The organism is Nocardia sp. NPDC004711 (assembly GCF_053601595.1).
The window spans coordinates 1-49,813 of the sequence record NZ_JBSGCB010000064.1 but is presented as its reverse complement, the minus strand read 5'-3'; the positions used below and the strand labels follow the sequence as shown (position 1 = coordinate 49,813).

Sequence of the window (49,813 nt, the reverse complement as noted above, 5' to 3'; positions counted from 1 at the left end):
AACGCTTTCTGCACCACGGGGACCGCGGATCTGGTCGCCGACTACGCTTCGCCACTCGTCTTCGCGGTGATCACCGACCTACTGGGCTGTCCACCACGTTCGCCTGGTCCCGCCTCTGGCTGGTGCTCCCGGACACCACCCGCGCCGAAATCGCCACCGCGAATGCGGCTTTCGCTGCCGCCACAGCTACCGGCACCTGGGCTGGCCCTACCTACTCCTGGGCAGCTTGCGGTGGTCCGCAGTGCTGATCGGCATCGGCATCGGCGTCACCGGATGGGCACGAGCCCGCGCCGCAGTCACCGACTTGACCTGTGGGGTGAGTCCCGGATAGCGCGACGTTTCTGTTGAGGGAGTGCTTGTGAGGCGGCGCAGGTAGCAGCGGGCAGGCCGCGGCTGATTTGCTAGACCACCCGCTCGAGCGCGCGCAGGTCTGCGTGCAGCTTGCGGAACAACCAGTAGACGGCGACGAAGGCGAGCCCGGAGGCCGCGCACAACCCCAGAACCGAATCGCGCACGAGCGGAAGCTCTTCGGGTTCGAGGGTGGTGAATCCGGCCAGCACCCCGACCAGCGGCACCGAGGCCGTTACCGCGAGATAGGCCGTGGTTCTGCGACGCAGCGCGCGAAGATCGGCGGAGTCATCCGCCGTGGTGCGGCCGTGGCGCAAATAGATGGGATAGACACACCGGACGACGTAGAACGTCGAAAGGAAGAACGTGTAGGCAACCGAGACGGTACCCATCACCAGAACGGTCGTCACCGCATGGACCAGCATCCGCGCCGGGAGGTCGGTAAGCCAGACGAGCAGGATCATCCCCGTCGCGGTCCCGAGAATCGCGAACAGAAGAGTGTTCATCGCACACAAGTCGCCCCAAAATAGGGTTCGCGACCGCACCCGCGCGAGCATTACCTCGTCGTAGCGTCTGCCATGGCGCAAGCCGCGCGGAACCGCGAGCAAATCACGCGACATGTATACGTAGACGAGGACGGACAAGGGAAACGCACAGAGATAGAAAATGATGACGCCCCTGACGAGCTGCAAGATGGTGGCATAGGTCAGGCAGTCGGCGAGCAGGTCATGCATGTGCACGCCCCCGTAGATATGAGCCAGGTCGACGCCGACCAGCGAAGATGACCACAGGATGAGGGTGGGCCGTCGTGAAAGTCGTGCCCGCCAACTGCTCGGCGGCGGGTAGACCAGGTCACGGGCCCTGTCCTCGAGGCACAAGTCGAGCTGCTGAGCCAATTCTGTGCCGCACGAGTAGCGGCCTTCGCGGTTGGGCGACAGACACTTCAACAGCACTCGGCGCAGCGCCATCGGGCAATCCGGCGGAAGCTCCGACAGGAACTTCGGATCGACGGGCCTGCGCCGCAGCTCGAGCATGCGGGCCAGCGACGTCTCCGACTCGCCGGCGGACGGTTCGTCCGCGAATGGGCGGCGGCCCGTGAGCAGCTCCCACAGCATGACACCCAGCGCGAAGATGTCGCTTCGGGTGTCGAGGTCGGCGGCGGTCGTCGGCAAGTCCGGATGGCAGGCCTCGAGCTGTTCGGGCGACATGTATGCCAGTGAACCGCCGAAATACGCCAGCGGGCTCGTGCCCTTGATGCGGTTGCTGGAGCTGACGTTGAAGTCGGCCAACTTGGGGATTCCCTCGGCGCTCAGCAGCACGTTCGCGGGTTTGATGTCTCGATGCAACACCCCCCGTTCGGCCGCATGCTGAAGCGCGTCCGCAAGTCGGCGGCCCAGCCAGGCGACGGTCTCCGGCCACGTCAGTGCGGCGGTCCGGGTCCGAACTGCAGATTCGGTGGGCCGAACCTCGCCCTTTTCCGCGAGTACCTCGTCGATGGCATCGAGCAGCAGTTGCCCACTACGGTGTTCCGCGGGCCTCGCGCGCTGGAAGCGCAGCACATCGAACAGTGTTCCTCCGGGTAGGTACTGCATGTAGAGCAACTTCAGCTCGCCATCGGCGATGAGTCGCTGGTCGTAGATGCGCACGATGTAGTCGTGGTCCAGTTGGGCGAGGGTCTGCGGCTCGATGCCGTGATTGTGGGAAATCTTGACCGCGACCAGTCGCTGCATCGATTGCTGCCGAGCGAGATACACCTGGGCGAAGGCACCGGATCCGATCCTCATCAGGAGGTCGAAATCGTCGACATGGTCGCCGACATCGATGGCGTCGAGAGCTGCTTGGGCACGGGGACGAGCAATCATCGTGCTGCGGTAGTCACTCGTGAGCGGTGCCGGTCCGGGGCCGGCCATGGAAGTGGCCTCAGCAAGAATGTCAGCCGCACAGGCAGCGGGCGAACCACGGCGCATGGCGTGGAATTCCTCGTAGACCAGTTCGGCTGGCAGCGGACCATTCTGCAGCTCCGCGAATTCCGCACGATATTCGGTCAGTGTTTTGGGAAAGTGATGACGAAGCCAGCGGTATTCGAGGTCGATCTTGATCAGTTCGATCAATATCGTCCGCCGATCAACCGGTTCACGGGGTAGGTATGCCGACAGGTCGGGTGGGAACCCGGACGCCCAAGCCTCTGAAAACAGTGCCACGACAGTGGCAAGCGCGGTGCGGGTTCGTTCAGCTGAATCGACTGGATCGATCGGCTCGCGCATCGGTAGCTCGAGATCAGCCCCTGGCGATCACACGGCGGCTACGCGCAATGCGACCTCGTACCGGGGTTGCCCCACATCATCTCCTTTCCACCAGACCCCCTGTTCAAGGGTATCGCTCCGAAACGAACGTATGACCGGCACAAGTAGGGAGCGGCCACGGCAGGCGTACTCAGGAGGGAGCGTTGGGGCGGCTAGAACTTCACTGTCCGTGCTGGGAACTACCAGTGTGTGCCGATCGAGCCGGTGGTGGTCATGTGGGTGTGGGTGGCTCGGCGGCGGGGTGCATGACGGCGTGCCACCAGGATTCGAGCCGACTCGGCTCCGGCCAGCGCACCACCGGCACATCTTCATCGGAACCGGTGGTGATGCTGGGTGCCGTTGTGTACCACTTTCCCGGCCGGCGAGCGGGCCCGTCACCGCGTGGTTCGCGCGGGGTTGCTGTCATGGCGCACCTCCGAATCTCTGCCCGACGCCCGGTCTCACCGGGCGGGCTGGATTCGCAACTCGCGACGGCGGTGTACGCCGAGGTCGACCGCGCGCGAGGAATGCTTGTAGGCCCAGGGGCAATGCCGAGGGGTCTACGCCACCGCAAAGGGGGCCGACCTGCGCCATAGTAGGCATTCAAGGTCAACGGCAGGCTACGCCCGAGCCAATTCCCGGGGTCTGCACCCAACGATCGAACATGGCGGGCGCGTTCGACAAACGATCGGCAACTGTCCCGAGCCGCTCTCGAGGCGTTCGGCGTGGCGACGCCGTTGTGGCACAACAGCTCTGGAACTTCCTCGCCTCGACCTGAATCGTCACGCAGGTACATGAGCACCGCGCCTGCTCAGCCGAAGAAGTCGAGCAGCAACGGCTCGAGCAGTTCGGGCTGGGCGAGGATTTCGTGATCGGCACCAGGCAGGACTACCCGGCGTGCGCCCGGAATGGCGGCGGCCAAGGCCTGGTTCGCGGTCTGGATCCAGGGCCAGGTCTGATCGCCGTTGACGACCAGCGCCGGGATGGTAATCGTGGCGTAGCGGTCGGCTTGCAGACGCAGTTGGGGACCGGATACGGCGACGTCGTAGGGCAGGCTGTTGGCCTGGGCGCGCAGGAATTCCCACACCGGTGCGTTACGCATATCGGCAACTACCGGCGCCGGCACCTCGACCTGCTCGGTGAGGAACAGTTCGGCGGCGCCGTCGTAGTCGCCGGAAGCAAGGCGGGCGACGAGCCGATCGAAGACGTCGGCCGGCGGTTCCGCGCGGTTGCCGTCGACCACCGCGGGCATCTCGTACACGGCGACCTTGTCGATCGGCAGCCCGCGTAGCACGCCCTCCAAAGCAAGGGCGGCACCGGACGAATGACCGAACACGTGCGCAGCGCCGCCCGCATGCTCGATCACGGCGGCCAGATCGTCGATTTCGGATTGGACGGCAAAGTCGCCACGGACATCGGTGCTGCCGCCACGGCCGCGGCGGTCGTAGCTGACCGCGGTGACGTGCGGGGACAGGGTCGAGGCGAGCGCGGCAACGGTCGAGCGGTCGTTGAATGCGCCGCCGATGAGGATCACCGGGGCGCCGGAGCCGATGGTTTCGACGGCGATCGTGCTGCCGTCGGGGGAATCGACAGCGGTCAGGACGGGACTGGTCATGGAACTCGTGCCCTTCGATAGTTGGTCGCGGTCAGGCGGCGGTAGGGAACCGGAAGCCGAGGCGGGTGACGGCGGGTGAATCGAGGACGTGGAATCGGTTGTCCAAGTAAGGCGGTTGCTGCGCGGCGAGCCCACAGATGTAGCGATCCAGTGAGACCGTCATATCGGTACGAACGTTGGGCATGTCATCTCCTCGATGTGTTCCGGGATGCCACTCGAGTACTCCTCGAACGGGCTGCGGAGGTTTCGACATCGGGACCGAGCCAGGCAGCGAATTGTGACTCAGCTCATATAAGCCGCCACAGGTTTCAGAGGTGCCTGGCTCTACTTGAGTTCCACGGCGGCGACCATGCGGCGGGCCAGTTCCTCGGGATCCTCACCGCCGAGTTCCGAATCGATGAGCGTGCCAGCGCGCCATAGAGCGGCGAAGCCGTGAACCAGGGACCACGCGGCCAGCTGCGCCGCCTTCTGGTCGGCCACCGGACCATCCAATTCGTCGACGCCGGTGCGCAATTCACGACCGGACCCTTCATTGGCCGCGATCAGACGCTCGTCGTCCGTATCGAGAAGGTCGCGGCGGAACATGATATCGAAATGACCGGGGTAGCGGCGGGCGAAGCGGATGTAGGCGACGGCCATCTCCCCGAAATCGCCTGCGGCGGAGTGCAGTTCCTGCTCGAGCAAGCCGTAGCCCTCGATGGCCAGTTCGGTGAACAAGCCCTGGCGGTTGCCGAAATGGTGGGCGGGAGCGGCGTACTCGAAATCGCCGGCGCCACCGGTCTTTTGATTCCGTTTTTCGCACCGGCGGCCGCGATCTCCCTGGCGGTGCTCCTGGTCGTGATGTTCCCTGCCAATATCCGTGCCGCACGTACCGGCGAGGGCATCCACACCATGCCGTTGCCGGTACGCACCCTGGTGCAGGTCGTATTCATCGGCGCCTGTGTAGTCGCGGTCTTCTGACCTCTCACAGCGGTCGCGGATCAGGTGGTCCTTCCGACTGCGCACCGACGCTGGGCGTCCAATCGCTCGTCCGCTCGACCAGGGCATCGAGTAATGCGACCAGCGATCTGGTGCTCCGATCAGCCCCGGGCAGGGATCGGGGGCACACGCCGGCACCCCAAGTGTCGCGGATCGGCACACACCGCGAAGACCGGAAAGCTGTCGTGCCAGGGACCCGGCTGAAAATGCACGCGTACCGGCCCACTCGGGAGCAGCGGAACGTTCCCCTCGATGGAGGTGTAGACCCATGGACCCTCGTCGAGTTCGACAATGGCAATCGTCAACGAAGTCAACTCACCTCGCGCACCAGCACGATCCACCACCCGCCACGACAGAATCGCACCGGCACCCGACGAGGGCACCCACTCCAGGTCCTCGGACGCGCACAACGAGCAGCCCGTAGCCAGCGGCGCAAAAACTCTGTCGCACTCGGCACAACGCCGGATCATCAAGGTGTCTTCCACATGCTGGGCGCGGTCGTTTCCGATGCTGTCTGCCTGCTGCGGATCGGGTGCTGACATGGGATCCTCCGCCGAACGGTGCTGATGGACTTCGTTTCAGCATCGTCAGTTGGGGTTGTTTCAGCGACGGTCGAATGACCCCGGTGCATACCTATTTTCCGGCGAACGGGACCTGGATCACTCGTACCTCGGTAGAGCCGCCAAGCTGCCCACCGGTCCAGTATCGCACCAACACAATTTGACCTACCCCTGGAGATCTGGCGTCGACCGCGCTTGCATTGAGTCACACCCGACACGTCATCGCCGATAACAGGTTGTTCGAAGCACCCTCCGCTGTCTGAGCCGAATTGCGATACTTGTTGCGGTGGAAGGGACCTGATCAACGAAGGTGGTTCTGATGGGTGACGATCCAGCCATCGACGAGAACGAGCCGGGCTCCGGCGCCGATTCCGAAACCGATGCTCGGGAGCCCGAGCAGCGGACACCGCCGCGCGTCGGTGCGGTTCCGGACTCGGTCGTGTTCATCCAGCCGCCCCCGGTGACCTAGCGGGGTTATAGGTGCATGCGGCGATGCCGGGGACGCTGAAACGGGTTCCGGCGGCATCGATCAGCTTGCCAGAGCGGAGACGAAGGGGACCGGAAAACGTTCCGCTCCAAACCCATTCGGAGTAGAGGCGGCCCTCGGCAGCATAGGTGTCACCGAACACTATTGCCGAGTCGGGTGCGAACTCGAGCATGTATCGGTGGAACTTGCCGATGGCCTCACGCCCCTCATACGTCGCGTCCATCGCGACGTCGGTGCAAGTCCCGTCGAGAGCGAAGAACTGCAGCAGGCTTTCGGGATCCGCGGTCCATGCGTGTGAGTGCGCTGCAGCGAATCCCGTGTCGGTCGGGTGAGGTGTCGTCATGGAAGTCCTCCTCGTGTCGGTTGCGGCAGCCGCGGAATCAGCCGACGCGGTCCCAGTCGACACGTTGCACTGTGAACGACCAAGGACTCCTATTGCGCCAGATCGAATTCCGGCACCGGGTCCGATCGGGTGCCGACCGACAGCAACGACGTCAGTAGCGCGCAGCGGATTGCGAACGCGCGCAGCCAGGGATCGGGAAGCCTGGACCAATGGCCGGTCCGGGGAGTCTGGGGGAATGTCATACCTGTGCGGTATCGGGAACGGGGGCCGCCGAAGGAGCAGCCAGTTGGCGGTTGGCGCGCATCGTCATCACCGACATCATCACCAGGAAGATGGCGTATGTCGTCAGAGCCAGCCAGAAGATCAGGACACCGTTCCAAGCGAGTGGGCCCGAGAAGAAGAAGTAGGCCAGAACATCCGGGACGAACGAGAGCGCGATCCAGAAGTTGGCGTAGCCGACCCACCGGGGGAAGACCGTCTGCTGGTTGGTGAGTACGCAGACACCGATGGAGATGTTCTGAATCATGAACGGCACGATCGGTGTGAGAAACAGCAGCCAGGCCATATCGTTCAGGAAGCGGATCGTCGACGGTTCGAGGGCATCGGGGCGGAACGCGATGATCGCGAACAGCATCATCGGAAGAATGAGCAGCATCGCCGCCACCGTGCCCGCGACCATCTGCACAAACGCCAGAATGGGAATTCGGCCCTCCACCCGGAGCAGATGGATCGTGATCACGGTGACCAGCGGAATCGTGAATGCGATTCCGAGCTGGGCGATCACGAAACCGGTCATTCGCACAGTGCCACCGTCGGAGTAGAAGTCGACTACGCGTTGGGTGCTGTGCGACGGCCCGAGTGGCAGTGGGAGCACGCCGGCGATCAGCCAACCGAGCAGGCTGACCAGCAGGGTCACCAGTCCGGTCATCGAACACGCGTTGAGGATGCGTTTCTTCGTATCGGTGAGCATGGGGCCTCCTGAAGGCGAGGGGTTGGCCTTGGGGCAGCTCACAGATGGATTCTTCTCGTCTGCATCCCTACCAATGTGACTTAAATCAAAGTTAGATTAAGTTATTGGAAGGCGTCAACCCGTACTCCGGACGGTGGCTGCGAGTGGTCTACCCGCCTGAACCCGGGTCGTCCGACAGTGAAGTGAGCTGTTACAGGGCGGCCGCGAGGGCCCGCTCGACATCGAGGTCCAGGAGGGTGTTGATGGCGCGCTTCGCGGTGACCTCCATGCGGTCGTCAGGCTGCATGCCGCCGGCCGCCAGGGTGAAGACGATGGCGATCCAGCCGTCGACGGTGAGGAGACGGTAGGTGTCGAAGGCCTCGTCGAAACTCGGTGCCTCACTGCCCGCGCCCGCCTCGGCCAGGCCCTGGAGATAGCGCCGGAGCAGGTTGTGCTCCTCCGCGCGGCGCAGTTCGGTCGGGATGGAGTGCATCATGAAGTACGCGAAGTCGCGCAGGCCGTTCATCTTGTGGAAGACCTGCCAGTCGTAGATGCCGGCGGTGCCATCGGGGTTGGCGAAGGTGTTGCCGAGGTGGCAATCGCCGTGGCAGAGGGTCTGCGGCATCGATTCCCAGACCTTCACGAGCGCCGGCTGGTTCTGCACGTAGTTCTTGGTGAGGCGCCGGACGGGATCGGGCACAACGCGGTCCTGCTTCATGAACCGGTTCTCGCTCCAACTGAAGAAACGCTGCATGAACGGGTAACCCGGCCTGCGGGAATAGGTTTCGAGCCAGGCGAGGTCGGTCTGGAACCGCGGGGATCGCCAGAAGCGGCCGTGCAGGGTGGCGAGCAGGTCGATGACGCCTTCGGCATGCTCCTTGGTCGCCTCGTCGTCGGCGTTGTAGAAGGTGACATCGCCGCGCAGGGCGAGGTCCTCGAAGGCGATCACGTAGCGCCCGCCGACTCCGGCGCGGCTGACGAACGGCGCGATGGTCAGGTCCGACAGGCTCGGCTGAATCTGGGTGAAGAAGCGCGATTCGTAAGTGTGGCAGCCGAATCCGGAGACGATGATCCGCGAGACCAGCTTGGTCGAGGTGCCCTTCGCGAATGCGGATGCAGGCAACCCGGCGTGGCGGCCGGCTTCGTTCCAGGTCAGGTGCAATCGGGCCCGGTCGGTTGTACCGCGCGAGTCGATCTCGACCCGCAGGGATTCGATCTTCGCCCCGGGAGTGCCGTTTGCCAGCGCGGCTGTCAGCTCCAGGGGCGTCAGCGAATCGAGTCCGTAGCCGGACTGGCTGGGTACCCATGGGGAGAGGCCGAGGAGTATGTCTTTGGTCGCAGAGAGTGTGGCGCGCATCGGGAAACCTCGCGTTCGTGTTGGGGGTCACACGAAGCGTAGCGTCAGTTTTTACTCTTGTATAGAAAAAATTAGACGCGCGTCGAATTTTCTCGAGGATGCGTGGTGCTGGACAGCCATACGTGAACCAGGGCTGCTTCGATCTCGGGAAGGGGCCGGCCGGACTCGACGATGGAGGCGACGTCGCGTTCCATCGCCCGTGCTGTCATGTCGACCAGCACGGCGGCGAGAGCTGCGGGCTGGAAGCCCTGATACATGTTGTCGTCGCGGGCGATCCGTTCGCTCGCACCGGCGGTGAGCTCGTCGATCGTCTCCTGCCAGACCCGGCGAACCTCGGGGTCCTCCCGCACCGCCTCGAACATCGCCGCGATCAGTCGCGCGTGAGCGCGCCAGTACTCGACCGTGGCGTGCATGCCACGGTGAATCCGCTCGTCGTCGGGCAGGTCGTCGCGGCTGTACCAGTCCACCGCGACCGCTCGCAGGTTGTGCTGGATATCCGCGATGAGCGCGGCCACCGCCGCGCCCTTCGTCGGGAAATAGAAGTAGAAGTTGGAACGGCTGATACCCGTCTGGCGCGCGATGTCCTGCACCTCGATATCGGCCAGGCGATGTGACTGCAGCAATTCGGTCAACGAGTTCAGCACGTCGGTGCGGCGCCGACGTCCCTTGCCGCTGGCTACCGCGGCTGCAGACGCATCTTTCGAATTTCGATTCGATACCTTCGTCACCAGGAGAGTCTAGGACAGGCCGCTCATGCTCTGCGGGCCTCGAACGCGAGGTACGGACCTGGTCAAGTGCCCATGGGCCCGACTTTGTCGCCACTATCGGCTTGACGGGCTGACCACCGCCCATCGTGCGAGTTCGTCAGGGGATCAATGCGGCGCGGACTGGATTGCCGAGAGTATCGGCGACACGTCCTCGTCTCGAATCAACCGCGTGATTCCGAGCTCGGTGCAACGAGTTGCGGTGCGGGACAGCAATTGTTGGGCCGAGTCGTGCTGCCCGGCCGCCCATAGGCATTTGGCGAGCAGGACTTCCGCGGTGATCAGCGCGCGCTGCCGGCCGCGTTCGGCCAGCGATTCGACCAGGGATCTGGCCTCGGTGACAGGCGGCGCTTCGGTATCGGGCGCGATGAGGGCCCGCCGGATTGTATTGGCGCGGACGATGTCACGGGTGAGCTCAGCTGTTCCGGACTGTTCCCCGTCCACCGGTGCGGAGACGGTCGTAGCGGCGGTGTCCTGCAGCCCCGAGCGGATTCGCTCACCCGCGATGGCGGCCGCCAGCCGCGGGAACGACTGTTCGTCGGCCAGCCGCGACCCGGTATCGAGTCGCGCTTCGGCCGCGGCCCGGTTGTGCCGCGCCGCTTTGACTTTCGCTCCGGTGACGTGGATGGCGATCATGAAGTCGACCGCCCCTGCCGTCGGCTCGGGTTCGAAGGCCTCATCGAGGAGCCTTTCGGCCTCGTCGAGTTCATCGCGCTCGTACAGCAGGTTGCCGAGCAGCGCTCCGGCCAGCCGTGCTGCCATGCCCGGGGTCGAACGTCCGCGCATCGCGACCTGGCATGCCTTGCGCAGGTAGTAGTCGGCGGCGTCGAGGTCCAGCTGTTCATGCGCCGCGATGCCGCTCAGACAGTATGCGTAGGTTTCGGTGAACGGTCCGCTCGCGTTCTCGAGGTATCCGGAGGCGCGCTCTCGGCAGGCTCGGGCCGCCGCGTAGTCCGAGCGGGTGAGCGCAAGGAACGACTCGGCGACCGCGGCTCCGGCCGGATACCACGGCTCGAAGGCTTCTGGATGTGTCAGGACGGGAGCGATCAGTTCGGCGACCCCCTCGGTGTGATCGGCGAGCACCGACGCGATCGCTTCGATCAACCCGCCGTGCGCCCGCAGGTTCGTGGCCACGGCCGGGTCGTACCCCGGGGCATCCACGATGGCGTAGAGGCGATCCAGGGCAGCGCGCGCGGCCGCCGCTTTGCGCAGGGTGAGGTTGGCGAGGGCGATCACGAGCTGTAGGCGCGGGCGCGTGGCGGCAGCTTCGGTGGGGACCTCGTCGGCGAGTGCGAGCAAACGTGCCATCTGCCCCTGCTCGAGCAGTGCGATTCCGGCGTTCTCGACCAGTTCGGCGGCCCACTGATCATCTCCGGCGCCGAGGGCGTGGGTCACGGCGTCGCTGACCATCTCATGTTCGGCGAACCAGCCGGCGGCCGCTCGGTGCAGGACCGGAATACGCTGGGGCTGATCACGTTCCAGCCGTCGCTGCAGAAAGTCGGCGTACAGGCGGTAGTACTTGAACCACCGGCCGTCCTCGTCCAGCCGCCGCAGGAACAGGTCGCGTTCCTCGACGTCTTCGAGCAGCGCCTGGCCCCGGTCGCCGCCGGTCAGCGCATTCGCGAGACCGGCGCATATGCGCCGGGTGATCGAGGTGGCCGTCATGAACTCCACGAGTCGCGGATCGAGCGCGTCGAGAACGTTCTCGGTGAGGAACTCGCCGATGGCGTGATGGCGGCCGGAGAGTTCGGTGAGCAGCGTGTCGGGAGTGGTGCCGTGACGCAGGGACAGCCCGGCGAGCTGTAGGCCGGCGACCCAGCCTTCGGTGGCGGCCGAGATGCGCGCCGCGTCCTCGGAACCGATCTCCACGTCGTCGTAGTGCAGCAGGAGCGCGTGTGCCTCCTCGTCCCTGAAACGCAGTGCGGCGGAATCGATTTCGACCAGCTCACCACGCACGCGCAGGGTGCCGAGCGGAAGTCCGGACCTGGTGCGGCTCGTCATGATCCATTGCAGGTGGTGGCAGCCCTTGTCGAGCAGGAACCGCAATGCCGAGCGGGTCGTGTCGCTGGTCACCAGATGCCAGTCCTCGACGACGATGGCCAGCTGCCGCTTCCGCTCGTGGATCTCATTGATCAGGGCGCCGAGCACGAACCGCTCCGCGCCCGTACCGGCTTCTTCGAGGACAAGCCGCAGTTCGGCCCCCAGTCCTGGGTCGGCCCGGCCCAGCGCCTCGAGCAGATGTGCGCAGAAGATGACGGGATTGTCGTCGTCCACGTCGGCCGCCAACCACGCGACCCGAACTCCGTCATGATGCAGTTGTTCCGCCAATTGTGTTGCGACACTACTCTTTCCGAAGCCGGCCGCAGCGTGGATGAGGGTCAGCCGCTTGCGGGCGTGCAGCTCGGCGAGTTCGACCAGGCGTGGCCGGCGCACCAGGATGTCAGGGGGGTGTGGTGGGCGGAACCGGGTCGCGGGCGTCGGGAACGAGATGCTGCGGTGATACGGGCGCGACACCGAATCCAGGGTGGCGGTGGCGATCGACGGCAGCGCCGAGCCATTGCCGCTCTCGGGCAGGCCCATGTCGTCGACCGGTAATCCGTAGCGGCGCTGAAGCTCTCGCAGGGACTCGCCGAACTCACGCGCCGAGCTCGGCCTGTCCTCGGGACGCGGGGCCATCGCCGTGGAGATGAGCGCGGCCGCCTCGTCCGGAATCTCGGGTGCCTTCGGTGGACCTTCCCGTCCGATCCGCACGAACTGCGTCACCAGGTCTTCGCCCTCGAGTCGTTCGAAGGCCGCGTGGCAGGTGAGGGCGGTGAACAGGGTGGCGCCCAGACTGTAGATGTCGGATTGCACGGTCGATGTTCGCCCCGACAACACTTCCGGGGCGGTGAAGGCCGGGGAGCCGGTCACTTCGCCGGTGCCGGTTTCGAATCCGCCGGTGACGTGGGCGATGCCGAAGTCGCACAGCTGAGGTTCCCCGTAGTCGGTGACGAGGACGTTTCCGGGCTTGACGTCGCGGTGCAGTATCCCGTTGCGGTGTGCCGTCTCCAGTGCGCCCGAGAGCTTGACGCCCAGTCGGAGTCCGTCCGCGAGGGGGAGCGGTCCGCGAGTTCGGAGAATCTCGGCCAGTGATCCGCGTGAGTGGTACGGCATCACGAGAAACGGCCGACCGGTCGCGGTGACGTCGGCATGCAGGACCGTGACGATATTGGGATGCCCGGACAGCTTGCCGAGAGTGCGCTGTTCGCGCAGGAATCGGTCGATATCGCCCGGGCGCGGGCCGACTCGGAGCACCTTGATGGCAACCTGCCGGTCCAGTGCCCGCTCCAGACAGCGATACACGGAGCCGAATCCGCCACGACCGATCAACTCGGCGCCTTCGAACCCTTCGGCGTCCAGTTCCGCTTCGATTCCGAGTGCCGGGCGCCGCTGGGTGCTCGCCGGATCGTCGACGGTGCTCATGAATCGTCCTTGACACGGTCTTCGTTCGTGGATCAAGGATACGACCGTGGGCAATCGGGTGGCAGCCGCCGACCCGGGGCCTCGGGCGGTGACCCACCTGTTGACGGGTACTCATAATCTAATTTAATCTCAATTAAAGTCGTATCGAGCGGGAAGGTGACCGGGTGTCCCAGGAAAACCTCGTCGTAGTCGGAGCGTCCCTCGCCGGGCTGCGGGCGGTGGAAGCCGCCCGCAAAGCGGGTTTCGAGGGTGGCATCACTCTCATCGGGGCCGAAGCGCATCTGCCTTACGACCGTCCGCCGCTGTCGAAGGCATACTTGGAGCAACTGCCCGATGGCGAGGGGCCCGCGTCGACCATCTTCCGCGACGAAGCTGTCCTGCGCGGCGAACTCGCCGTCGAGCTCGTACTCGGTACGCCGGCAACGGGTTTGGATACCGAAGGTAAGCGGGTCCTGATCGGCGACCGCGCCATCTCCTACGATGCGCTCGTGATCGCGACCGGTGCCGATGCGCGGATGCTGCCCGGCGCGGAGGGCTTGAGCGGCGTCCATGCGCTGCGGACCCTCGATGACGCGATCGCGATCCGGCAGGCCCTTGATGCCGGTGCGCGCACGGTCGTCGTCGGTGCGGGATTCATCGGTTCGGAGGTGGCTGCCGGTGCGCGCAAGCGCGGTCTGGACGTCACAATTCTCGAAGCGCTGCCGACCCCGCTGGTCCGGGCGGTGGGCGAACGCATGGGCGAGGCGTGTGCGGCCCTGCACGAGCGGAACGGCACCCCGCTGCGCTGCGGTATCGGTGTGACGGGTCTGGAAGGCGAGGGCCGCGTCGAGCGCGTGCGGCTCAGTGACGGCACGGCGATCGAAGCGGATCTGGTCGTCGTGGGCATCGGTGCTATTCCGGCGACGGGCTGGCTGGAGGGTTCCGGATTGCGCCTGGACAACGGCGTGGTCTGCGACGAGACGCTGTGGACCGGTGTCGACGGGGTGTATGCCGCGGGCGACATCGCGCGGTGGCACAACCCGCTCTTCGATCGCCTGATGCGGCTCGAACACTGGACGAGCGCCGCCGAGCAGGGTGCCCTCGCAGCGCGCAATGCTTTGGCCCCCGAATCCGCCGAGCCCTATCAGACCGTGCCGTACTTCTGGTCCGACTGGTACGACAGCCGGATCCAGTTCGTTGGCGTGCCGACCGCCGACGAGATCAAGGTCGTGGCGGGTGACCCCGACGGCGATGAGCGCTGGGTAGCGCTGTACCGCGAAGGTGACAGGCTCGCTGGAGCGCTCACCCTGAACGGTCAGAACGTCATTATGAAATACCGTGGCCTGCTCATGAAGAAGGCGAGCTGGGAGGAGGCCCTCGCCTTCGCCGCGGCCCGTGTCGCCGCTCCAGTTCCCAGCTCATGACCCTTGACAGGTGCCGCGCGGCCTGAGCGCGGGCATATCAGGCAGGGCTGGAGGTCAGCGGGATGCGCAGCGGAAACCGGGTGTCGACGGTGACACTCGTGGGCCGGCAGCTCTTCCGGGTCGAGGTCCGATTCGACTGTGCATCGGGGGAGATGCGGCTCGAGTATGCGGCCACGGCCGCGGAGGCCAGCCACTTTGCCGCGGCGATGATCGCGCGCGGCTATCGCGTGCAGGTGGACCGAAGGGTGCGCCGAGGGCTGCGGCCGTTGCCCTGCCGCGACCTGTGGCGGTATGCCTGATCGGATCCGATCACTCGGGGCTAGAATTTAATTTAGATTCCAATATAATGACTGTCACAGCTGGTCGATCACGACCTCCAATGAGGTAGGTAGGGAATGAACGAATCGCAACGGACGCGCCGGATCGAAGGTCGCGTCATGGCCATCACGGGCGCGGCGCGCGGCATCGGCTTGGCGACTGCGAAGGCGCTGCACCGTCGTGGCGCCAAGGTGGTCATCGGTGACATCGACGGTGACGCTGTCGCGAAGGCCGCCGCCGAGATCGGGTCGGACGTCGAGGCCATACGGGTCGACATCACCGACGAGCAGTCGTTCGTCGACTTTCTCGCCAAGGCCGAGGAACGCTTCGGCCCGCTCGATGTCTTGATCAACAACGCCGGCATCATGCCGATCGGCCCCTTCCTCGAAGAGTCGACATCGCTGTCCAAGCGAGTGCTGGACATCAACGTGGCGGGACCCATGATCGGGATGCGGGCAGCGCTGCCGGGCATGATCTCTCGGGGTTCGGGACATATCGTCAATGTGTCGTCCATGGCGGGCACCGCTCCGATTCCGGGAGGTCTGAGTTACGGCGCCAGCAAGGCGGCGGTGATCTCGATGACCGAGACCGCGCGTGTCGAATTCGCGAAGTCCGGTGTGTCGTTCACCTGTGTGCTGCCGTCTTTCACCAACACGGAGCTGATCGCGGGTACCCGGGGGACGAAGTTCGTTCGCAACCTCGAGCCCGAGGAGGTTGCCGAAGGCATCGTCGGAGCGATCGCGGCGCGTAAGGCGGATGTCTACCTGCCGGGGATCCTCGGACCGATCGCTCGCCTGCAGCCGGTCTTCGGCCGCAAACTCAGGGACTTCATGAACCACCTGCTCGATGCGGACACCACGTTCCTGGCCTTCGATAAGTCGGCGCGAAGTGGCTATGACGCGCGGATCAGCGGTGCTCCGGAGTCTCCGAAATCTTCCCCGGCGCGCCGTTCGCGGAGCTGAGCGCGGCTGCGATTGATCCGCGTTGAAAAGGGGCGGTCCCGTTGGGGCCGCCCCTTTTTCGTGCGTACCCGCACGCGGGTGCTTCCTGATCGGCAGGTCTGCTGTGTAGAGCGCCACATGTCACCCGACTGCCGCATTGCAGTCAAGATTTTAAAGTACATTAGATTCTGCTGGGGATCGGGGGGTCGGTTCCACGGTTTCACAGCAAGGGCATTCAATGACGAACGCCATCCATCCGTTCCAGTCGAGTGAGAACAGGTAGATGACGAAAACCTTCCTGAACCTTTTTGATGCCGCATGGTTCTTCGTGGAAAGGGGTGATGCGCCTGCGCATTTCGGTCCGCTGATCATCCTTTCGCCGCCGGCGGGGACGCCGGCCACCTATGTGCGAGACCTGGTCGCGCAGTGGCGCGCGAGTGAGACCTTCGCCCCACCATTCAATACCGTGCTGCGCAGGAGGCCGATCCCGTGCTGGGAAGCGGTTCCTGACCAGGATATCGACCTGGACTACCACCTGCGGCACATCGCATTGCCCGCTCCGGGCGGTCAACGGGAGCTGGGAGTGCTCGTCTCCCATCTGCATTCGCTTCCGTTGGACCGCCGCCGGCCGCTGTGGGAATGCCATGTCATCGAAGGGCTCGAACACGGCCGCTTCGCGATCTACCTCAAGTTCCACCATGGGCAGTTGGACGGTGTCGCGACCGCCCGGCTCCTAGGCCGGATCTTCTCGACCGACCCTGACGCGCATGACTTGCTGCCGCCGTGGAGTGCGGGTATCCGGGGCAATGGTCCCTCGCGGCGGCCCATCGCCACACAAACCGCTGCGAGTACGGTGTCGGCGTGGGGCAGGTTCGGTGCTTTCGAAAGATTCTGTCGCGCAATTGGTTCCGGTGCGGTGGCAGGGCGGGCATTGGTGGAGATGGCGCTCGCCGTCCGCGCGGATCGCACCGGTGATCTGACTCGGCCGTTTCAGGCGGCAACGGCACTGTTCAATCATCGGATCTGCGGCCAGCGCAGATTCGCGACGCAGCATTACGATCTGGCGCGTTTCAAGCGTGTCGCGAAGACCGCGAATGTCACTGTGAACGATGTCTTCCTGACGGCGTTCGGCGGCGCGTTGCAGCGATACCTGTGGGAATTGGATGCGGTGCCAGACGGTCCGATCGTCGGCCAGATTCCGGTGAACGTGCGCGAGTTGAATGCGGCGATCACGGGGAACGCGCTGGCCTTCATCTTCGCTCGGTTGCGCACCGACATCAGCGATCCGGTCGTCCGCCTGCAGGCGGTGCATCGATCCACCATCGCCGCCAAGGGTTTCCATCAGACGCTGCCGCCGTCCGCGGTCACGCCGTTCACGCTGCTGCTGATGGGGCCGCAGATGGCGCTGCTGATCGCCGGCCTCGGCGGGATCGGCCGCCCGCCCGCCAACCTGGTGATCTCGAATGTGCCCGGACCTGTCGAGCCGCTGTACTTCAACGGCGCCCGGGTGGAAGAGATCTACGGTCCGTCGGTGCTCTTTCACGGCCAAGCGCTGAATGTGACGATGTCGAGTTACGCCGGCAAGGCCGTCATCAGTTTCACCGCATGCAGCAGGTCCGTACCGCATGTGCAGCGGCTGGCGGTGTACACCGGCGAGGCTCTGGAAGAGATCGAAGCGGCGCTCGGACTTGGTCAGTTATCTGAATCTGTTGCGCCACAAGAGACTTCGGCGTAATCGACCCAGGTGAACCGCAGCGAGAACGGCCGGTGCTTGCGATCAGGATCGCCAGCACCGGCCGTTCCGGCCCACGCGGCCTCAGCGAGAGAGACCGCCGCGGGCAATGAGTTGCGACGTAATGACATTGCGCTGGATCTCATTCGTGCCCTCGCCCACGATCATCAGGGGAGCGTCGCGGAAATACCGTTCGACGTCGTACTCGGTCGAATAGCCGTAGCCGCCGTGGATGCGCACCGCGTTCAGCGCGATCTCCATGGCGATTTCGGAGGCGTAGTACTTGGCCATGCCGGCTTCCATGTCGCAGCGCTCGCCCGCGTCGAACTTGCGTGCGGCGTGCAGGACCAGCTGCCGCGCGGCGGTGAGCTTGGTGGCCATCTCGGCCAGGTAGGCGCCGATGGCCTGGTGCTGCCAGATCGGCACACCGAAGCTCTCACGCTGCTGGGCGTAGGCGAAGGCGTCGTCGAAAGCGGCCTGGGCGACGCCCAGGGCGCGCGAGGCCACCTGGATGCGACCGGTTTCCAAGCCCTTCATCATCTGCGAGAAGCCCTTGCCCTCGACCCCGCCGAGCACCGCGTCCGCGGGCGCGCGGTAGCCATCGAAGAGCAGTTCGCAAGTCTCGACGCCCTTGTATCCGAGCTTGGGGAGATCGCGAGAAACCGTCAGGCCGGGGCCGTGTTCGACGAGCAGGATGCTGATGCCGCGGTGGCGGGGTTCGGCGGCCGGATCCGTCTTGCACAGCAGTGCGATCAACTGCGATCTGCGGGCGTTGCTGATCCAGGTCTTCGCGCCGTTGATGGTGTAGCCGTCGGCGTCTCGCTTGGCGACGGTGGTCATGGCCTGCAGGTCGGAGCCGCCGCCGGGCTCGGTGAGGGCCATGGTCGCCCGGATCTCGCCGGTGGCCATCCTGGGCAGATAGCGCTGCTTCTGTTCCTCGGTTCCGAAGGTGAGGATCAGCTTGGAGACGACCGTGTGGCCGCCCATCGCGCCGGCCAGGCTCATCCAGCCACGGGCGAGCTCCTCGGTCACACCCACGTAGCACGGCATCGAGACCGGTGCTTCGCCGTAGGGCTCCGGGATGGCCAGGCCATAGATACCGAGCTGTTTCATCTGCTCGATCAGTTTTTCCGGGTACTCGTTGGCGTGCTCGAGGTCGCGAGCGACGGGCCGGACCTCGCGGTCGACCCATTCGCGCACCGTCGCCACTACCTGCTGTTCCTCGGCGGACAGCTCGCTCACCGTTGACTCCTCGTTGGGCTCGGATAACTATCGATATACTTTAACATAGATTAAAAACTGTGAAAGGTGGTTGCTTGATGACGGGATGTCCACGGCGGAGGTCGGTCCTCTGCGTGGCGGGTGGCGACGAGCGCAAGATCCGCAAGGCGCTGACCGCCGGAGCGGATCAGGTGGTCATCGATCTCGAGGATGCGGTGCCGCCCGCGGACAAGGACCGCGCGCGGGCGTTGCTGGGCGGCATTGCCTGGGGCGAAGTCGCCGATGAGCTGCCGTCGATCGCGGTGCGGGTGAACGCGCCTCGAACACGCTGGTGCCATCTGGATATCGACGCGGTGGTCCGGCTGGGCGTGCCGGCGAGCTCCATCGTGCTGCCGAAGGTCGAATCGGCGGGGGATCTCGAGTTCGCCGATCGTCTGCTCGACGGCGTCGAAGCCGATGTCGGCCGGGCCGAACGGATCGCGGTGGAAGCGCTCATCGAAACCGCCGACGGACTGAGCCGGATCGAACAGATCGCCGCGGCGACATCGCGGCTCTCGACCTTGATCACCGGATACGCGGACCTCGCGGCATCGCTGGGCAGAGCGGCGGGCCTGGATCCCGCGCTCTGGATCGCGGTGCAGGACCGGCTGATTGCCGCCGCGCGCACCAACCGCTTGGATGCGGTGGATGGTCCGTATCTCGGTGTGGGAGTCGATGACGCGTTCGAGGCCGCCGTCGGCCATGCTGCACGGATCGGGTTCGATGCCAAGTGGGCGATTCACCCTCGGCAGGTCGAGGCCATGAACCTCGCGTTCGAGCCGTCCAGCGAACAGGTGCGGTACGCGCGCGCAGTGGTGGATGCGCTGGCCGCTGCTCATGACAGTGGTCGTGGCGCGGTGGAGCTCGATGGTCAGATGATCGACGAGGCGATCGCGGTGGCCGCGCGCCGGACACTGCTCAAGAGCGGAGCTTCACTGTGAACGCCGAAGGACCGTACTTCGAAGAACTCGAGCCCGGTCAGGTATTCGACGGCGCGCCGTCGGTCACCCTGACCGATGGCCTTGCGGCCGTACACCAGTCGATAGTCGGTGATCGTCTCCGGCTTCCGCTCGACCACGGCCTGTCCGCGGCCGTTACCGGTCGGGCCGGTCTGGCGCACCCGGCGCTGGTGTGGGACATCGCCATCGGCCAGTCCACGGTGGTCACCCATCACGTCAAGGCCAACCTGTTCTACCGCGGGCTGGTTTTCCGGCGTACGCCCCATCTGGGCGACACCTTGACCACCACGACGACGGTCGAAGGGCTGCGGCAGAACCGCCGTCGTCCCGATCGGGCTTCGACCGGACTGGTTGCCTTGCGCATTCGCACCGTCGATCAGCACGGCCGGGACGTCCTGGACTTCTGGCGCTGCGCCATGCTGCCGCTGCGCGCGGATCGTGATACCGGCCGTGCCGACGACCTGGACGGCATCGGCGCCGACGCGGATCTGAATTGGTGTGCGGCGGTGGGGGATTGGGATGTCGCGGCACTGTCGGGGAGTGGTGCGTCCGGCCCGGTTCCCGAGGCCGGCCACCGGGTGGAGGTGATCGGTGGTGACGTGGTCGACGCGGCGCCACAACTGGCCCGGATCAGCCTCAATATCGCCAGGGTGCACCACGACGCAGACGCTGCGGGCGGTCGTCGATTGGTCTACGGCGGCCACACCATCGGCATCGCGTTGTCCCAGGCATCCCGGGCATTCCCGAATCTGGCGACGGTCGTCGGCTGGCACGGGTGCGACCACGTCGGGCCGGTCCACGAAGGCGACACACTACGCAGCGTGATCGCTGTCGAAGAGGTTGTCCCGGTCGAGACCGGAGGTCGCCTGGTCCACCTCCGGTCGGAGGTATTCGCTGGCGGCCCTGCCGTCAATCATGAACGCCCGGTTCTAGATTGGCGCTACGTGGCGCTTTTTGGCTGACAACTCCTCGAGCTCTCGCAACAGCCGGCGCAGGGCCCATTCGAGTGCCTCCGGGTTCTCGCCGGAGTCCAGTTCCTGATAGCCGGCCAGGAGGTATAGGCCCCAGCGGGCATGGTGGAGGGCTTCCTCCTCGTTGTCGAGAATCGCTCGGGCAGCATGCGCAACCACTTCCAGACGCTGGTTGTCGACGGCGTCCTGAATCGAACGGACCTCGGGGTCGACCTTGCTCCAGACCCGGATCGCCGCCTCGGCGCGATGGGGAAGATCGATCGCGAACCGCAGCAGGGCGTCCAGCTGGGCGAGTGGATCTCCGTGTTGCTGCGCCGCTTCGACCAGCTGCGTCGTCCGCTCCGCTTGCCAGTGCTCGAGCAACTGCGAGGTGAAATCGTGCCAGTTCTCGAAGTAGTGATAGAAGGATCCGGTCGTCACCCGCAGGCGCTTGCACAACGTCGCCTGCTTCAGTGCGCTGTAACCCTGCTCTGACAGCAGCTCGAGCGCGGTGTCGAAGTAGTCCTGCTTGATGGCCATTGATCTCCGTCTTCGGTGTCAGGTGGACGTCGGCCGATGTTGGCTCGAAGTTTCCCCCGGGTCTTGTGCATAAGTCGACTTATGCTTACGATACTCGCATCGCTTGTGAGGCACACCACAGGACTCACTCAACGGACGTTCGCCCGGACCCTGATTCGACGGTTTGCGGTGAAGTCTCGGACTGAAATTTAATCAAAGATATATTCTGAACACGGGGGTGCTGCCCCTGTGGGAGAGGAACCGACATGGCCTTCAAGGACGCGGGCGAGGTGCGCAAGTACATCGGCGGCATCTTCGAATCGGCGTTCGCCGATCCGGAGATCGGCCCGAAGCTGGCGGCGACGGGTGTCGTTCTGGGCTTCGAGTTCTCGGATCCGGAAACCTTCCTGGTCATCGACGCACCCGCGGGTGCGGTCGAGCTGGGGCAGGAGCATTTCGGTAAGACGACGGCGACCATGCGGATGACCGCCGACACGGGCAACGCCTACTGGCAAGGAAAGGTCAATCTGCCGCTCGCGATGGCGAAGGGCAAGATCAAGATCGGGGGGAATGTCGCGAGCATGCTCAAGCTGGCTCCGCTGGGCAGCAAGCTCTACCCGGTCTACATCGAAAGCCTGAAGCAGGACGGTCGCGCGGACCTTCTGGTCTGAGCAGGCAGAGCGCAAAGATCGAGCGGAGAGGTACCGCACAATGTTTCCAGGCGTCCACGCCCTGTCCACCCCGGACAAACCCGCGGTGATCATGGCCGGTTCCGGCCGGACGATCACCTATCGCGAGCTGGACGAGAATTCGGCACGGTTCGCCCGGGTGCTGCACGACTTCGGACTGCGCCGGGGCGATGTCATCGCGCTGGTGTCCGACAACGCGCCCGAATGTTTCGAGATCTATTGGGCGGCATTGCGTTCCGGCCTGTATGTGACCGCGATCAACTGGCATCTGACGTCGGCGGAAGCGGCGTACATCATCGACGACTGCGACGCCAAGGTGGTGGTCGCGTCCGCTGGCGTCGCCGAACTGGCCGCCGGGGTGCGGGATCTGGCTCCGCGGGTCGAGCACTGGCTGGCCTTCGGCGGCGAGGTCGAGGGCTACCGGTCCTACGTCGCTGAGCTCGCCGAGGCGGGCGAGCGCCTGGTGGAGCAGCCGCGCGGTTCCGACATGCTGTACTCGTCCGGTACGACCGGCCGGCCCAAGGGCATCAAGCCGCCGCTGTTGCCGATCACGGTGGACCAGCCGGGTGACCCGCTGACAATGGCGGTCGGCAGGCTGTTCGGCGTCAACGAGTCCGACGTCTACCTGTCGCCGGCGCCGGTCTACCACGCGGCGCCGTTGCGCTGGTGCGGCGCGGTCCAGTCCTTCGGCGGGACCGTGGTGATGATGGAGAAGTTCGGAGCCGAGGAGATGCTCCGGGCGATCGAGCAGTACCGGGTGACGGTCACCCAGGTGGTTCCGACCATGTTCGTGCGCCTGCTGCAGCTTCCCGCCGAAGTTCGCGACGGTCACGACATTTCGAGTCTGCGCCTCGCCATCCATGCCGCCGCGCCGTGCCCGCCGGACGTCAAGCGCGCGATGATCGATTGGTGGGGGCCGATTCTCGTCGAGTACTACGGCTCCACCGAGGGTAATGGTCTGACTGTGATCACGACCCCCGACTGGGAGGGGAAGCCGGGATCGGTGGGGCGCAGTGTTCTCGGACCGGTGCACATCTGTGACGACGAGGGCAAGGAGCTGCCGGCCGGTGAGGTCGGCACGGTGTACTTCGAGCGTGAGACGCTGCCGTTCACCTACCACAATGATCCCGAGAAGACCGCCGCCGCACAGCATCCGGAGCATCCGACCTGGACGGCCGTGGGGGACCTCGGGTATGTCGATGAGGACGGGTTCCTCTTCCTGACCGACCGGAAGTCGTTCGTCATCATCTCCGGCGGTGTGAACATCTATCCGCAGGAAGTGGAGAACGTCCTCACTCTGCACCCGGCGATCTTCGACGTGGCCGTGATCGGTGTTCCCGACGCCGAGATGGGCCAGCAGGTCAAGGCCGTGGTCCAGCTGCACCCGGGTGTCGCGCGGACCGGTGAGATGGCCACCGAGATCATCGATTACGTGCGGGATCGGGTGGCGCGCTACAAAGCCCCCAAGAGCGTGGACTTCGTCGACTCACTGCCGCGCACCGCAACCGGGAAGCTCGTCAAGCGCGAGCTGGAGAAGCTGTACAAGCCTGCGTCCGTGGTCCAGAACTAGTGACGCTCAATCGCATTGCAAGGAAGTGCTGATATGACTACGGCAATCGAGTCCACTGCGCGGGCCTACGACCCGCTGAGCATCTCACCCCTGTCGTTCTGGTCGAAGACCGCCGCTGAGCGCGATGAAACCTTCCGCGTGCTGCGCGCCGAAAGGCCGATCAGCTGGCACCCCCCGATCGAGGGCGCGCTGATGCCCCCGGAGAACGAGGGTGTGTGGGCGGTGACCAGCCATCGGCTGATCACCGAGGTCAGCAAGCAGCCCGAGGTCTTCTGCTCCGGCCTGGGCATCCAGCTCGAGGAAGTCCCGGCCGACATCCTCGAGGCCGCCTCGTCGTTCCTGGCGATGGACGCGCCCCGGCACCCCGCGCTGCGCAAGCTGATCAGCTCGGCGTTCACGCCGAAGCAGGTGGCCAAGATCCACGATCAGATCAAGAACCAGGCGCGAACCATCGTCGACGAGCTGCTCGAGGTCGGTGACAGCGAGTTCGACTTCGTGCACCAGGTGTCCAAGCGGCTGCCCATGTGGACCATCTACGAGATGCTCGGACTGCCGGTGTCGCAGCGGGACGAGGCCGCGCACATGGCCGACGCGATGGTCGCCTGGGCGGATGAGGATGTCGCCGGCGGTCGGGCGCCGGTCGAGCTGCTCAACGATTCTCTCGTCGGATTGCTCATGATGGGAATGGAATTCGCGCAGGAGCGGCGTAAGAACCCGGCCTCGGACTTGATGACGAACCTCGTGCAGGCGGAGGTCGACGGTCAGCGGCTGACCGATGACGAGATCGCCTCGTTCTTCGTGCTGCTGTCGGTCGCGGGCAACGACACCACGCGGAACACGATTTCCCTCGGTATCAAGACGCTGCAGGATTTCCCTGAGCAGAAGGCGTTGTTGCTCGAGGACTTCGACGGGCGAATCGGTTCGGCCACCGAGGAATTGGTGCGCTGGGTGACACCGGTGATGACCTTCCGCCGGACCGCGACCCAGGACACCGTGCTCGGCGGGCAGGAGATCAAGAAGGGGGAGTGGGTCGCCACGATCTTCTCCTCCGGCAACCGGGACGAGACCGTCTTCACCGACCCGCACGTCTTCGACATCACCCGGTCGCCGAACCCGCACGTCGGCTTCGGCGGCGGTGGCCCGCACTACTGCATGGGCAACTTCGTCGCCAAGATCCAGCTGCGTGAGATCTTCGACCAGTTGCTCCATCGCGCACCGGATCTGAGGGTCGGCGAGCCGTCCTACCTGGTCGGCAACTTCGTGCACGCCGTCAAGCATCTTCCGGCGACACTGCGATGAGCACCGAACTGATGAGCACCGAACAGATCACCGCCGTGATCGAGCGGATGCGGTGCGGGTTCGCCTCGGGGCGGACCCGGAGCGTGGAGTGGCGTCTCGAGCAGCTGCGGAGCCTGGTCAAGCTGCTCGATGAATGCGAGGACGAGGTCGCGGCGGCACTCGCCGAGGACCTCGGGCGGAGCAAGCAGGAGGCGTGGTTCGGCGATATCGCCTCCACCCGAGGCGAAGCCGTCTTCGCGATCAAGCACCTGCGCGGCTGGATGAAACGGCAGCGCCAGCCGCTGTCGCTCATCCAGTATCCGGGCTCGGCGTGGATCCAGTACGAGCCGCTGGGCGTCGTCCTGATCATCGGGCCATGGAATTACCCCGTCGTGCTGACGTTGGGGCCGTTGATCGCGGCACTCGCCGCAGGAAACTGCGCCGTCATCAAGCCCTCGGAGCTCGCGCCCGCGACCTCCACCCTGCTGGCCCGGCTGGTGCCGAAGTACTTCGACAGCACCGCTGTCGCGGTGGTCGAAGGTGATGCCGCCGTGACCCAGGCGTTGCTGGCCCAGGGCTTCGACCACGCGGTATTCACCGGTGGCACCGAGGTCGGTAAGAAGATCATGGCCGCCGCGGCTCCCACCCTGACTCCGGTCACACTGGAACTCGGCGGTAAGAGCCCGGTCATCGTCACGGCGGACGCCGACCTCGAGGTCGTTGCACGCAGGCTGGCCTGGGTCAAGTTCATGAACTCGGGGCAGACCTGCATCGCGCCGGACTATGTGCTCGCCGATCACCGGATCCAAGACAAGCTGGTGGACAAGGTCGTCGAGCTGGTCGGTGAATTCGAGCGAGACGGGCATGCCGACGGCCGGCGCATCGTCAATGAGCGACAGTTCGATCGGCTCGCGGGTTATCTCGAGCAGACGCGCGGCAAGGTCGTCACGGGCGGTGGGACGACTCGGTCGTCCTTGTCGATCGAGCCGACGGTGGTCGTCGATCCGGATCCGGACGAACCGCTGATGGTGGAGGAGATTTTCGGGCCGATCCTGCCGGTGCTGTCCTACGAAAGCCTCGATGACGCTATCACTTTCGTGAACAGCCGGTCGAAACCGTTGGCTGCGTACTTCTTCAGCGGGTCGTCGGCGGTCCAACAGCGGCTGGTCGATGAAATCCCTTCCGGCGGAGCCGTAATCAACCACATCGCGATGCACTATCTGGTGCCGCAACTGCCGTTCGGCGGTGTCGGCGCGAGCGGCATGGGCGCGTATCACGGCCGCTGGGGTTTCGAGGCACTGAGTCATCGGAAGGCGGTGCTGAAGAAGACATTCAAGCCGGATCTTCGGGTCATGTATCCGCCCTACACCGATCTCGCGATGAAGATCATGCGGAAGGTCTTCTGACACAGCCGGTGTGAGGAAAGCTCCTTGCTGCCGAATTACCCGGCGGCGGCGAGGAGGGTGCGCCCCGGGACATGAGCCTCTCGCTCGATTACCCGATTCCTGTCCCGGGGTCTACCCGCACGGCTCGTGCGGGCCGGCTGTCCGGTCCGCACGAGCCGAATCCGACCGGGTCCGAGAACTCCTTGCCGCGTCGTACGCCCCTCGGTGCAGCAAGGCCGCGCACCCTGCGAACCAGACATCGGCTCAGGACCGGTTCGCAGGGTGCGGATGTGATCGTCGAAGGCTACCGACCTGGCGTCGCCGAGCGCCTGGGGCTCGGGCCGGACGCCTGCCTGGAACGGAATCCGGGCCTGATCTATGGCCGGATGACGGGTTGGGGTCAGACCGGCCCGCTCGCCCAGAGCGCGGGCCACGATATCGACTACATCGCGGTGACCGGAGCGCTCCACGCCATTGGCGACGCGCACACCGGGCCCAGGGTGCCGCTCAATCTCGTCGGCGATTTCGGCGGCGGCGGAATGTATCTCGTGGTGGGCATCCTGGCCGCGCTGCGCGTGGCAGAGCGAACCGGGGCGGGACAGGTCGTCGACGCCGCGATCGTGGACGGCGCCGCGCATTTGCTGACCGGGATCCACGCCTTCCTCAACGCGGGAGCATGGAACGACCGGCGAGAAGCCAACATGCTCGACGGCGGCGCACCGTTCTACACCACCTACGAAACCGCGGACGGCCGCCACGTGGCGGTCGGGGCGATCGAAAGCAAGTTCTACGCAGAGCTGCTCGCTCGGCTGGGTATCGACGAAGATCCTGCGCGGCAACACGATCGCCGCGCGTGGCCGGCGATTTGGATCAAACTCGCCGCGGCGTTCGCGACGCGGACCATGGCGCAGTGGTGCGAGGTCTTCGAGGGCTCCGATGCCTGCGTCGCTCCCGTCGTCAGTCTGCGCGAAGCCGTGGCACATCCGCACATCGCGGCGCGCGGATCGATCGTCGACCACGGTGGCGCGGTGCAATCCGCGCCGGCGCCGCGGTTCTCGCTGTCGCGGACCGAGGTCGGGAATCCGCCGCCGTCGCCGGGCCAGCACACGCGAGATGTCTTGACGGAGTGGGGAATTCCGAACGTGGACGAGCTGATCGAGCGCGGCGTCGCCGGTTGAGCGCAGTGGCGTTCTCGGCCGGTGCACCGAGGGCCCCGGACCTGATGTGGTCCGGGGCCCTCGGTGTTGCTCACCCAGCGGAGCCGGCGGTGGCCGGTCGTGGGCTCAGCGGGCGATCGCCCGTCCGATGAGTTCCTTCATGATCTCGGTGGTGCCGCCGTAGATCGTCTGGATCCGCGTATCGATATAGGCCTTGGCGACCGGGTATTCGGTCATGTAGCCGTACCCGCCATGCAGTTGCAGGCAGCGGTCGACGACGCGCTTCTGGAGCTCGCTGACGTACCACTTGCCCTTGGCCGCATCGATCGGATCGAGTTCGCCCGCGTTGTAGGCGAGCACCGATTTGTCGGTGTACGCCTCGGCGAGGTCGACCTCGGTCTCCATCTCGGCCAGTTCGAACCGGACGTGCTGGAAGTCGGAGATCGGCTGGCCGAAAGCCCGCCGCTGCTTGCAGTATTCGATGGTCTGGTCGAGGATTGCCCGCGTGGTCGCCAGCGCCTTGGCGGTGACGCCGAGGCGCTCGCGCGGGAGATGACTCATCAGGTACTGCAGGCCGTTTCCCTCCTCACCGAGCAGGTTCGCCTGCGGGACACGGGCATTCTCGAAGAACAGTTCCGCGGTGTCCTGTCCGGGCAGCCCGATCTTGTCGAGCTTGCGTCCACGTCCGAACCCGGGGGTATCCCGTTCGACGACGAAGAGGCTGAATCCGCGCGAACCTGCCGCGGGATCGGTGCGGGCGGCGACCACCACCAGATCGGCCATGATGCCACTGGAGATGAAGGTCTTCTGCCCGTTGATGATCCAGTGGTCGCCGTCGCGGACCGCGCTCGTGCGAATTCCCCGCAGATCGCTGCCGGCCCCGGGCTCGGTCATGGCGAGGGCGCCGATGATCTCGCCCGCGGCGAAGCCTGGCAGCCAGCGCTGCTTCTGTTCGTCGTTGGTGAGATCGAGCAGGTAGTGCAGGACCAGGTCGTCCTGCAAGCTGACTGTGAGGTTGAACGAGAGCGCGTTGATGCGTGACACCTCTTCACACACGACCATCCGATACCGATAGTCGTGCACGCCCGAACCGCCGTATTCTTCGGCGATCTCGAGCCCGTACAGCCCGGCGGCCGCGGCTTTCCTGTAGACCTCGCGGTCGATCCAGTGGTCCTCGTCCCACTTGTCCTTGTGGGGCACGACCTCTCGTTCGAGGAAAGCGCGAACCGTCTCGCGGTACGCCTCGTGATCGGGCTCGTACAGGCCCCGATGCATGTCAGAGCCTTTCGATAATGGTGACGTTGGCCTGGCCGCCGCCCTCGCACATGGTCTGCAGGCCGTAGCGGCCGCCGGTGCGTTCGAGCTCGTGCAGCAGCGAGACCATCAGGCGAGCGCCCGTCGCGCCGATCGGGTGGCCGAGCGCGATTGCGCCGCCGTTCGGGTTGACCTTGGCCGGGTCCGCGCCGATCTCGGCCAGCCAAGCGAGCACGACCGGCGCGAACGCCTCGTTGATCTCGACCGCGTCGATGTCGTCGATGGACAGCCCGGCCCGCTTGAGCGCGTGCTGGGTGGCAGGGATCGGCGCGCTGAGCATCATCACCGGATCCGCGCCGCGCACGGACATGTGGTGAATGCGCGCGCGGGGCTTGAAGCCGTACCGCTCGACCGCCGCTTCCGAAGCGATGAGCAGCGCCGCGGAACCGTCGGAGATCTGGCTGGCGACTGCCGCGGTGAGCCGTCCACCCTCGGTCAGGGTCTTGAGCTGAGCCATCTTCTCGAGCGAGGTGTCGGCACGCGGTCCCTCATCGACCGAGACGCCGGCGAACTCGGTGATCTCACGGGTGAAGTGGCCCGCCTCGATCGCGTGCAGCGCGCGCTGGTGGCTCTGGAAGGCCCAGGCCTCGTTGGTCTCCCGGCTCAGGTTCCAGTGCTCGGCCATCATCTCGGCACCGCGGAACTGTGAGATCTCCTGTGCGCCGAACCGGGCCTGCCAACCCTCACAGCCGGTCCAGGGATCGGTCGAACCGTACGGTTCGCCGGCCTGGAACGCGGACAGGATGGGGAACTGGCTCATCTTCTGCACGCCGCCGGCCACGATGAGGTCGCTGGTTCCACTCATCACCGCCTGCGCGGCGAAATGCACGGCCTGCTGGGCCGAACCGCACTGGCGGTCGATGGTGACGCCGGGAACCGACTCCGGCAGGCCCGCGGCCAGCGCCGCGGTGCGTGCGATATCGCCCGCCTGCGCACCGATGTTGTCCAGGCAGCCCAGGATCACGTCATCGATGTCGGCGGGATCGAATTCATTGCGGCCGACCACCGTCTTGATGACGTGCGCGGCCATGTCCGCCGGGTGCGACTGAGCGAAGCCGCCGCCTCGCTTGCCTACCGCGGTGCGGACGGCATCGATGATGTACGCCTCGGGCATGGTTTCTCTCCTAGAAGGTGACGTTGATTAATTTAATGTAGACTAAATTCTGCGCAGTGTCGACGAGGTGCCCCCGGGGTGGGCATGCGGTCGCGGGAGAGTGTCGCCGTCGACCGCCACACTGCTGCGGACGATCGACTGCGCGGTGGCGACCAGGTTGTCCAGCGAGCCGTGGTCGGGATTCCACCATTCCGCGGTCCAGTTGAGGGCGCCGATGACGAGCATGCGAGCGATCCCGATGTCGAGTCCGGGCCGCAGCCGGCCGGATGCAGCGAGCTGCTCCAGTAGGGAGCGCCAAATTGCGTGATAGGCAGTGCTTTCCAGGCGGAGGGACTCGATGATCTCGGGGGGGAGCTGGCCGGCGTTGCGTGTCACGGCGGACGCGAAATCGGACAACTCCAGTTCGATGCGCAGGTGTGCCTCCACTGCGGCGTCGATCAACTCGATCACCGGGGTCCCCGGCGGCACCGAGGTGATCGTGTGATGGACGTGTTCGCGGACCCGTCGCTGTCCTTCCCGCATAACCTCGGCGATCAGCTCATTGCGTGATCGGAAGTAGTAGTAGACAGCGGGCGCGCGCAACTCGGCGTGTGCGGCGATATCGGCGAGGCGGGTTCCCGCGACGCCTCGACGGCTGAGAATGTGCGCGGCCGCGGCGAGGATGCGCTCCCTGGTGGCGTTGTTCGGAGAGGTGGTGCTCATCGGCTCCTCGCGTATTGACCGAGCAGGAAATCTAATTTATCTTCGATTCAAAACATAGCATCAAAGGAGGCAATGATGAAGGTCGTCGTCGATCGGAGCAAGTGCACAGGCCTGGGCATCTGTGAGTCGCTGGCTCCGGCGTTCTTCGAGATCGATGACAACGGCGAACTCGTCCAGCTCGAGGAGGACATCACCGACGACGAGCTCGCCGCTGTCGAGGAAGCTGTGCAGGGGTGCCCGACGGAGGCGCTCCGGATCGTGCGCTGACCGTCGCAGCCTCAGGCGGATTCGGCCGTGGGTTTGGCTGTCGTCTTCCGGGGCGCCCGTCTGCGTCGGGGTGGCGCCGAAGTTTCCTCGGCCGCATCGGCTGTCGCGATCCCGGCGCGAATCACCGACTGGGCCGTGCGGACGACGGTCTCCAGTGATCCTCGCCGGGGTGTCCACCACTCCGCCGCCCAGTTCAGTGACCCCATGATGAGCATTTGCGTGACGTGCAGGTCCAGGTCGCCTCGGATCTGTCCCTCGGCGGCAGCGTCTTTGATCAGCTTGCGCCAGAGTGTGCCGTAGTTGGCTTCCTCCGCGAGTTGACGGGCTCGCAGATGCTCGGGGACTTGGCCGCTGTTGCGGATAGCCGCCGTCGCGTAGTCGGACAACTCGAGTTCGTGGCGCAGGTGCGCGTCGATGGCGATCATGAGGCGGTCGATCGGCGTGACCTCACTGGGGATCTTCTCGAGGACGTCTTGCAGATGCTTGACCATCTCGGCAATCCCGCTCCACATGACCTCCTCGATGAGTTCCTCACGCGAGGGGAAGTAGTAGTAGATCGCGGGAGCCTGCAGCTCGGCGTACTCGGCGACATCGCTGAGCCGTGTCCCGGCGTAGCCCTTCACGCTCAGTACGTGGGCAGCGGCGTCCAGGATGCGCTGACGGGTCTTGACCGACTTGGTCACCGATGAGTCGTCGTCGCCCGCGCTCTGCTGCACCTTAGGTTTTCTAGCCACGGTTCAACTATAAGCCAGCCGGATGGTGAACTTTACGGTGACACAGCGCACCGTGGTGTCGGTTTGCCCGATTTGGTCCACATTTTTGAATCTACGTTATATGATATTGCGTCGGCCTGGTCTGAGCCGAGACCGGGCCTCCGATCCACAGTATGCACAATGGGCGGCGCAACGAAGCGTTCGGCTGCGGTTCCTCCCGCAGCATACCGGGGAGGCTCGGGTGAGCCCGTGCTTCTGATTCACGGATTCACCCTCAACTGGCAATCATGGGGTGGCGTCATCGACGATCTGAGCGCCGGCTTCGATGTACTCGCGCCGACCTTGCCCGGCCACTGGGGAGGCCCGGAGCCCGATCTGCCGTTGACGATAGCGGGATTCACCGACTACCTCGAACGTCAGATGGATGCTGCCGGATGGGCCGACGCGCACATCGCCGGGAACTCGCTCGGGGGCTGGCTGGCGATGGAGCTCGCGGCGCGCGGCCGGGCACGATCGGTGACCGCGGTGGCACCGGCCGGACTCTGGCATTCCGATAGCGCTGCCGCCGACGAGGTTCGGCGGAAGTTTCGCAGTTTCTCCCGGGTGGCACCAGCCATGCGGTACGCGGCCCATCGAGCGGTGCCGGATATGGCGCGTCGTGCGCTCCTGCGTTCGTTCGCTCACCGGCCCGGCCGGGTTTCTCCAGAGCTGGCCGCCCTCACGATCGAGGCCCCGGCGCATTGCCGCTGCTTCGACACCGTCGCCAATGACCCCGAGGCCACTGCTGTGGAAGCCATGCGGCGCATCGACGTTCCGGCGACGATATTGTTCTGCGGGCGCGACCGCGTGATCCCGGCGGCGCGGTTCGGTCGCCGAATCGTGGCGAAAATCCCTGCGATCGGGTCGAAGACGCTGCCTGAGGTCGGGCATGTGCCGATGCTCGAGGCCCCGGCCTTGATCGCGGGAGAGATTCGGGAGTCCGTCGGCTCGGCGAACGGCCGCACCGCCCATTCGGCGTAGGCGGTCGTTGCTCGCGCTGCTCACACGTGCCGCGGGTGCCGCGAGATCAGGTGCTCGAGCAGCTGGACCAGAACATCCTTCGCCGAGTCTCGCGTGCGCACGTCGCACAGCTGAACCGGCACATGATCATCGAGGTCCAGTGCCTGGCGCACCTCTGCGACAGTGTATTGCGGGGCGCCGTCGAAGCAGTTGACGCCGACGATGAACGGCATGCCGCGGCGTTCGAAGAAGTCGACCGCGGGAAAAGAGGTTTCGAGCCGCCGCGTATCGGCCAGCACCACCGCCCCCAGAGCGCCGGCGGCGAGTTCGTCCCACATGAACCAGAAGCGGTCTTGGCCCGGGGTGCCGAACACATAGAGCACGAGATCCTGGGAGATGGTGATTCGCCCGAAATCCATTGCCACCGTTGTTGTCTGCTTGGATTCGACACCGGACAGGTCGTCGACGTCGCGGCCGAGTTCGGTCAGCAGCTCCTCGGTCCGGAGCGGTGTCACCTCGCTGACGGCCGCCACCATGGTGGTCTTGCCGACGCCGAAGCCGCCCGCGATGAGGACTTTCACCGAGGCCGCAAGGACAGGGGAGTCATCGGGGCTATAGCTTGCGGATACCATCCAAAACCGTTCGTAGCAGGTCCAACTCGGACAGATCGGTCGGCGGGAGGGCCGCGGCAGACCGGGTGATCAGGTGTCCGTCCGCGATGAGGTCGCCGATGAGAATCTTGGCCAGCGTCAGTGGCAGGCCCAAGAGCGCGGCAACCTCCGCGACGGACTGCGGGGTCCGGCAGAGCCGGACGATGTCGAGGTATTCGCGCTCGACCCGGCCGACCCGGTGAACCTCGTGCACCGCGAAGACCAGTGTGATCATGTCCAGCCCCGGGCGCGTGTCCCGGGTGCGCCCGCTGGTCACGGCGTACAGCCGCACGAGCGGACCGGCATCCTGATCGAATCGCGGTGCGTCCCAGGACATCAGCGTAACTGCTCGGTGTGCGAATCGAGTCCGGGACGACGCGGCGCGGCGGTGAGGAATGTACCGACCCGTTGGACGGTCTGGTTCATCTCGTAGGCGACCATGCCCAGATTGGCGGCGTCCTCCGTGAGCAGAGCCAGGCAGGCGTTCGGCCCGGCCGCGGTGACGAACAGGACGGCGCGGTCGAGTTCGATCACGGCCTGGCGGGCGCCGCCGCCATCGAACCGGTGGCCCGCGCTCCGGGCGAGGCTGTGCAGTGCCGAGGACATGGCCGCGAAGTGTTCGGCCTCCTCGACCGCCATGGCGGTCGAACGGCCGAGTAGCAGGCCATCGGTGGAGAGAACGACGGCGTGGCGCACGCCGACCAGCCGCTCGGCGAGGTCGTCCAGCAGCCAGTCGAGGTTGCGGACCTGGGAAGTGTTCATCGTGGGCCTTCATGGTCGTAGGGGGCGGATCGGTGGGGGTCGGATTCCGGAATCGGCTGGCGCCCTTGACGGGTCCCCGCCTCGATCGCGGACATCAAGTCCCGTGCCTGGTCGGCGGTGCGGTCCGGACCCCGGTGCCGACCGCCCGGGTGGGGATACGCGGAGGAGTCCTCGAGCGCGCCGTTCGCCAGTTCGGGCGCCAGGTTCGCCTGCCGCCGACGACGAGGTAGCTGTGGCCGGTCGTCCAGTGCCGGACCGGTGGCGCCCGGGCCCGGGGCTTCCGGCGCCGGAGCCGGCGGCAGCGAGGCGGGGGCCGAGTTCCACAGTGTGGCAGTGGAAGCGGGGTGATGACTCGGACTCGGCCAGGAACCGAGTGTCCGCTCTGTAGTCGTAGGCTGCGGTGCGATGGCCCGCGGTTCCAAAGGTGGGGTGACCGCGGGGGCCTGCCGTTCATCGCTGAACAATGCGGTCGGGAGCAAGACGATGGCACGGATGCCGCCGAAGGACGATTCGGTCAGTCGCACGGTTGCCTGGTGGCGCAGGGCCAGCCGCGCGACGACGAACAGGCCCAGCCTGGAGTCGCCGGTCAGGCTCGACAGGCTGAAATCCGGTGGGTTGCGGAGGGTTTCGTTCGCCAGCTCGCGTTCGTCCTCGGGCATGCCCAGCCCTTGGTCGCTGATGTCGACGGCGATGCCCTTCCCCACGACCTGCGCTGTGATCTCGACCTGGCATTCCGGCGGTGAGAACGCCGTGGCGTTGTCCACCAACTCGGCCAGCAGATGGATGAGATCGGCGACGGCACTGCCCGCGATCGAGACATCCGGAACGCGGGTGACGGTGACTCGCTGGTAGTGCTCGGTTTCCGCGACGGCGCTGCGGATGAGATCGATCAGTGGGACCGAGTCGCGCCACTGACGTCCGGGCTGGCCACCGCCGAGGATGATCAGGTTTTCGGCATTGCGGCGCGCTCGGGTCGCCAGGTGATCGAGCCGGAACAGCAGGTCGAGCTGTGCCGGATCCTCTTGGTGGCGTTCGGCTTTGTCGAGTGCGGCCAGCAACCGGTGGATGATGATCTGACTCCGATCGGCGATGTTGAGGAACACCGCGTTGAAGCCTGCCCGGGTCTTGGCTTCGGCGACGGCCGCCGCGATCGCCGCTGCCTGGGCGCGGTTGAAGGCATCCGCGACCTGCCCGATCTCGTCCCCGCCGAAGTCCAATCGGGCAGCTTCGTCGGTGGCGACCGGCAGCCCGTCACGGAGCCGGGTGGTGATCTCCGGCAGATGGTCGTCGGCCAGCGCGAGCGTCTCTTGCCGCAGGCGGCGCAGGCGCCGAATCAGTCGCGTGGCAAGGCGCGCGGCGAGCAGGAAGGCACCGATCGCGATCACCAGGATCGTGGTTCCGTTGACTAGCGCCTGGCGCAGCGCTCGCGCGCCGTCCTCCTGCGCCCAGTGCAGGGCATACCGATAGTGGGTCCGCCACAGGTCGAGCAGCGCGACACTGACCTGTGTTGCGGCACCCTCCCAGTTGGAAACCTCAAGTGGCAGCTTGGATTCCGCGGTCGAGCCGGAACCGCCGGCGGCAGCGAGATCGGGGCGATCGGCGATCGCGTCCTCCATCGCGCTCAGCCGCTGCCAGGAGGTTCCCGAGGTGAGGGCGTCCAGGGTGGAACGTTCGGCCTGGGGGAGATGCCCGCTGAGTGCGGCGAGTTCGCTGTGGTAGAAGCCGATGTCATAGGCGAATTGACGTTGGTTCTCCAGCGTCAGGTCGCCGCGTATCAGTGCTGCGGTGGCGAGCGCATTGCCTCGAGACATGGTTTCGGCCACTCGGAGTAGTCGTGCGGCCACTGCCAGCTCGGTACTGGTGTCGGGGGTGGGGGCGGCTCGGGCGAGAAGCTCGGTACTTCCGATGTAGGTACTGATGATGCTGCTGAAATATGTGTAGGCCTCGGCGACGGGGAGGGTGCCGGCATCGGCGCGTTGCCGGATGGCCGGAAGTTGGGCGGCCAGAGCTCTCCCCTTGGCGACATCGTCTTTCAGCAGACCACGATCGATATCGGTGAACGCCGCCCCGGCGGCGATGAGGGTCGCCACCGCCGCGTCGACCCGCGCGCGCTGTTTGGTGAGATCGGGTCGACGCCCCTCGTCACCCGAGATCGCCAGCAGGGTCAGGCGGCGTTCCTCCTGTATCTGGATCGTGAAATCGATGCCGGGTGCGCTGTCGCGGTCGACGCGGGTCGCCCAGTCCCGGTTGTCGGTGCCGCGGACGAGTAGGAGTCCCGCGATGATCGCCCCGGTAACGAGCAGGGCGAGGCTCGGTGCGAGTGCGATGGAGAGAATCCGGCCTCGAATGCCGATCTTGGCCTTGAACACCGGCTCAAAGTAGCGCATCAGACGTTATTTTTTTGATGATGGATTAAATTACTGGTGGGTAACTAGTAGATGTGGTGCGTTGCCGGCGTTTGACCATGCTCCATCTTGAATTTAACATCAATTAAAAACTATCCTCCGCCGACCGGATTCTCGGTCGGGCGAACTATGAACGGTGGTAGCCGATGCTTCCCGATGTCCTGTGCTCCCGACTGGCGCTACCTGTCGTCGCCGCCCCGATGTTCATCGTTTCTGGGCCGGAACTTGTTGTAGCGCAGTGTATCTCGGGTGTCATCGGATCCTTTCCGGCGCTCAATGCGCGACCGGTGAGCATGCTGGACGACTGGCTGGCCGAGATTTCCGAGCGACTGGCCGATCACGATGCGACAGCTGACGGCACGCGCAAGTCGGCGCCGTTCGCGGTGAACCTGATCGTGCACAAGACCAATGCCCGGATCGAGGATGACCTGGAACAGTGTGTGCGACACCGGGTGCCTCTGGTGATCACGTCACTCGGCGCCCGAGAGGATGTCAACGAGGCCGTGCACTCCTACGGCGGAATCGTGTTGCACGATGTGATCAATGATCGCTTCGCGCACAAAGCGATCGAGAAGGGCGCCGATGGCCTCGTCGCCGTCGCCGCGGGCGCCGGCGGTCATGCGGGCGCGCTGTCCCCCTTCGCGCTCGTGCAGGAAATTCGGCAGTGGTTCGATGGTCCGCTGCTGCTGTCCGGCGCCATCGCGCACGGACGATCGGTACTGGCAGCGCAGGCAGCAGGAGCTGATCTGGCCTATGTCGGATCGGCGTTCATCGCGGCCCAGGAAGCGAACGCCGCCCCCGAGTACAAGCAGTGCGTCGTCGAGAGCGCGGCATCCGACATCGTGTACTCGAACTACTTCACCGGCGTGCACGGCAACTTCCTTCGACGCAGCATCGCTGAAGCCGGCCTCGACCCCGACAGTCTGCCCGCGGCCGCGGGCCCCGCGTTCGGCTCCGGCGCGGACGAGTCGAAACCGAAGGCATGGAGCCAGATCTGGGGCTCGGGGCAGGGAATCGGCGTGATCGACAAGGTCGAGAGCACGGCGGCGATCGTGGAACGAATGCGGGCCGAATACGAACAGGCGGTGGACGCCATCACCGCCTCGGCATGGGTGAACGCTTGACGCACCATTCGGCGGACACCCTCGGGTGTCCGCCGAATGGCGATCGGGACTGCGGTGCAGTGGATTACGCGCTGAGCGCGTAGGTGCGCACGTTGCTCCGGTCGGTGTAGCTGACCCTGCCGAGCATCTCGAGGACGTCGAGGTGCGCGTGGATTTCGGTCACCGCGGACAATTGGTGGTCGATCGGCAATTCCTCGAGCCGGAGATTCCGGCGGGTCCATCGCAAGGCCCGGGCTACTTCGTAGGCTGTCGACGCTCCGGTGGCGACCTCGTCGCAGATCTCGTCCAACCGTCGTTGATGGTGGTGCAGCAGTTCGTCGATTCGGCTGTGACTACTGAGGGTCACCGGACCGTGCGACGGCAACACAGCCGAATCCGACAGCCGGTGCACCAGTTCGAGGGATGAGGTGTATGAGCGGAGCGGATGGGCCTCCGGTGCCCACTCGAAACCGATCGATGGCGTGATGTGCGGCAGGATGTGATCGCCGGAGAACAGCAACCGGCTGTCGGCGTGGTGGAACACGACGTGGCCACGGGTGTGCCCGGGTGTCGAAATCACTTCGAGCTCACCGCTGCGTAGCTGGATCCGATCGCCGTGGTCGAGCCAGCGGTCCGGCGGTCCGAACGAGATGCCCACTTCGTTCTCGGGGGCCGGCGTATGAGCGAGTTCCTTTGCCAGTTGCGGTGCGCCGCAGCGCGCGAGCAATGGCGCGTGATTGGGGAACCGCCCGGCATCGGTCCGGAAGCCCAGAATACTGTGGCGTTCCCCACTGCCCACCATCAGCTCACAGCCCAGTGTGCTGCGCCAGGCGTAGGCCTGGGAGTAGTGATCCCAGTGATGGTGGGTGGCAAGGCAAGTGGTGATGTCGCCGAGCGTGTAGCCCAGCCGGCGCAGCGCTTCGGCCATGGCGGCTTCGGTCCGCGGCCCATACCAGCCCGGGTCGATCACCACCAGCCCGTCCGGAGACTCCAGTACGTAGGCGTTGACGGTGCCGAGCCCGTCGAGGGGGAGGGGGAGGGGAATGCGGTAGATGCCGTCCGCGATCCGGTGGGCACCGGGTTCGGTCCAATCCTCGGGTTGATCGGTAACCAGCGACATCTGCGCCACTCCCTTTTCACTCTATGGGTTCATTACTTATCTACTCTAAATTAAAAAGCATTCGTCGATCCAGTGGCATGCGACACTTGCGGATAAGCCGACTTATGTTACGCTTCCGATGTGATCCGGGGCACACTCGGAGTTCACTCGTTCGGCTCGCGCGGCATCGGCTCGCGCACCTCCTGCGCTTCGGGACCGCGGGAGCGCTCCAAACGGGGAATTTAATCAAACATAGATACGACTTCTGTTCGATTGACCAGGAGTGAAGCGGGAAGGCTCGTTCATGGTGGGCAGTGCTGTGTCCGTCGGGAGATCGTCGCCGGGGCGCTGGGACGGTGTGGCGAAGAAGGCCGCGATTGTGCCGCGTGCGGTGGGGCAGTTCTTCGGAACCACGCTGGATACCTTGCGGATGGTGCCGCGGCGGCCGTTCCAGGTTCGCGAGTTCATCGAGCAGTCCTGGTTCGTCGCGGGCGTGTCGATCGTGCCGACGCTGCTGATCGCGATCCCGTTCTGCGTCATGGTGATCTTCCAGATCAATGTGCTGCTCAACGAGGTCGGCGCCATCGACCTGTCCGGCGCGGGGGCGGGCATGGCGGTCATCCGTGAGATCGGTCCGGTGGCAACCGTTCTGGTGGTCGCCGGCTGCGGCGCCACCGCCATCTGCGCCGATCTCGGCTCCCGCACCATCCGCGAGGAGATCGACGCCATGCGGGTGCTCGGCATCGATCCGCTGCAGCGCCTGGTGGTGCCGCGCGTGCTCGCCTCCACCATGGTGGCGCTGTTCCTCAATGGCCTGGTCACCGCGGTCGGCCTGACGGGCGGATATCTGTACGCGGTGTTTCTGCAGGGTGCGACTCCGGGACAGTTCATCACCGCGATTCCGATCCTCACCGGGATCCCGGATCTGCTGGTGAGCGAGTTGAAGGCCGGCGTGTTCGGTCTCCTCGCGGCGCTGGTCGCCTGCCACCTGGGGCTGCATGCGAAGGGCGGACCGAAGGGCGTCGGCGACGCGGTGAATCAGACCGTTGTCTTCAGCTTCGTGCTGCTGTTCCTCGCCAATTCCATCATCACCACCCTGTGGCTGAACTGAACGGACCAACGAGATGAGTACAACCAGCGATTATCGCGTCACTGACGCGTTGCGCCGGAAACGATTGGGGCACAGGGTCTTCAGCGCCGCTTCGGGCCCGGTCGAGGGGATCGCCGGGCTCGGCGATCAACTGTCGTTCCATTTGCACGGCATCGGATGGATCCCGCGGACGCTGCGCCGCTACCGCCGCGAGATGATCCGGTTGGTCGCCGAGGTCAGCCTGGGCACCGGAGCGCTGGCGGTCATCGGCGGCACGATCGTGATCGTCGGATTCCTCACCGCTGCGGCCGGTTACGAGGTCGGTCAGCAGGGCAGCAATTCGCTCGGCCGGGTCGGCATCGAAGCGCTGTCCGGCTTCATCTCCGCCTTCTTCAACACCCGCGAAGCCATTCCCGTCGTGGCCGGTGTCGCACTCACCGCCACGGTCGGCGCTGGGTTCACCGCGCAGCTGGGTGCGATGCGGGTCAGCGAAGAGATCGACGCGCTCGAAGTGATGTCGGTGCCCGCGGTGCCGTACCTGGTCACCACTCGCATTCTCGCCGGGCTGATCGCGATCGTGCCGCTGTACGCGATCGCGCTGTTCATGGGATATGCCTCGACGCAATTCGTCAGCATCGTGCTGTCGGGCCAGTCGAAGGGCACGTACACGCACTACTTCAACGTCTTCCTCGTGCCCAGCGACGTGATCTGGTCGCTGGTCAAGGTAATCGCGTTCGCTCTGGTGGTCATGTCCGTGCACTGCTACCACGGCTACCACGCCTCCGGGGGACCGGCGGGTGTCGGCGTGGCCGTGGGCCGCGCGGTGCGGGCCTCGCTGATCTCGATCATGATCATCGACCTCATCATCGGCATCGCCGTGTACGGCGGGATTCACGCGACGGTGCGGGTGTCCGGATGAAACTCGAAGTCTCGCGCCGCCGCGCACTGACCCTGGGCCTGAGCGCCCTGATCGCGTTCATCCTGGCTGTTTCGGGCGCAATCGCCTCCTGCAGTGGAACTTTCGTCTCGAGCACGCGCGTGTACCTGTATTCGGATCGAGCCGGATTGCTGATGGCGCCCGGATCGGATGTCAAGGTGCAGGGCGTGGTCGTCGGCCGCGTCAGCGCCATCGACCTCGACCACGACCGGGCGAAGCTCACCCTCGATCTCGAACCGAGTCAGGCTCGACGCCTGCCGGCCAACGTCGGCGCCGAAATCGCACCCACGACCTTGTTCGGGCGCAAATTCGTCACGCTGTTGCTGCCCGAGCAGCCGGCCGCGAACAAGCTGTCGGCCGGGGCCGTCATCGACGGGTCGAAGGTGACCGTGGAAATCAACGACATCTTCCAGACCCTGCTCTCCGTGCTGAAAACCCTGGAGCCGCAGAAGATCAACGCCACCCTGACCGCGCTGGGGACCGCGCTGGACGGACACGGCGGTCGATTCGGTGACCTCATGGTCGCCCTGGACCGCTACCTCGGCCAGTTCAACGACTCGATTCCGACTCTGCAGCGCGATGTTCCGCTGATCGCCGACAACCTCGACACCCTCGCCGCGGCGACTCCCGACCTGATGAATACGATTCACAATTTCTCGACCACCAGCTCCACGATCGTCGAGAAGCAGGCGAGTCTGAGCGCTTTCCTGCTCTCCTTCACCAATTTCGGCAATACCGGCAGTTCGTTCCTGGATTCCTCGGGGACTCCGCTCATCGGAGCGGTGCAAGCGCTGGAGCCGACGACCCGGGTACTCGGCGAGCAGGCCCCCTCGTATCCCTGCTTCCTGTCCGCTCTCAACGACGCTCGCAAGTATTTCGAGCGGGCGTTCGGCGGTGGGCGGCCGGGTCTGAACGCCCTGGGCACCATCTTGATGGGTGACCCGCCGTACACCTACGCGAAGGATCTTCCTGTGAACGGTGCCGACAACCCGCCCAGTTGTTATGGGTATCCCTTCGGGCCGAACAGTACGCCGGTCGGTCACACCGACTTCAACACCGGCACAACGGTGTACGGGCCGGTCCGGTCGCCCGAAGACCTGATCGGCAATCCCTTCGCGGCCCTGATCTACGGACTGACCCGATGACCGCCCGCCACGCCGGATTGAAGCTGGCGATCTTTCTGACCATCACCTCCATCGTGTCGGCGATGCTCGTCGTGGTCGTCGGAGACCTGCGCTTCGTGTCCACCCGCAGCTATCACGCGCTGTTCACCTCGGCCTCCGGCATGAAGGTCGGCGACGATGTGAAAGTCGCGGGAGTGCCTGTCGGCAAGGTGAAGTCGGTGGACTTCGCGCACGACAAGCTGGTCGAGATCGGATTCAGCGTCGACCGTGACGTCGAAGTGCTGCGCAGCTCCACGGTCGCGATCAAGTACAAGAACCTCATCGGCGATCGTTATCTCGAGGTCACGGCCCAACCGGATGGGTCCGGGCGCAGGTCGGAGAACGACCCGATTCCGGTGGCGCAGACCAAGCCCGCACTCGATATCGACAGCCTGGTCAACGGATTCAAGCCGCTGCTGCAGGGCCTGAATCCCGACGATGCCAACAAGCTGTCCGCCTCACTGATCTCGGTGCTGAACGGCCAGGAGCAGAGCATCGCCGACTTCATCCGGGAAGTGGGCACGCTCGGCAATACGCTCGCCGACCGCGACCAGGTCATCGGGGAGACGATCCAGAACCTGGACGTCGCGCTCGGAGCGATCCATAACACCGGCGACAAGTTCGATGATCTGGTGGTCGATCTGCAGTCGCTGGTCAGCGGTTTGAACAACGATCGCGCGACCATCACCACGGGATTGGACCAAATCGACGCGGGCGCAGGTGAACTCGCGCAACTGCTGGTGGACAACCGGCCCGCGATCGGCGGTGACATCGACGGACTGAAACAGCTGGCCGGCAACCTCAATGCCGACTCGAACACGTTGTCGCTGGTGCTGGGGAAGCTCCCCGCGACCTATCCGCTGATCACTCGGGTCGGCAGCTACGGCAGCTTCGTCAACTGGTTCGTGTGCGGCTTGGCGATCCGGTACCCCGCCATCGGCGGCGGCGACCAGGACACCCCGATGTTCGTCGCTCCCGCCGAAAGGTGCCAGGCCAAATGACGAAGCAGCAGAAGCAGACGCAGAAGAAGACGTTCTCCGAACGCAATCCGGTCCGGCTCGGACTCATCTGCACCGGGATCGTCTTCGTACTGCTCGTAGCGGTTTTCAACTACGACAACATTCCGTGGTTGCCGGGGCGCAGCACGATCGTGGCCGAGTTCTCCGATGCCAGCGGACTCGATACCGGTGATGCGGTGGAGATCTCGGGCATCAAGGTCGGCAAGGTCGATTCCATCGGGCTGGGCGGCGACCATGTCGACATCACGCTGAAGATCGACACGCACGGGCAGGCCCTGGGGGGCCGCACCACGGCCGCGATCAAGGTCGAGACCGCGCTCGGACGACGGTTCGTCGACCTGCGTCCCGATGGTGACGGCCTAACGGTGAAGCGAATTCCGCTGGAGCGCACGACATCCGGTTTCGACCTCACCCAGGCGTTGAACCAGCTCACCGACCGCTTGCAGGGCACGGACAAGAAGCAGCTGTCCGATGCGGTCGACAGCCTGTCGAAGGTGATGGACACCTTGCCCGACAATCTGAAGTCCTCGCTCGACGGCATGTCGCGGCTGTCGGCGACCATCGGTTCCCGTGACAGCGCGCTGCGCGAGCTGCTCGGGCATGCGAACTCGGTCACCGGTGTGCTCGCCGACCGCAATCAGAACCTCACCGCGCTGATGACCGACGGCGGCTCCCTGTTCGCGGCGCTCAACGACAGGGCCCAGGTGATCCGGACGCTGCTGACGAACGTCAAGGGCGTCAGCGACGAGCTGCACGGTCTGGTGCAGGACAACAAAGCCACCACGGCACCGATGCTCGCCGAACTCGACCGGGTCGTCGGCCTGCTCAATACGAACTACGACAACATCAACTCCGCGATTCTCGGGCTCCGCCCGTATGTCACGCAGCTCGGCGAGGCGGTCGCCAGCGGACCGTTTTTCGGTGCGCTGCTGCAGAACATCGCCCCCGCGAATCTCAACGGCCAGCAGCCTGGCAGTCCCGGACAAGGGAGCCACCGATGAAATCCTTGCGCGCGGGCATATCCCGCATCCCCATGCCAGGCCGAATCCTCGCCCTGCTCGTCGCGGTGGCCTTGGTGAGCACCGCGGCGACCTGGTGGATAACGAATGGTTCGACCGTGCGGATCACGGCCTTCTTCACCAACTCGGTGGGGCTGTACCCGGGCGACCGGGTGACGCTGCGTGGTGTTCGCGTCGGGGCGGTGGACTCGATCACCCCGGTGGGCGATCGCGTCCGGATCGAGCTGCACTTCGACACCGAGCATCCTGTCGCCGCAGACACCCACGCCGTCATCGTCGCGCCGACTCTGGTGTCGGGTCGCTACATTCAGCTCACGCCGAAGGCCGGTAACAGCCCCGCGCTCGCTGACGGTGCGGTGATTCCGCTCGAGCGGACCGCGGTGCCGATCGAATACGACGAGGTCAAGCGGCAGGTCACCGATCTGGCGACCCAGCTCGGGCCCAAGGCCGGAGACCACGCCGGCACACTGACCCGCTTCACCGATGCGACCGCGAAGGCGTTGCAGGGCAACGGCGCGACCCTGAACCAGACACTGGTGAACCTGTCGCAGGCGATGCAGACCCTGGCCGACGGCGGGCCGGAGCTGTTCGCCACGGTCCGGAATCTGCAGGTCGTCGTCTCGGCGCTGGCCGCCAATGACAACCAGGTCCAGGCCTTCGTCAATCAACTCGCTGGAGTGTCGAACCTGTTGAACGACAACCGCACTCAGGTGGCGGCCGCACTCCAGTCCCTCCAGGCGATGCTGCCCGAGATTCGAAGCTACGTCGCCGACAATCGCGACGCGTTGATCAAGAACGTCGGAAACCTGACCAACATCACCCAATTGCTGGTCAACCGGGAGGACGACCTGGCGGAGATCCTGCACCTGGCGCCGACCGCGATCGACAACTTCTACAACATCTACGACCCGCAGTCGCATTCGCTCACCGGAAATCTCGCGGTGCCGGACTTCCCGGATCCGGTCTCGCTGATCTGCGCTTTGCTGACCACGGTGCACGCGCCTCAGCAAGAATGCTCGCGCGCCAGTGCGCAGTTCGGTGACCTGTTCGGTGCCGCGGCCCGCGCGGCGATGGGTGGCGGGGCACCAGCGCCCGCACCGGCCGGCGGCGTGCCCGGCTTGCCGGCCGGTCTGCCACCGATTCCGGGTCTGTCCGACCTGCTCGTCCCGGGAGCCGGACGATGAAGACCTCCACCACAGTTCGTGCGGGCAGTGTTCTGCTCCTGACCGCGCTGTTGACGGCTGGTTGCCGTTTCGACGGGGTCAACTCGATCCCCTTGCCCGGTAACGCGATTCATCACGGTTCCTTCACGGTCCGAGTCGAATTGCGTGACACCCAGAATCTGGTGGCGAACTCGTTCGTGAAGGCGGACAACGTCACCGTCGGCACGATCGCCTCCATCGCGGTGCGCAACAACATCGCGGTCGCCACACTCGAGATCGACAAGGGTGTGCGCCTGCCCGCGACCGTGACGGCGCGGCTGGCGCAGACCAGTGTTCTCGGAGCCCAGTATCTCGAACTGACCACTCCGAAGGACAATGCCGGCGACCGGCAGCTGCGTGACGGGGATGTGATCCCGCTGTCCGCGAGCTCGGAATACCCGGCGACCGAAGAAGTCCTCGCGGCCCTGTCCCTCGTGCTCAATGGGAGTGGTCTGCAACAGATCCGGACGATAATGTCCGAGCTGAATCAGGGCCTGAGCGGCCATGAGGACGCCGTCAATCGGTCCTTCAGCCGACTGGCGACCTTCGTCAGCGGTTTGGACGCGCAACGGGACGACATCGTTCGCGCCATCGACAGTCTCGACGCGTTCGCCAAGGAACTCGCCGACCAGAAGGACACGCTGCGCACCGGCATCGAACAGATCCAGCCCGCGCTGAACATCCTCAACCAACAGAAGACCCAGCTGGTCACCATGCTCGATCGGGTCGGAGCCTTCGGGCAGCGCGCGGCGCAGGTACTGCGGTCCAGCCACGACGATCTGACCTCCGATCTGCACAACCTCCAACCGGTCCTCAGTCAGCTGGCCGCGGCCGGCTCCGATCTGACCGGATCGCTTCTCGTCGCCGCGACCTTCCCGTTTCCGGTCACGGTCGCCGACAAGGCCATCAAGGGCGACTACGTGAATCTGTTCCTCACGCTCGACCTGAGCGTGGAAACCATCCGCGACAAGATCATCGGCAGCATTCCGTTCAAGGACCTGGTTCCGATGTCCAACCGCGCCGTGAATCCACTGCTCGCACCGACCCAGACGGATGCCGCTGCTCAAGAGCCCGCGGCCCCGGACGCAGACCAGAGCGGAGGTCGGTGATGAAGACACGCCTGATCAAGGGACAGCTGATCGTCTTCACGGTGCTCGGGGTGATCAGCCTGGTCTACGGCGCCATCCACTACATCGGCGTCCAACGTGTCACCGGCATCGGAACCTACACGGTGACAGCCGATTTCGCTGAGGCCGGTGGAATCTACGAATCGGCGTCGGTGACCTACCGCGGCGTCGAGATCGGCCAGGTCACGGGAGTGGACCTCGACAACGGCACCGTCAAGGTTCGGATGCAGCTGCGCGACAGCTGGCACATTCCGTCCGCTGCGGCCGCTGCCATCAAGAGCACCTCGGCGATCGGCGAGCAGTACGTCGATCTGGTCCCGTCGGACGAACACGGGCCCTACCTGTCCGACGGCTCGGAAATCCCGCGGACGCGGACCACCGTGCCGATTCCGACCAGCGATGTGCTCGACAAGACCCAGACCCTGCTGGCGAGCGTGTCCACCGATTCGCTGCGCACCACCCTGGACGAGACCTTCCAGGCCGTGAACGGAACCGGTCCGGCGCTGGCCTCGTTGATCGAGTCCTCGGCGAAGTTCCTCGACCTCGCCCAGGCCGATATCGGCCCGACGGTGACGCTGCTGAACGACGCGGAACCCTTGCTCCACACCGGAAACTCGGTGCGTACCGAACTGCGTTCCGCGGTACACGATCTCGGCTCGTTCACCGACCAGCTCGCGCGCAGCGACGCCGACCTGCGCGGCGTGCTCGACCAAGGTCCTTCGGCGGCAGCCATTGTCACGGGCACCCTGGCCGATCTGAGCACACCGCTGCCCGCCCTGCTGTCCGATCTGCAAACGGTCGGCCAAGTACTGCGGGTGAATGTGGCCGGGCTGCGTCAGGTTCTGGTCGTCTATCCGGCACTGGCGGCCGCGGTCGACTACAGCGTGGTGGGCGGGGGATTCCAGACCGACGGCAATCTGCTCGCGCCGGCGGCGGCGCTGGACGTGAAGCTCGGCAACACGCTGAATCCGCCGCCGTGCACCGAAGGGTTCCAAGCCACTCAGCGCCGCGATCCGTCGGATACCGGTCCGGCCGACGTCCCGCAGAACAACTACTGCAAGATCGCTCCGGATGACCCGAAGGTCATTCGCGGCGCTCGCAACACGCCGTGTGCCGGCGATCCCTCCGTCCGGACGGCGGAAGTCGCGAACTGCCCGAAGGGGCTGCCTTCGACGTGGCCGGAAATGCTTGCGCACCCGGGGGATTCGGCGCCCGCCGCCGCCCCGCAGCCGCCGACGTCACCCATGCCGGCCGCGGCGCCACCAACGGCCGCGCCCGCGGCACTGACGGTGCCCTATGCCGAAGGTGACGGCACCTTCCGAGGCCCCGACGGCCTCACCTATGTACTCGGGCAGCCGGCTCCGAGCCTCGCCCACGGAGAGGAGAACCAGGGATGGCAATCACTGCTGATCAAGTAGCGGCCGATCGGGAAGATCAGGCTGCCGTCCTCAGCGATGAGGAACACGACGTCGACAGCGCGGCTTCGCCGCAGCGGCCGCGCAGGCGGGTTCTCGGCTGGGCGATAGTCCTGATAGCCGCCGCGGTACTGGTGCTGAACGGCGTGAATGCCGAACTGGGACTCGACGTCCGCGCCAACACCCGCGCGGACGACCGCGATCACGCGGTGCTGGCCGCCGCGAATCGCATTGCCGTGCAACTCGTCACGCTCAATCATTCCTCGGCCAAGCAGAACCTCGACGCTATCGCCGCCGACTCGACGGGCGCGTTCCGCGACCAGTGGGACAAGATCTCGGCCAACTTCGCCAGCGTGCTGGAGAACGGCAAGGTCGAATCCACCGGCGAGGTCAAGGCATCCGGTGTCGTCGACATCGACGACGCGCACGCCACCGTCCTGACCGCGGTCACCTCCACGGTCAAGAACACCGAAGCCCCCGAGGGACAGCAGCGGGTGTACCGCATGAAGATGACCCTCGACCACTCCGACGGCCACTGGCTCGTCTCGAACGTGGAGTTCGTCGCATGACCACCGACACCGCACTCGCCGACATCGTGGACGAGGAAGCCACCGCAGTTGTTGCCGAAGGCGAAGAGCAGAAAGAAGATTCGCCGGTCCATCGGCCTCGGGGGCTGGGTCGGTTCGCAATTCGCCGCCGTCTCGGGGGCGTGTTCCGGCTGAGTCGCACCGCCGCCATCGCGTCGACCGTGTTGCTCGGGCTGCTATTGGGCGGGACGACCGCTACCACGGTCCTGCTCGAGCGCAGCGTGTCCGATCATCGTGCTGTCGCCACGGCTGTGCGCGAGGCGCGCGACTCCGCGCAAAGCCGTGTCCCGAAGGTGCTTTCGTACGACTTCAACACCGTCGACAGCGAGTTCTCCACCACAACTCAGAATCTGACCGGCAAGTTCCGAGACGATTTCGGCAAGCTCGGCGCGAGCGTGATCATTCCTGCCGCTCATCGGGATTCGATCGTCACGAAAGCCACGATCGTCGGTACCGCGGTGGTCGCGGCCGGCCGAGACGAGGTGACGCTGCTGCTGTTCCTGAACCAGGAGACCACCAGCACCAAGTACCAGGGGCCGCGTCTGGATGGCAGTCGCGTCCGGGTGACCATGGCCCGCGATGCCGGCACCTGGCTTATTTCCGACATCACCCCCGTCTGACAGCCGCCCGGAGTGGCCACGAAAGGGAGAGTTCACGATGCGCAACGCTGATCTGGGCTGGCAGCGGTTCTTTATATGGAACGGCTTGTTCTTTGCCGTGTTCTGCGGTGTTGGACTGGAGGTCTTCATGCCCCAGCCGCCGCATTTCGACATTTCCGCGGTGGCCACGGCCGACTACTACGTGGCGCACTCCGCGGGCTTTCTCATCGGGATAACGCTCTGCGGTATCGCCATGGCTTTCTTGCTGGCGTGGTCTCTGCAACTGGGATACATGCTCTGGCAGGCGGATTGCGCCAGGATCGCCACCGTCGTGGCAATCGTCAGTCTGGCGGCCTCTCCGATCCTCCTCAGTTTCGATCTGGCGTTCTTCGCCGTTGCGGTGTATCGAGCGGGAGAGGCGAACCCGGATGTCACACAGGCCTTCAGTGACGTGGCCTGGATCGGCTCGATGTTGATCTGGCCTCAGCTGGGTTTCTCGATGCTTCTTGTCGGCATCCTGATTCTGCGGCAGCGCGGGCGGGCGGCGGTGTTTCCCGCGTGGCTGGGCTGGCTGAGCATCGTGGTTGCCGTTGTGGAGCCGGGTCAGGCCGGCATTATCTTCGCCAAGAATGGTCCGTTTGCTCCGGACGCCGTACTGACTTGGTACGCGGCTGTTTTCACGTGGGGCTTGTGGATCGTCGCTCTGACAGTGGTGATGCTTCGCCGACTGCCCTCGCAATCCCGTGACCGGGTCACTGGTCGAGCTGTTGTCGGCGTGGACTCGACCATCGCATGAGATGGGCGCTCTCTCGTGGCGTGTCGCACGCATGCCGGAACTCACGTGCACAGTCCCGAGTTTCGCTTGTTCCCGCAGAATTGAATCTAAATGAAAATCCACTCTGGCCGGGATGTCGGGTGGGGAAGAATCAAGGAGTTCGCTATGGGCGTCGAGGTCAGGACCGAAGGCATCACGAAGTCGTTCGGTTCGCAGCGTATTTGGCAGGACGTCACGCTGACGCTGCCGCCGGGGGAAGTCAGCGCATTGCTCGGCCCGTCGGGTACCGGTAAGTCGGTCTTCCTGAAGTCGTTGATCGGTCTGCTGCGCCCGGAGAAGGGCTCGATCTATATCGACGGCACCGACATCACCACCTGCTCGAACAAGGATCTCTACGAGATCCGCAAGCTGTTCGGTGTCCTGTTCCAGGACGGCGCGCTGTTCGG

The 49,813-nt window shown here is 65.3% G+C and carries 48 protein-coding genes; 27 read left to right on the top strand and 21 right to left on the bottom strand.

Annotated elements, in window-relative coordinates:
* Window positions 1–401 precede the first annotated feature (401 nt).
* The 5 genes from ACWEKS_RS41210 to ACWEKS_RS41190 all read right to left on the bottom strand — a co-directional run bounded on the left by ACWEKS_RS41210 (window position 402) and on the right by ACWEKS_RS41190 (window position 5,765).
* The gene (locus ACWEKS_RS41210; RefSeq protein WP_452345147.1) at window positions 402–2,612 is read right to left on the bottom strand and encodes a serine/threonine-protein kinase; all 2,211 of its coding nucleotides are present in this window, start codon (window positions 2,610–2,612) and stop codon (window positions 402–404) included.
* 829 nt (window positions 2,613–3,441) lie between these two features.
* Window positions 3,442–4,245 carry an alpha/beta fold hydrolase gene (locus ACWEKS_RS41205; protein ID WP_452345146.1) on the bottom strand — a complete coding sequence of 268 codons (804 nt, stop codon included), beginning with the start codon at window positions 4,243–4,245 and terminating at the stop codon, window positions 3,442–3,444.
* A gap of 31 nt (window positions 4,246–4,276) precedes the next feature.
* A complete protein-coding gene (locus ACWEKS_RS41200) occupies window positions 4,277–4,429 on the bottom strand; it encodes a hypothetical protein (RefSeq protein WP_452345145.1) in 153 nt (50 codons plus the stop codon).
* Between the two features lie 140 nt (window positions 4,430–4,569).
* Window positions 4,570–5,250 (bottom strand): TetR-like C-terminal domain-containing protein, encoded by a 681-nt coding sequence (locus ACWEKS_RS41195; RefSeq protein WP_452345144.1) that lies wholly within the window; start codon window positions 5,248–5,250, stop codon window positions 4,570–4,572.
* A 74-nt stretch (window positions 5,251–5,324) separates the two neighbouring features.
* Window positions 5,325–5,765 carry a Zn-ribbon domain-containing OB-fold protein gene (locus ACWEKS_RS41190; protein WP_452345143.1) on the bottom strand — a complete coding sequence of 147 codons (441 nt, stop codon included), beginning with the start codon at window positions 5,763–5,765 and terminating at the stop codon, window positions 5,325–5,327.
* A gap of 337 nt (window positions 5,766–6,102) precedes the next feature.
* On the opposite strand from ACWEKS_RS41190, the gene ACWEKS_RS41185 reads away from it, so the two are divergent.
* The gene (locus ACWEKS_RS41185) at window positions 6,103–6,252 is read left to right on the top strand and encodes a hypothetical protein (RefSeq protein ID WP_452345142.1); all 150 of its coding nucleotides are present in this window, start codon (window positions 6,103–6,105) and stop codon (window positions 6,250–6,252) included.
* On the opposite strand, the gene ACWEKS_RS41180 is transcribed toward ACWEKS_RS41185, so the two are convergent.
* The 5 genes from ACWEKS_RS41180 to ACWEKS_RS41160 all read right to left on the bottom strand — a co-directional run bounded on the left by ACWEKS_RS41180 (window position 6,227) and on the right by ACWEKS_RS41160 (window position 13,145).
* Window positions 6,227–6,613 carry a nuclear transport factor 2 family protein gene (locus ACWEKS_RS41180; protein ID WP_452345141.1) on the bottom strand — a complete coding sequence of 129 codons (387 nt, stop codon included), beginning with the start codon at window positions 6,611–6,613 and terminating at the stop codon, window positions 6,227–6,229. The two genes, ACWEKS_RS41185 and ACWEKS_RS41180, sit on opposite strands and share 26 nt — an antisense overlap.
* Window positions 6,614–6,851: 238 nt before the next feature.
* Window positions 6,852–7,583: a hypothetical protein gene (locus ACWEKS_RS41175; protein WP_452345140.1), complete on the bottom strand. Its 732-nt coding sequence runs from the start codon at window positions 7,581–7,583 to the stop codon at window positions 6,852–6,854.
* Window positions 7,584–7,773: 190 nt separating this feature from the next.
* A complete protein-coding gene (locus tag ACWEKS_RS41170) occupies window positions 7,774–8,919 on the bottom strand; it encodes a phosphotransferase (protein ID WP_452345139.1) in 1,146 nt (381 codons plus the stop codon).
* Between the two features lie 71 nt (window positions 8,920–8,990).
* A complete protein-coding gene (locus tag ACWEKS_RS41165) occupies window positions 8,991–9,647 on the bottom strand; it encodes a TetR/AcrR family transcriptional regulator (RefSeq protein ID WP_452345138.1) in 657 nt (218 codons plus the stop codon).
* A 144-nt stretch (window positions 9,648–9,791) separates the two neighbouring features.
* Window positions 9,792–13,145: a protein kinase domain-containing protein gene (locus ACWEKS_RS41160; RefSeq protein WP_452345137.1), complete on the bottom strand. Its 3,354-nt coding sequence runs from the start codon at window positions 13,143–13,145 to the stop codon at window positions 9,792–9,794.
* Window positions 13,146–13,309: 164 nt separating this feature from the next.
* On the opposite strand from ACWEKS_RS41160, the gene ACWEKS_RS41155 reads away from it, so the two are divergent.
* From ACWEKS_RS41155 to ACWEKS_RS41140, 4 genes are all read left to right on the top strand, one after another.
* A complete protein-coding gene (locus tag ACWEKS_RS41155) occupies window positions 13,310–14,548 on the top strand; it encodes an NAD(P)/FAD-dependent oxidoreductase (protein ID WP_452345136.1) in 1,239 nt (412 codons plus the stop codon).
* 62 nt (window positions 14,549–14,610) lie between these two features.
* Window positions 14,611–14,847 carry a hypothetical protein gene (locus tag ACWEKS_RS41150; protein WP_452345135.1) on the top strand — a complete coding sequence of 79 codons (237 nt, stop codon included), beginning with the start codon at window positions 14,611–14,613 and terminating at the stop codon, window positions 14,845–14,847.
* 96 nt (window positions 14,848–14,943) lie between these two features.
* A complete protein-coding gene (locus ACWEKS_RS41145; protein ID WP_452345134.1) occupies window positions 14,944–15,828 on the top strand; it encodes an SDR family oxidoreductase in 885 nt (294 codons plus the stop codon).
* 262 nt (window positions 15,829–16,090) lie between these two features.
* A complete protein-coding gene (locus ACWEKS_RS41140) occupies window positions 16,091–17,542 on the top strand; it encodes a WS/DGAT/MGAT family O-acyltransferase (RefSeq protein WP_452345133.1) in 1,452 nt (483 codons plus the stop codon).
* A gap of 81 nt (window positions 17,543–17,623) precedes the next feature.
* Here ACWEKS_RS41140 and ACWEKS_RS41135 read toward each other — a convergent pair whose 3' ends face one another.
* The gene (locus tag ACWEKS_RS41135; RefSeq protein WP_452345132.1) at window positions 17,624–18,781 is read right to left on the bottom strand and encodes an acyl-CoA dehydrogenase family protein; all 1,158 of its coding nucleotides are present in this window, start codon (window positions 18,779–18,781) and stop codon (window positions 17,624–17,626) included.
* A gap of 77 nt (window positions 18,782–18,858) precedes the next feature.
* On the opposite strand from ACWEKS_RS41135, the gene ACWEKS_RS41130 reads away from it, so the two are divergent.
* Together ACWEKS_RS41130 and ACWEKS_RS41125 are read left to right on the top strand one after the other, a co-directional pair.
* Window positions 18,859–19,740, top strand: a complete 882-nt coding sequence (locus ACWEKS_RS41130; RefSeq protein ID WP_452345131.1) for an HpcH/HpaI aldolase/citrate lyase family protein — start codon at window positions 18,859–18,861, stop codon at window positions 19,738–19,740.
* On the top strand, window positions 19,737–20,720 hold the full coding sequence (locus tag ACWEKS_RS41125; RefSeq protein ID WP_452345130.1) for a MaoC family dehydratase: 984 nt from the start codon (window positions 19,737–19,739) through the stop codon (window positions 20,718–20,720). The genes ACWEKS_RS41130 and ACWEKS_RS41125 overlap by 4 nt, the downstream gene beginning before the upstream one ends.
* Here the strand turns inward: ACWEKS_RS41125 and ACWEKS_RS41120 are convergent.
* Entirely contained in the window at window positions 20,688–21,248 is a 561-nt protein-coding gene (locus tag ACWEKS_RS41120) for a TetR/AcrR family transcriptional regulator (RefSeq protein ID WP_452345129.1), read from the bottom strand. The genes ACWEKS_RS41125 and ACWEKS_RS41120 overlap by 33 nt on opposite strands.
* A 245-nt stretch (window positions 21,249–21,493) precedes the next feature.
* On the opposite strand from ACWEKS_RS41120, the gene ACWEKS_RS41115 reads away from it, so the two are divergent.
* The 5 genes from ACWEKS_RS41115 to ACWEKS_RS41095 all read left to right on the top strand — a co-directional run bounded on the left by ACWEKS_RS41115 (window position 21,494) and on the right by ACWEKS_RS41095 (window position 27,327).
* The gene (locus ACWEKS_RS41115) at window positions 21,494–21,898 is read left to right on the top strand and encodes an SCP2 sterol-binding domain-containing protein (RefSeq protein ID WP_040863112.1); all 405 of its coding nucleotides are present in this window, start codon (window positions 21,494–21,496) and stop codon (window positions 21,896–21,898) included.
* Between the two features lie 40 nt (window positions 21,899–21,938).
* On the top strand, window positions 21,939–23,486 hold the full coding sequence (locus ACWEKS_RS41110) for an acyl-CoA synthetase (protein WP_452345128.1): 1,548 nt from the start codon (window positions 21,939–21,941) through the stop codon (window positions 23,484–23,486).
* A gap of 33 nt (window positions 23,487–23,519) precedes the next feature.
* Complete coding sequence (locus ACWEKS_RS41105; RefSeq protein ID WP_452345127.1) at window positions 23,520–24,785, top strand: cytochrome P450; 1,266 nt, start codon at window positions 23,520–23,522, stop codon at window positions 24,783–24,785.
* 11 nt (window positions 24,786–24,796) lie between these two features.
* Window positions 24,797–26,170 carry an aldehyde dehydrogenase family protein gene (locus ACWEKS_RS41100; protein ID WP_452345126.1) on the top strand — a complete coding sequence of 458 codons (1,374 nt, stop codon included), beginning with the start codon at window positions 24,797–24,799 and terminating at the stop codon, window positions 26,168–26,170.
* 269 nt (window positions 26,171–26,439) lie between these two features.
* Window positions 26,440–27,327: a CaiB/BaiF CoA transferase family protein gene (locus ACWEKS_RS41095; protein ID WP_452345125.1), complete on the top strand. Its 888-nt coding sequence runs from the start codon at window positions 26,440–26,442 to the stop codon at window positions 27,325–27,327.
* A 105-nt stretch (window positions 27,328–27,432) separates the two neighbouring features.
* Here ACWEKS_RS41095 and ACWEKS_RS41090 read toward each other — a convergent pair whose 3' ends face one another.
* The 3 genes from ACWEKS_RS41090 to ACWEKS_RS41080 are packed head-to-tail and all read right to left on the bottom strand — an operon-like array spanning window position 27,433 to window position 30,436.
* Window positions 27,433–28,581, bottom strand: coding sequence for an acyl-CoA dehydrogenase family protein (locus tag ACWEKS_RS41090; protein ID WP_452345124.1), 1,149 nt, complete (start codon window positions 28,579–28,581; stop codon window positions 27,433–27,435).
* Between the two features lies 1 nt (window position 28,582).
* Window positions 28,583–29,734, bottom strand: a complete 1,152-nt coding sequence (locus ACWEKS_RS41085; protein WP_452345123.1) for an acetyl-CoA C-acetyltransferase — start codon at window positions 29,732–29,734, stop codon at window positions 28,583–28,585.
* Between the two features lie 42 nt (window positions 29,735–29,776).
* The gene (locus ACWEKS_RS41080) at window positions 29,777–30,436 is read right to left on the bottom strand and encodes a TetR/AcrR family transcriptional regulator (protein ID WP_452345122.1); all 660 of its coding nucleotides are present in this window, start codon (window positions 30,434–30,436) and stop codon (window positions 29,777–29,779) included.
* 72 nt (window positions 30,437–30,508) lie between these two features.
* Here ACWEKS_RS41080 and ACWEKS_RS41075 point away from each other — a divergent pair, with 72 nt between their 5' ends.
* Window positions 30,509–30,703, top strand: a complete 195-nt coding sequence (locus ACWEKS_RS41075) for a ferredoxin (RefSeq protein ID WP_452345121.1) — start codon at window positions 30,509–30,511, stop codon at window positions 30,701–30,703.
* An 11-nt stretch (window positions 30,704–30,714) separates the two neighbouring features.
* On the opposite strand, the gene ACWEKS_RS41070 is transcribed toward ACWEKS_RS41075, so the two are convergent.
* A complete protein-coding gene (locus tag ACWEKS_RS41070) occupies window positions 30,715–31,437 on the bottom strand; it encodes a TetR/AcrR family transcriptional regulator (RefSeq protein WP_452345120.1) in 723 nt (240 codons plus the stop codon).
* A gap of 63 nt (window positions 31,438–31,500) precedes the next feature.
* Here ACWEKS_RS41070 and ACWEKS_RS41065 point away from each other — a divergent pair, with 63 nt between their 5' ends.
* Window positions 31,501–32,436 carry an alpha/beta fold hydrolase gene (locus ACWEKS_RS41065; RefSeq protein WP_452345119.1) on the top strand — a complete coding sequence of 312 codons (936 nt, stop codon included), beginning with the start codon at window positions 31,501–31,503 and terminating at the stop codon, window positions 32,434–32,436.
* A gap of 20 nt (window positions 32,437–32,456) precedes the next feature.
* Here the strand turns inward: ACWEKS_RS41065 and ACWEKS_RS41060 are convergent, their stop codons facing one another.
* The 4 genes from ACWEKS_RS41060 to ACWEKS_RS41045 are packed head-to-tail and all read right to left on the bottom strand — an operon-like array spanning window position 32,457 to window position 36,214.
* Window positions 32,457–33,047, bottom strand: coding sequence for a GTP-binding protein (locus ACWEKS_RS41060; protein ID WP_452345118.1), 591 nt, complete (start codon window positions 33,045–33,047; stop codon window positions 32,457–32,459).
* Window positions 33,028–33,402, bottom strand: coding sequence for a DUF742 domain-containing protein (locus ACWEKS_RS41055; RefSeq protein WP_452345117.1), 375 nt, complete (start codon window positions 33,400–33,402; stop codon window positions 33,028–33,030). Before ACWEKS_RS41055 ends, ACWEKS_RS41060 begins: the two co-directional genes overlap by 20 nt.
* A complete protein-coding gene (locus ACWEKS_RS41050) occupies window positions 33,402–33,827 on the bottom strand; it encodes a roadblock/LC7 domain-containing protein (protein ID WP_452345116.1) in 426 nt (141 codons plus the stop codon). Before ACWEKS_RS41050 ends, ACWEKS_RS41055 begins: the two co-directional genes overlap by 1 nt.
* Window positions 33,824–36,214 carry a sensor histidine kinase gene (locus tag ACWEKS_RS41045; protein WP_452345115.1) on the bottom strand — a complete coding sequence of 797 codons (2,391 nt, stop codon included), beginning with the start codon at window positions 36,212–36,214 and terminating at the stop codon, window positions 33,824–33,826. The genes ACWEKS_RS41050 and ACWEKS_RS41045 overlap by 4 nt, the downstream gene beginning before the upstream one ends.
* 164 nt (window positions 36,215–36,378) lie before the next feature.
* Here ACWEKS_RS41045 and ACWEKS_RS41040 point away from each other — a divergent pair, with 164 nt between their 5' ends.
* Entirely contained in the window at window positions 36,379–37,356 is a 978-nt protein-coding gene (locus tag ACWEKS_RS41040) for an NAD(P)H-dependent flavin oxidoreductase (RefSeq protein WP_452345114.1), read from the top strand.
* A gap of 64 nt (window positions 37,357–37,420) precedes the next feature.
* Here the strand turns inward: ACWEKS_RS41040 and ACWEKS_RS41035 are convergent, their stop codons facing one another.
* Complete coding sequence (locus ACWEKS_RS41035) at window positions 37,421–38,455, bottom strand: MBL fold metallo-hydrolase (protein WP_452345113.1); 1,035 nt, start codon at window positions 38,453–38,455, stop codon at window positions 37,421–37,423.
* A gap of 283 nt (window positions 38,456–38,738) precedes the next feature.
* On the opposite strand from ACWEKS_RS41035, the gene ACWEKS_RS41030 reads away from it, so the two are divergent.
* The 12 genes from ACWEKS_RS41030 to ACWEKS_RS40975 form a co-directional block, all read left to right on the top strand.
* Window positions 38,739–39,545, top strand: a complete 807-nt coding sequence (locus ACWEKS_RS41030) for an MlaE family ABC transporter permease (RefSeq protein ID WP_452345112.1) — start codon at window positions 38,739–38,741, stop codon at window positions 39,543–39,545.
* 13 nt (window positions 39,546–39,558) lie between these two features.
* Window positions 39,559–40,443: an MlaE family ABC transporter permease gene (locus ACWEKS_RS41025; protein WP_452345111.1), complete on the top strand. Its 885-nt coding sequence runs from the start codon at window positions 39,559–39,561 to the stop codon at window positions 40,441–40,443.
* Window positions 40,440–41,606: an MCE family protein gene (locus tag ACWEKS_RS41020; protein ID WP_452345110.1), complete on the top strand. Its 1,167-nt coding sequence runs from the start codon at window positions 40,440–40,442 to the stop codon at window positions 41,604–41,606. The genes ACWEKS_RS41025 and ACWEKS_RS41020 overlap by 4 nt, the downstream gene beginning before the upstream one ends.
* Window positions 41,603–42,625, top strand: a complete 1,023-nt coding sequence (locus ACWEKS_RS41015; RefSeq protein WP_452345109.1) for an MCE family protein — start codon at window positions 41,603–41,605, stop codon at window positions 42,623–42,625. Before ACWEKS_RS41020 ends, ACWEKS_RS41015 begins: the two co-directional genes overlap by 4 nt.
* Complete coding sequence (locus ACWEKS_RS41010; protein WP_452345108.1) at window positions 42,622–43,644, top strand: MCE family protein; 1,023 nt, start codon at window positions 42,622–42,624, stop codon at window positions 43,642–43,644. Before ACWEKS_RS41015 ends, ACWEKS_RS41010 begins: the two co-directional genes overlap by 4 nt.
* Window positions 43,641–44,846, top strand: coding sequence for an MCE family protein (locus ACWEKS_RS41005; protein ID WP_452345107.1), 1,206 nt, complete (start codon window positions 43,641–43,643; stop codon window positions 44,844–44,846). The genes ACWEKS_RS41010 and ACWEKS_RS41005 overlap by 4 nt, the downstream gene beginning before the upstream one ends.
* Window positions 44,843–45,973, top strand: coding sequence for an MCE family protein (locus ACWEKS_RS41000; RefSeq protein WP_452345106.1), 1,131 nt, complete (start codon window positions 44,843–44,845; stop codon window positions 45,971–45,973). The genes ACWEKS_RS41005 and ACWEKS_RS41000 overlap by 4 nt, the downstream gene beginning before the upstream one ends.
* Window positions 45,973–47,409: an MCE family protein gene (locus ACWEKS_RS40995; protein WP_452345105.1), complete on the top strand. Its 1,437-nt coding sequence runs from the start codon at window positions 45,973–45,975 to the stop codon at window positions 47,407–47,409. Before ACWEKS_RS41000 ends, ACWEKS_RS40995 begins: the two co-directional genes overlap by 1 nt.
* Window positions 47,385–47,975: a hypothetical protein gene (locus ACWEKS_RS40990; RefSeq protein WP_452345104.1), complete on the top strand. Its 591-nt coding sequence runs from the start codon at window positions 47,385–47,387 to the stop codon at window positions 47,973–47,975. Before ACWEKS_RS40995 ends, ACWEKS_RS40990 begins: the two co-directional genes overlap by 25 nt.
* Window positions 47,972–48,613, top strand: coding sequence for a hypothetical protein (locus ACWEKS_RS40985; RefSeq protein ID WP_452345103.1), 642 nt, complete (start codon window positions 47,972–47,974; stop codon window positions 48,611–48,613). The genes ACWEKS_RS40990 and ACWEKS_RS40985 overlap by 4 nt, the downstream gene beginning before the upstream one ends.
* 37 nt (window positions 48,614–48,650) lie before the next feature.
* The gene (locus tag ACWEKS_RS40980) at window positions 48,651–49,388 is read left to right on the top strand and encodes a hypothetical protein (protein ID WP_452345102.1); all 738 of its coding nucleotides are present in this window, start codon (window positions 48,651–48,653) and stop codon (window positions 49,386–49,388) included.
* Between the two features lie 144 nt (window positions 49,389–49,532).
* Window positions 49,533–49,813, top strand: a 281-nt coding sequence (locus ACWEKS_RS40975; RefSeq protein WP_452345101.1) for an ATP-binding cassette domain-containing protein, incomplete at its 3' end; no start/stop codon positions are given.

Coding starts and splice junctions, on each gene's coding strand:
- ACWEKS_RS41210 (WP_452345147.1), bottom strand. CDS start 2,612: ATGCGCGAGCCGATCGATCCAGTCGATTCAGCTGAACGAACCCGCACC.
- ACWEKS_RS41205 (WP_452345146.1), bottom strand. CDS start 4,245: ATGACCAGTCCCGTCCTGACCGCTGTCGATTCCCCCGACGGCAGCACG.
- ACWEKS_RS41200 (WP_452345145.1), bottom strand. CDS start 4,429: ATGCCCAACGTTCGTACCGATATGACGGTCTCACTGGATCGCTACATC.
- ACWEKS_RS41190 (WP_452345143.1), bottom strand. CDS start 5,765: ATGTCAGCACCCGATCCGCAGCAGGCAGACAGCATCGGAAACGACCGC.
- ACWEKS_RS41185 (WP_452345142.1), top strand. CDS start 6,103: ATGGGTGACGATCCAGCCATCGACGAGAACGAGCCGGGCTCCGGCGCC.
- ACWEKS_RS41180 (WP_452345141.1), bottom strand. CDS start 6,613: ATGACGACACCTCACCCGACCGACACGGGATTCGCTGCAGCGCACTCA.
- ACWEKS_RS41175 (WP_452345140.1), bottom strand. CDS start 7,583: ATGCTCACCGATACGAAGAAACGCATCCTCAACGCGTGTTCGATGACC.
- ACWEKS_RS41170 (WP_452345139.1), bottom strand. CDS start 8,919: ATGCGCGCCACACTCTCTGCGACCAAAGACATACTCCTCGGCCTCTCC.
- ACWEKS_RS41160 (WP_452345137.1), bottom strand. CDS start 13,145: ATGAGCACCGTCGACGATCCGGCGAGCACCCAGCGGCGCCCGGCACTC.
- ACWEKS_RS41150 (WP_452345135.1), top strand. CDS start 14,611: ATGCGCAGCGGAAACCGGGTGTCGACGGTGACACTCGTGGGCCGGCAG.
- ACWEKS_RS41145 (WP_452345134.1), top strand. CDS start 14,944: ATGAACGAATCGCAACGGACGCGCCGGATCGAAGGTCGCGTCATGGCC.
- ACWEKS_RS41140 (WP_452345133.1), top strand. CDS start 16,091: ATGACGAAAACCTTCCTGAACCTTTTTGATGCCGCATGGTTCTTCGTG.
- ACWEKS_RS41130 (WP_452345131.1), top strand. CDS start 18,859: ATGACGGGATGTCCACGGCGGAGGTCGGTCCTCTGCGTGGCGGGTGGC.
- ACWEKS_RS41120 (WP_452345129.1), bottom strand. CDS start 21,248: ATGGCCATCAAGCAGGACTACTTCGACACCGCGCTCGAGCTGCTGTCA.
- ACWEKS_RS41115 (WP_040863112.1), top strand. CDS start 21,494: ATGGCCTTCAAGGACGCGGGCGAGGTGCGCAAGTACATCGGCGGCATC.
- ACWEKS_RS41110 (WP_452345128.1), top strand. CDS start 21,939: ATGTTTCCAGGCGTCCACGCCCTGTCCACCCCGGACAAACCCGCGGTG.
- ACWEKS_RS41105 (WP_452345127.1), top strand. CDS start 23,520: ATGACTACGGCAATCGAGTCCACTGCGCGGGCCTACGACCCGCTGAGC.
- ACWEKS_RS41100 (WP_452345126.1), top strand. CDS start 24,797: ATGAGCACCGAACAGATCACCGCCGTGATCGAGCGGATGCGGTGCGGG.
- ACWEKS_RS41090 (WP_452345124.1), bottom strand. CDS start 28,581: ATGCATCGGGGCCTGTACGAGCCCGATCACGAGGCGTACCGCGAGACG.
- ACWEKS_RS41085 (WP_452345123.1), bottom strand. CDS start 29,734: ATGCCCGAGGCGTACATCATCGATGCCGTCCGCACCGCGGTAGGCAAG.
- ACWEKS_RS41080 (WP_452345122.1), bottom strand. CDS start 30,436: ATGAGCACCACCTCTCCGAACAACGCCACCAGGGAGCGCATCCTCGCC.
- ACWEKS_RS41075 (WP_452345121.1), top strand. CDS start 30,509: ATGATGAAGGTCGTCGTCGATCGGAGCAAGTGCACAGGCCTGGGCATC.
- ACWEKS_RS41060 (WP_452345118.1), bottom strand. CDS start 33,047: ATGGTATCCGCAAGCTATAGCCCCGATGACTCCCCTGTCCTTGCGGCC.
- ACWEKS_RS41055 (WP_452345117.1), bottom strand. CDS start 33,402: ATGTCCTGGGACGCACCGCGATTCGATCAGGATGCCGGTCCGCTCGTG.
- ACWEKS_RS41050 (WP_452345116.1), bottom strand. CDS start 33,827: ATGAACACTTCCCAGGTCCGCAACCTCGACTGGCTGCTGGACGACCTC.
- ACWEKS_RS41045 (WP_452345115.1), bottom strand. CDS start 36,214: ATGCGCTACTTTGAGCCGGTGTTCAAGGCCAAGATCGGCATTCGAGGC.
- ACWEKS_RS41040 (WP_452345114.1), top strand. CDS start 36,379: ATGCTTCCCGATGTCCTGTGCTCCCGACTGGCGCTACCTGTCGTCGCC.
- ACWEKS_RS41035 (WP_452345113.1), bottom strand. CDS start 38,455: ATGTCGCTGGTTACCGATCAACCCGAGGATTGGACCGAACCCGGTGCC.
- ACWEKS_RS41030 (WP_452345112.1), top strand. CDS start 38,739: ATGGTGGGCAGTGCTGTGTCCGTCGGGAGATCGTCGCCGGGGCGCTGG.
- ACWEKS_RS41025 (WP_452345111.1), top strand. CDS start 39,559: ATGAGTACAACCAGCGATTATCGCGTCACTGACGCGTTGCGCCGGAAA.
- ACWEKS_RS41020 (WP_452345110.1), top strand. CDS start 40,440: ATGAAACTCGAAGTCTCGCGCCGCCGCGCACTGACCCTGGGCCTGAGC.
- ACWEKS_RS41015 (WP_452345109.1), top strand. CDS start 41,603: ATGACCGCCCGCCACGCCGGATTGAAGCTGGCGATCTTTCTGACCATC.
- ACWEKS_RS41010 (WP_452345108.1), top strand. CDS start 42,622: ATGACGAAGCAGCAGAAGCAGACGCAGAAGAAGACGTTCTCCGAACGC.
- ACWEKS_RS41005 (WP_452345107.1), top strand. CDS start 43,641: ATGAAATCCTTGCGCGCGGGCATATCCCGCATCCCCATGCCAGGCCGA.
- ACWEKS_RS41000 (WP_452345106.1), top strand. CDS start 44,843: ATGAAGACCTCCACCACAGTTCGTGCGGGCAGTGTTCTGCTCCTGACC.
- ACWEKS_RS40995 (WP_452345105.1), top strand. CDS start 45,973: ATGAAGACACGCCTGATCAAGGGACAGCTGATCGTCTTCACGGTGCTC.
- ACWEKS_RS40990 (WP_452345104.1), top strand. CDS start 47,385: ATGGCAATCACTGCTGATCAAGTAGCGGCCGATCGGGAAGATCAGGCT.
- ACWEKS_RS40985 (WP_452345103.1), top strand. CDS start 47,972: ATGACCACCGACACCGCACTCGCCGACATCGTGGACGAGGAAGCCACC.
- ACWEKS_RS40980 (WP_452345102.1), top strand. CDS start 48,651: ATGCGCAACGCTGATCTGGGCTGGCAGCGGTTCTTTATATGGAACGGC.